53 protein-coding genes and 1 tRNA gene (2 of these 54 cut by a window edge) are annotated in these 57,671 nt (G+C 67.5%); 43 read left to right on the top strand and 11 right to left on the bottom strand.

Annotated elements, in window-relative coordinates; translation table 11 throughout:
• The 3 genes in view from ripC to A5651_RS18050 are tightly spaced (at most 12 nt apart) and all read left to right on the top strand, a layout consistent with a single transcriptional unit that may run on beyond the window.
• A protein-coding gene (ripC, locus tag A5651_RS18060; protein WP_066983795.1) for a peptidoglycan hydrolase RipC crosses the window boundary here: on the top strand, positions 1-112 show its end. Its footprint begins 1,022 nt before the window's first position; 112 of the gene's 1,134 nt are visible here — the last part of the coding sequence; the start codon falls outside the window, past its left edge; its stop codon occupies positions 110-112.
• The gene (locus A5651_RS18055; RefSeq protein WP_066983793.1) at positions 81-914 is read left to right on the top strand and encodes a DUF4157 domain-containing protein; all 834 of its coding nucleotides are present in this window, start codon (positions 81-83) and stop codon (positions 912-914) included. Before ripC ends, A5651_RS18055 begins: the two co-directional genes overlap by 32 nt.
• A gap of 12 nt (positions 915-926) precedes the next feature.
• Positions 927-2,069, top strand: a complete 1,143-nt coding sequence (locus tag A5651_RS18050) for a glycosyltransferase family 4 protein (RefSeq protein ID WP_066983790.1) — start codon at positions 927-929, stop codon at positions 2,067-2,069.
• A gap of 3 nt (positions 2,070-2,072) precedes the next feature.
• Here A5651_RS18050 and A5651_RS18045 read toward each other — a convergent pair whose 3' ends face one another.
• Positions 2,073-3,896: a long-chain fatty acid--CoA ligase gene (locus A5651_RS18045; protein ID WP_066983787.1), complete on the bottom strand. Its 1,824-nt coding sequence runs from the start codon at positions 3,894-3,896 to the stop codon at positions 2,073-2,075.
• 96 nt (positions 3,897-3,992) lie between these two features.
• On the opposite strand from A5651_RS18045, the gene A5651_RS18040 reads away from it, so the two are divergent.
• From A5651_RS18040 to A5651_RS18020, 5 genes are all read left to right on the top strand, one after another.
• Positions 3,993-4,382, top strand: a complete 390-nt coding sequence (locus tag A5651_RS18040; protein WP_066983858.1) for a polyketide cyclase / dehydrase and lipid transport — start codon at positions 3,993-3,995, stop codon at positions 4,380-4,382.
• 83 nt (positions 4,383-4,465) lie between these two features.
• The gene (locus tag A5651_RS18035; protein ID WP_066983784.1) at positions 4,466-4,903 is read left to right on the top strand and encodes an SRPBCC family protein; all 438 of its coding nucleotides are present in this window, start codon (positions 4,466-4,468) and stop codon (positions 4,901-4,903) included.
• Positions 4,900-6,162 (top strand): ArsA family ATPase, encoded by a 1,263-nt coding sequence (locus A5651_RS18030; RefSeq protein ID WP_082943829.1) that lies wholly within the window; start codon positions 4,900-4,902, stop codon positions 6,160-6,162. The genes A5651_RS18035 and A5651_RS18030 overlap by 4 nt, the downstream gene beginning before the upstream one ends.
• Positions 6,159-6,533: a hypothetical protein gene (locus A5651_RS18025; RefSeq protein ID WP_066983855.1), complete on the top strand. Its 375-nt coding sequence runs from the start codon at positions 6,159-6,161 to the stop codon at positions 6,531-6,533. The genes A5651_RS18030 and A5651_RS18025 overlap by 4 nt, the downstream gene beginning before the upstream one ends.
• A 51-nt stretch (positions 6,534-6,584) precedes the next feature.
• Positions 6,585-7,283 carry a 1-acyl-sn-glycerol-3-phosphate acyltransferase gene (locus tag A5651_RS18020; protein WP_066983781.1) on the top strand — a complete coding sequence of 233 codons (699 nt, stop codon included), beginning with the start codon at positions 6,585-6,587 and terminating at the stop codon, positions 7,281-7,283.
• 2 nt (positions 7,284-7,285) lie between these two features.
• Here the strand turns inward: A5651_RS18020 and A5651_RS18015 are convergent, their stop codons facing one another.
• Entirely contained in the window at positions 7,286-8,707 is a 1,422-nt protein-coding gene (locus A5651_RS18015) for a glycosyltransferase family 87 protein (protein WP_066983778.1), read from the bottom strand.
• A gap of 83 nt (positions 8,708-8,790) precedes the next feature.
• Here A5651_RS18015 and A5651_RS18010 point away from each other — a divergent pair, with 83 nt between their 5' ends.
• A complete protein-coding gene (locus A5651_RS18010) occupies positions 8,791-9,675 on the top strand; it encodes a hypothetical protein (protein ID WP_066983776.1) in 885 nt (294 codons plus the stop codon).
• The gene (locus tag A5651_RS18005; protein ID WP_066983772.1) at positions 9,672-10,151 is read left to right on the top strand and encodes a polyadenylate-specific 3'-exoribonuclease AS; all 480 of its coding nucleotides are present in this window, start codon (positions 9,672-9,674) and stop codon (positions 10,149-10,151) included. The genes A5651_RS18010 and A5651_RS18005 overlap by 4 nt, the downstream gene beginning before the upstream one ends.
• Positions 10,152-10,158: 7 nt before the next feature.
• Here the strand turns inward: A5651_RS18005 and A5651_RS18000 are convergent, their stop codons facing one another.
• On the bottom strand, positions 10,159-10,524 hold the full coding sequence (locus A5651_RS18000) for an SH3 domain-containing protein (RefSeq protein WP_066983769.1): 366 nt from the start codon (positions 10,522-10,524) through the stop codon (positions 10,159-10,161).
• 194 nt (positions 10,525-10,718) lie between these two features.
• Here A5651_RS18000 and A5651_RS17995 point away from each other — a divergent pair, with 194 nt between their 5' ends.
• Complete coding sequence (locus tag A5651_RS17995) at positions 10,719-12,107, top strand: class II 3-deoxy-7-phosphoheptulonate synthase (protein ID WP_066983766.1); 1,389 nt, start codon at positions 10,719-10,721, stop codon at positions 12,105-12,107.
• Here A5651_RS17995 and A5651_RS17990 read toward each other — a convergent pair.
• Positions 12,104-13,312 carry a protein kinase gene (locus tag A5651_RS17990; protein WP_066983763.1) on the bottom strand — a complete coding sequence of 403 codons (1,209 nt, stop codon included), beginning with the start codon at positions 13,310-13,312 and terminating at the stop codon, positions 12,104-12,106. The two genes, A5651_RS17995 and A5651_RS17990, sit on opposite strands and share 4 nt — an antisense overlap.
• 77 nt (positions 13,313-13,389) lie before the next feature.
• Between A5651_RS17990 and A5651_RS17985 the strand changes: the two genes are divergently transcribed.
• Positions 13,390-13,794, top strand: a complete 405-nt coding sequence (locus tag A5651_RS17985) for an Rv2175c family DNA-binding protein (protein WP_066983760.1) — start codon at positions 13,390-13,392, stop codon at positions 13,792-13,794.
• Here A5651_RS17985 and A5651_RS17980 read toward each other — a convergent pair.
• The 4 genes from A5651_RS17980 to A5651_RS17965 form a co-directional block, all read right to left on the bottom strand.
• Positions 13,749-15,263 (bottom strand): alpha-(1->6)-mannopyranosyltransferase A, encoded by a 1,515-nt coding sequence (locus A5651_RS17980; RefSeq protein WP_369803967.1) that lies wholly within the window; start codon positions 15,261-15,263, stop codon positions 13,749-13,751. The genes A5651_RS17985 and A5651_RS17980 overlap by 46 nt on opposite strands.
• Positions 15,264-15,301: 38 nt before the next feature.
• On the bottom strand, positions 15,302-16,390 hold the full coding sequence (gene idsA2 / locus A5651_RS17975) for a bifunctional (2E,6E)-farnesyl/geranyl diphosphate synthase (RefSeq protein ID WP_066983753.1): 1,089 nt from the start codon (positions 16,388-16,390) through the stop codon (positions 15,302-15,304).
• A gap of 95 nt (positions 16,391-16,485) precedes the next feature.
• Positions 16,486-17,169: a DUF3153 domain-containing protein gene (locus A5651_RS17970; protein ID WP_197496665.1), complete on the bottom strand. Its 684-nt coding sequence runs from the start codon at positions 17,167-17,169 to the stop codon at positions 16,486-16,488.
• A 26-nt stretch (positions 17,170-17,195) separates the two neighbouring features.
• Positions 17,196-17,795, bottom strand: coding sequence for an N-acetyltransferase (locus A5651_RS17965; RefSeq protein WP_066983750.1), 600 nt, complete (start codon positions 17,793-17,795; stop codon positions 17,196-17,198).
• Positions 17,796-18,029: 234 nt separating this feature from the next.
• On the opposite strand from A5651_RS17965, the gene A5651_RS17960 reads away from it, so the two are divergent.
• The 20 genes from A5651_RS17960 to A5651_RS17865 all read left to right on the top strand — a co-directional run bounded on the left by A5651_RS17960 (position 18,030) and on the right by A5651_RS17865 (position 39,305).
• The gene (locus A5651_RS17960) at positions 18,030-18,434 is read left to right on the top strand and encodes a DUF3040 domain-containing protein (RefSeq protein WP_066983747.1); all 405 of its coding nucleotides are present in this window, start codon (positions 18,030-18,032) and stop codon (positions 18,432-18,434) included.
• A 276-nt stretch (positions 18,435-18,710) separates the two neighbouring features.
• Entirely contained in the window at positions 18,711-19,142 is a 432-nt protein-coding gene (mraZ, locus tag A5651_RS17955) for a division/cell wall cluster transcriptional repressor MraZ (RefSeq protein WP_066983744.1), read from the top strand.
• Positions 19,117-20,289 carry a 16S rRNA (cytosine(1402)-N(4))-methyltransferase RsmH gene (rsmH, locus tag A5651_RS17950; protein ID WP_197496664.1) on the top strand — a complete coding sequence of 391 codons (1,173 nt, stop codon included), beginning with the start codon at positions 19,117-19,119 and terminating at the stop codon, positions 20,287-20,289. The genes mraZ and rsmH overlap by 26 nt, the downstream gene beginning before the upstream one ends.
• Positions 20,286-21,383, top strand: a complete 1,098-nt coding sequence (locus A5651_RS17945; RefSeq protein WP_066983739.1) for a hypothetical protein — start codon at positions 20,286-20,288, stop codon at positions 21,381-21,383. Before rsmH ends, A5651_RS17945 begins: the two co-directional genes overlap by 4 nt.
• Positions 21,380-23,293: a penicillin-binding protein 2 gene (locus A5651_RS17940; protein ID WP_066983736.1), complete on the top strand. Its 1,914-nt coding sequence runs from the start codon at positions 21,380-21,382 to the stop codon at positions 23,291-23,293. The genes A5651_RS17945 and A5651_RS17940 overlap by 4 nt, the downstream gene beginning before the upstream one ends.
• Positions 23,294-23,335: 42 nt before the next feature.
• Complete coding sequence (locus A5651_RS17935) at positions 23,336-24,859, top strand: UDP-N-acetylmuramoyl-L-alanyl-D-glutamate--2,6-diaminopimelate ligase (RefSeq protein WP_066983733.1); 1,524 nt, start codon at positions 23,336-23,338, stop codon at positions 24,857-24,859.
• Positions 24,856-26,337, top strand: coding sequence for a UDP-N-acetylmuramoyl-tripeptide--D-alanyl-D-alanine ligase (gene murF / locus A5651_RS17930; protein ID WP_066983730.1), 1,482 nt, complete (start codon positions 24,856-24,858; stop codon positions 26,335-26,337). The genes A5651_RS17935 and murF overlap by 4 nt, the downstream gene beginning before the upstream one ends.
• Positions 26,334-27,413: a phospho-N-acetylmuramoyl-pentapeptide-transferase gene (gene mraY / locus A5651_RS17925; RefSeq protein ID WP_066983726.1), complete on the top strand. Its 1,080-nt coding sequence runs from the start codon at positions 26,334-26,336 to the stop codon at positions 27,411-27,413. Before murF ends, mraY begins: the two co-directional genes overlap by 4 nt.
• Before the next feature lies 1 nt (position 27,414).
• On the top strand, positions 27,415-28,839 hold the full coding sequence (gene murD / locus A5651_RS17920; protein WP_066983724.1) for a UDP-N-acetylmuramoyl-L-alanine--D-glutamate ligase: 1,425 nt from the start codon (positions 27,415-27,417) through the stop codon (positions 28,837-28,839).
• 7 nt (positions 28,840-28,846) lie between these two features.
• Positions 28,847-30,463 (top strand): putative lipid II flippase FtsW, encoded by a 1,617-nt coding sequence (ftsW, locus tag A5651_RS17915; protein ID WP_066983721.1) that lies wholly within the window; start codon positions 28,847-28,849, stop codon positions 30,461-30,463.
• Positions 30,439-31,560, top strand: coding sequence for an undecaprenyldiphospho-muramoylpentapeptide beta-N-acetylglucosaminyltransferase (gene murG / locus A5651_RS17910; RefSeq protein ID WP_066983719.1), 1,122 nt, complete (start codon positions 30,439-30,441; stop codon positions 31,558-31,560). Before ftsW ends, murG begins: the two co-directional genes overlap by 25 nt.
• 32 nt (positions 31,561-31,592) lie before the next feature.
• Positions 31,593-33,017 (top strand): UDP-N-acetylmuramate--L-alanine ligase, encoded by a 1,425-nt coding sequence (gene murC / locus A5651_RS17905; RefSeq protein WP_231988733.1) that lies wholly within the window; start codon positions 31,593-31,595, stop codon positions 33,015-33,017.
• Positions 33,014-33,982, top strand: coding sequence for a cell division protein FtsQ/DivIB (locus A5651_RS17900; RefSeq protein ID WP_066983711.1), 969 nt, complete (start codon positions 33,014-33,016; stop codon positions 33,980-33,982). Before murC ends, A5651_RS17900 begins: the two co-directional genes overlap by 4 nt.
• Positions 33,983-34,237: 255 nt before the next feature.
• Complete coding sequence (gene ftsZ, locus A5651_RS17895) at positions 34,238-35,389, top strand: cell division protein FtsZ (RefSeq protein ID WP_066983708.1); 1,152 nt, start codon at positions 34,238-34,240, stop codon at positions 35,387-35,389.
• A 16-nt stretch (positions 35,390-35,405) separates the two neighbouring features.
• Positions 35,406-36,113, top strand: a complete 708-nt coding sequence (pgeF, locus tag A5651_RS17890) for a peptidoglycan editing factor PgeF (RefSeq protein ID WP_066983705.1) — start codon at positions 35,406-35,408, stop codon at positions 36,111-36,113.
• 4 nt (positions 36,114-36,117) lie between these two features.
• Positions 36,118-36,858: a YggS family pyridoxal phosphate-dependent enzyme gene (locus A5651_RS17885; RefSeq protein ID WP_066983702.1), complete on the top strand. Its 741-nt coding sequence runs from the start codon at positions 36,118-36,120 to the stop codon at positions 36,856-36,858.
• 54 nt (positions 36,859-36,912) lie between these two features.
• The gene (locus tag A5651_RS17880; RefSeq protein ID WP_066983698.1) at positions 36,913-37,533 is read left to right on the top strand and encodes a cell division protein SepF; all 621 of its coding nucleotides are present in this window, start codon (positions 36,913-36,915) and stop codon (positions 37,531-37,533) included.
• A 124-nt stretch (positions 37,534-37,657) separates the two neighbouring features.
• Positions 37,658-37,948, top strand: coding sequence for a YggT family protein (locus A5651_RS17875; protein WP_066983695.1), 291 nt, complete (start codon positions 37,658-37,660; stop codon positions 37,946-37,948).
• A 191-nt stretch (positions 37,949-38,139) separates the two neighbouring features.
• A complete protein-coding gene (locus A5651_RS17870; protein WP_066983693.1) occupies positions 38,140-38,958 on the top strand; it encodes a DivIVA domain-containing protein in 819 nt (272 codons plus the stop codon).
• 32 nt (positions 38,959-38,990) lie between these two features.
• The gene (locus A5651_RS17865; RefSeq protein ID WP_066983691.1) at positions 38,991-39,305 is read left to right on the top strand and encodes a hypothetical protein; all 315 of its coding nucleotides are present in this window, start codon (positions 38,991-38,993) and stop codon (positions 39,303-39,305) included.
• On the opposite strand, the gene A5651_RS17860 is transcribed toward A5651_RS17865, so the two are convergent.
• Entirely contained in the window at positions 39,302-39,979 is a 678-nt protein-coding gene (locus A5651_RS17860) for a phosphoribosyltransferase (RefSeq protein WP_066983689.1), read from the bottom strand. The two genes, A5651_RS17865 and A5651_RS17860, sit on opposite strands and share 4 nt — an antisense overlap.
• A gap of 59 nt (positions 39,980-40,038) precedes the next feature.
• Here A5651_RS17860 and A5651_RS17855 point away from each other — a divergent pair, with 59 nt between their 5' ends.
• The 7 genes from A5651_RS17855 to A5651_RS17825 all read left to right on the top strand — a co-directional run bounded on the left by A5651_RS17855 (position 40,039) and on the right by A5651_RS17825 (position 53,368).
• Positions 40,039-41,391 (top strand): TIGR01777 family oxidoreductase, encoded by a 1,353-nt coding sequence (locus A5651_RS17855; RefSeq protein ID WP_066983687.1) that lies wholly within the window; start codon positions 40,039-40,041, stop codon positions 41,389-41,391.
• Between the two features lie 193 nt (positions 41,392-41,584).
• The gene (locus A5651_RS17850) at positions 41,585-43,144 is read left to right on the top strand and encodes a phospholipase D-like domain-containing protein (RefSeq protein ID WP_066983685.1); all 1,560 of its coding nucleotides are present in this window, start codon (positions 41,585-41,587) and stop codon (positions 43,142-43,144) included.
• A gap of 24 nt (positions 43,145-43,168) precedes the next feature.
• Positions 43,169-46,480, top strand: coding sequence for a LuxR family transcriptional regulator (locus A5651_RS17845; protein WP_082943828.1), 3,312 nt, complete (start codon positions 43,169-43,171; stop codon positions 46,478-46,480).
• A gap of 174 nt (positions 46,481-46,654) precedes the next feature.
• Complete coding sequence (locus A5651_RS17840) at positions 46,655-48,064, top strand: nitrate/nitrite transporter (protein ID WP_369803969.1); 1,410 nt, start codon at positions 46,655-46,657, stop codon at positions 48,062-48,064.
• Positions 48,065-48,071: 7 nt separating this feature from the next.
• The gene (locus tag A5651_RS17835; RefSeq protein WP_066983843.1) at positions 48,072-51,833 is read left to right on the top strand and encodes a bifunctional nitrate reductase/sulfite reductase flavoprotein subunit alpha; all 3,762 of its coding nucleotides are present in this window, start codon (positions 48,072-48,074) and stop codon (positions 51,831-51,833) included.
• 149 nt (positions 51,834-51,982) lie between these two features.
• The gene (locus A5651_RS26260) at positions 51,983-52,417 is read left to right on the top strand and encodes a cupredoxin domain-containing protein (RefSeq protein ID WP_066983681.1); all 435 of its coding nucleotides are present in this window, start codon (positions 51,983-51,985) and stop codon (positions 52,415-52,417) included.
• Positions 52,418-52,921: 504 nt separating this feature from the next.
• Positions 52,922-53,368, top strand: a complete 447-nt coding sequence (locus A5651_RS17825; RefSeq protein ID WP_066983678.1) for a DUF1330 domain-containing protein — start codon at positions 52,922-52,924, stop codon at positions 53,366-53,368.
• Positions 53,369-53,452: 84 nt separating this feature from the next.
• Here A5651_RS17825 and A5651_RS17820 read toward each other — a convergent pair whose 3' ends face one another.
• Complete coding sequence (locus A5651_RS17820; RefSeq protein WP_066983675.1) at positions 53,453-53,641, bottom strand: hypothetical protein; 189 nt, start codon at positions 53,639-53,641, stop codon at positions 53,453-53,455.
• A gap of 644 nt (positions 53,642-54,285) precedes the next feature.
• On the opposite strand from A5651_RS17820, the gene A5651_RS17815 reads away from it, so the two are divergent.
• Both A5651_RS17815 and A5651_RS17810 read left to right on the top strand, forming a co-directional pair.
• Positions 54,286-54,549: a hypothetical protein gene (locus tag A5651_RS17815; protein ID WP_156663034.1), complete on the top strand. Its 264-nt coding sequence runs from the start codon at positions 54,286-54,288 to the stop codon at positions 54,547-54,549.
• Positions 54,550-54,805: 256 nt separating this feature from the next.
• Positions 54,806-55,450 (top strand): DDE-type integrase/transposase/recombinase, encoded by a 645-nt coding sequence (locus tag A5651_RS17810; RefSeq protein WP_066983669.1) that lies wholly within the window; start codon positions 54,806-54,808, stop codon positions 55,448-55,450.
• A gap of 185 nt (positions 55,451-55,635) precedes the next feature.
• Here the strand turns inward: A5651_RS17810 and A5651_RS17805 are convergent.
• Positions 55,636-55,721: transfer RNA gene (locus A5651_RS17805), tRNA-Leu, on the bottom strand.
• Between the two features lie 90 nt (positions 55,722-55,811).
• Between A5651_RS17805 and A5651_RS17800 the strand changes: the two genes are divergently transcribed.
• Entirely contained in the window at positions 55,812-57,152 is a 1,341-nt protein-coding gene (locus tag A5651_RS17800) for a M20/M25/M40 family metallo-hydrolase (RefSeq protein ID WP_231988730.1), read from the top strand.
• 28 nt (positions 57,153-57,180) lie between these two features.
• Positions 57,181-57,671 carry the 5' portion of a YbhB/YbcL family Raf kinase inhibitor-like protein gene (locus A5651_RS17795; RefSeq protein WP_066983663.1) on the top strand. 40 nt of this gene lie beyond the right edge of the window, so 491 of the gene's 531 nt are visible here — the first part of the coding sequence; the start codon lies at positions 57,181-57,183; the stop codon falls past the right edge of the window.

The following is a 57,671-nucleotide window of genomic DNA, read 5'->3' as shown; positions in this document are numbered from 1 at the left end:
CGCGGCGATCTACATCGGCGACGGAATGATGGTGCATGCGTCCACCTACGGCACGCCGGTGCAAGTGGCGCCGGTGAACAATGCCCCGATCCATAACGTCCGCCGGTACTAGACGTCCCCTGCTGGGCCTGCTGCTGATCGTCGAACTGATCGTGGCGGCCGCGCTTGTCGGCCGACCTGCCGCGCCGGCCGTCGCCCCCGCTCCTCTGACAGCGACGCCCACCGCGTCGGCCGCGGCGTCGAAGACCGTCACGCTCGCCGACGGCCGAACGGTGGAGTTGATGAGCCTCGGCGGACCGGCGACGCAACCGCTGATGGACCGGGTCGCCGCCGGCATGGACGACGCTGCGCGCGCGGTGACGGCGTTCTGGGGTCCCGACTGGCAGCGCAACGTCGTCGTCGTGGCCAGCGCATCCGACGAACAATTCCGCGCGTTGGCGGGCGGGGGCGCCGACATCGCGGCGGCGACGACGGGGCAGCGCATCGTGTTCGCGCCGGGCGCGGCCGCGATGAGCGATGCGGCGCTGCGAATCGTGTTGCGCCATGAGCTGTTTCACTTTGCGGCGCGGTCGGAGACCGCGGCCGACGCGCCGCGCTGGCTGACCGAGGGCACCGCCGACTTCGTGGCGCGGCCGCAGGCGGAACGGCCGGGGCCTGTGCGCGCGCCCGCGTTGGCGAATTTGCCCAGCGACGCCGACCTCGATACGGCCGGGCCGACGCGCACACTCGCCTACGACCAGGCCTGGTGGTTCACCCGTTTCGTCGCCGACACGCACAGGACGGCCGCCCTGCGGCGCCTCTACACACGGGCCTGCGGCCCCCGACATCCCGATGTCGAAACGGCCGTGTCGGAGACGCTCGGCGCGCCGCTGGGCGACGTGCTGGCCGACTGGCGGCATTGGCTGTCGGGATAGATTGGCCAGGATATGTCGCGAATCCTGTTGGTGACCAACGACTTTCCGCCTCGGCGCGGCGGCATCCAGTCCTACCTTCATGAGCTCGTGGGTCAGCTGGTGCAGTCGGGCGGCTACGCGCTATCGGTGTATGCACCGCGGTGGAAGGGTTGCGAGGAGTTCGACCAAGAGGCCGTGGCAACGGGATATGAGGTGGTGCGTCACCCGACGACGCTGATGCTTCCCGGGCCCTCCGTCGACGGGAGGATGCGGCGCTTGATCGCCGACCGCGGTGTCGAAACCGTCTGGTTCGGCGCGGCGGCACCGCTGGCGCTGCTCGCGCCGCGCGCCCGCAGCGCGGGAGCCCGTCGTGTCATCGCCAGCACGCACGGCCACGAGGTCGGCTGGTCGATGTTGCCGTTGGCGCGCCACGCGTTGCGCCGCATCGGCGACGGTACCGACGCCGTGACCTATGTCAGTCAGTACACCCGGAACCGGTTCGCGTCGGCGTTCGGCCCGCATGCCGCGCTGGAGTATGTGCCGCCCGGAGTGGACACCGACCGCTTCGCCCCGGATCCGGCCGCGCGCGCCGAGATGCGCTCGCGCTACAGGCTTGGTGATCGCCCGGTGATCGTGTGCCTGTCGCGGCTGGTGCCTCGCAAAGGGCAGGACATGCTGATCCGAGCCCTTCCCGTGATCCGTCGCCGCGTCGACGGGGCGGCGCTGGTCATCGTCGGGGGCGGCCCGTATGTGGATACGCTGCGCCGGCTGGCACGGGAGACGGGTGTCAGCGACCACGTGCAGTTCACTGGCGGGGTGCCCGGTGCCGAACTACCCGCCCACCACGCGATGGCCGACGTGTTCGCGATGCCGTGCCGTACCCGCGGCGGCGGCCTGGACGTCGAGGGTCTCGGCATCGTCTTCCTCGAGGCGTCCTCTACCGGTGTGCCCGTCGTCGCGGGGGACTCGGGCGGGGCGCCGGAAACCGTGCAGGACGGGGTCACCGGGCGGGTGGTCGACGGCACCGACGTCGACGAAATCGCCTCTGCGATAACCGATATCCTGGCCGACCCGCAGCGGGCGGCCGAAATGGGCGCCGCCGGGCGCCGCTGGGTCGTCGATAACTGGCAATGGCGACACCAGGGCGAACGGCTGAAGGCCCTGCTGGTCCGTTAGCGGTCAGCTGTAGAGGCCTTCGATGTCCGAGGCGAACTTGTCGGCAACCACCTTGCGCTTGAGCTTCATGGTCGGGGTCAGCTCGCCGGTGTCCTCAGTGAAGTCGACCGGCAGGATGCGGAACTTGCGGATCGCCTCGGCCTTCGAGACGGCCTGGTTGGCCTCCTTGACCGCCAAGTCGATCTCCGCGACGAGGTCGGGGTCGTCGGCCAGGTCCGCGACCGTCGCGTCGGCGTTCTTGCCGTTGCGGTCCTTCCAGCCACCGAACGCCTCGGGGTCGATGGTGATGAGCGCGGCGATGAACGGTTTGGCGTCACCGACACACATCGCCTGGCTGATCAGCGGGTGGGCGCGCAGTCGATCCTCGAGGGTCGCCGGCGCGACGTTCTTGCCGCCAGCAGTGACGATGATCTCCTTCTTGCGGCCGACGATGGTCAGGAACCCGTCGTCGTCGATGGCGCCGAGGTCGCCAGTGTGGAACCAACCGTCGGTGAAGACCGCGTCGGTCTCCTCCGCATTGTGCCAGTAGCCGCCGAACACCACGCCGCCGCGCACCAGCAGCTCGTTGTCCTCGTCGATGCGCATGCTGTTGCCCGGCAACAGCTTTCCGACCGACCCGAACCTGACGTCGTCGACGGGGTTGACCGTGATGGCCGCGCTGGTCTCGGTCAGGCCGTAGCCCTCGTAGATCGTCAGCCCCACACCGCGATAGAAGTGACCGAGCCGCGCGCCCAACGGTGCACCGCCGGAAATCGCGGCGTGGCAGTTCCCGCCGAGCGCCGCGCGCAGCTTGCCGTAGACCAGCCGGTCGAACAGGGCATGCTTGGCGCGCAGCAGCAGCCCCGGGCCCCGGCCTTTCCGCTCGTCACGTCCGCGCCCGGAATCCAGGGCCTCGCTGTAGGCGATCGCGGTATTCACCGCAGCCTCAAAGATCCGGCCCTTGCCGTCGTTGCGGGCGTTTTGCTCCGCGGTGTTGTAGACCTTTTCGAACACCCGCGGCACCGACACCACCAGCGTTGGCTTGAACACGCCGAACATCGGGACCAGGTTCTTGATGTCGCTGGTGAAGCCGAGCGTCACCTTGTTGCAGAACGCCGCCATCGTGATCGCGCGGGCCAACACGTGCGCCAACGGGAGGAACACCAGCATGCGTTCGCCCTTGTCGAGAAGCGACGGGAAGCTGGCCTTGGCACCGCGGATTTCGTAGACCAGGTTGGAGTGGGTCAGCTGGCAGCCCTTGGGTGTCCCGGTCGTGCCCGAGGTATAGATCAGCGTGGCCGGATCGGCCGACCGGATGCCGGCCAGCCGCTTGTCCAGCTCAGACGGGTCGACCGACGCGCCTGCCTGCGCCAGCGCATCCAGAGCCGAGGTGTCCGACCCGTCGATCCGGAAGACCTTGCGCAGATCGGGCAGCTCCGCCTTCTGGGCTTCGATCTTCTCGGCGTGGGCGTCGGTCTCGGCGAACGCCATCACCGCACCGGCGTTGTCGAGGATGTACTTCACCTGCTCTGCCGAGCTGGTTTCGTAGATCGGGACAGTGAGCGCGCCGACCGACAGAACCGCGAAGTCGAGGATCGGCCATTCGTAGCGGGTCGCCGACAGCAGCGCCACCCGGTCGCCCGGCTGGACGCCCTCGGCGATCAAGCCCAATGCCGCCGAACGAATTTGACCCACCGCCTCGGCCGCCGTCACATCCGTCCACGCGCCGTCGACCAGGCGCTGAAAGATCGCCAGGCCGGGGTCGTCGCGTTCGAGTGAGTACACCGAGGCGACGACGCTGTCGTGCTCGCCGACCTCGAACGATGCGGGAACGCTGAACTCGCGCACGGTCTTCGCCTCCGATGCTGGTAACAGCTCTGCTGGAGCCAGCCTAGTCGCCCATCGCCGTCACGATCCCAGCCCGGGTATGTGAAGCTAGGGGCGATGAACAGCATCCAGATCGCCGACCAGACGTTCGTGGCGGCCGACCCCGCTGAGGTCGGCAAGGCCGTCGCCGACCCGGCCAGCTGGCGTCGCTGGTGGCCGGACCTGCATCTGTCGGTCATCGAGGACCGCGGCCCGCTGGGCCACCGGTGGACGGTGCACGGCGCGCTGACCGGCACCATGGAGGTCTGGCTGGAGCCGTCGCTCGACGGCGTCATCCTCAACTACTTTCTTCATGCCGAGCCCGCTGGGGCGGCCGCCTGGCAGCTGGCCAAGATGAACCTTGCCAAGGTGAATCACCAGCGCCGGGTGGCGGGGAAGAAAATGTCCTTCGAGCTCAAGCAGAAACTGGAGGCATCGCGACCGGTGGGGATGCCCCCGCGCGTCTGAAGGTGGGTTAGAGCCGGCGGCGACGGGTAGATTTTCATGTCATCGATCGGACGCGCGCAAGAGGAACGACAGGAAGCGGCCCAGTGGCGGACAAGACGGCACAAACCATCTACATCGACGCGGACCCTGCCACGGTGATGGACGTGATCGCCGACATCGGGTCCTATCCCGACTGGGTCGCCGAGTACAAGGAAACCGAGGTCCTCGAGGCCGACGAGGACGGCTATCCGAAGACGGCGCGGCTGGTGCTGGACGCTGCGGTGCTCAAGGACACGATGGTGCTGGCCTACGACTGGCCCGCCGACCGTGGTTCGGTCACCTGGAAGCTGGTGTCGAGTTCACTACTGAGGTCGCTCGACGGCGCATACCGACTGTCGCCCAAGGGATCTGGCACCGATGTCACCTATGAACTATCGGTCGATCTGGTCATCCCGATGATAGGCCTGCTCAAGCGCAAGGCCGAGCGCAGGCTCACCGACACCGCGCTGAAGGATCTCAAGAAACGAGTCGAGGCTGAGTGAGCGCAGGCCGTGACTCCGAAGCGGCTGCCCAGGCCCGGATCAGTCTCTTCGTCGGCAAGGGCGGCGTAGGCAAGTCGACGCTGGCGGCTGCCGGCGCGGTGCGCGATGCGCAAAGCGGCCTGCGGGTTCTGCTGGTATCCACCGACCAGGCGCATTCACTCGGTGACGTGCTGGACACGTCGGTCAACCCGACCGGGCTGCGCGAGCCGACGAGGGTGCTCGCCGATGCCGCCGGCGGCTTTCTGGACGCACTGGCCCTCGACACACTGGCTCTTCTGGAGGCGCGCTGGCGACAGGTCGCCGGCGTGTTGACGGCCCAGTTCGACGAATCTGAGCTGGGAAGCATTGCCCCAGAAGAACTTTCGGCACTTCCCGGTATTCAAGAGGTGCTCGGGCTGCACGAGGTCGGCGAGTTGGCGAATTCAGGCGAGTGGGACCACGTCGTGGTCGACTGCGCCTCGACCGCCGACGCCATGCGGATGCTGACTTTGCCCGCTGCCTTCGGCCTGTACATGGAGCGGGCGTGGCCGCGCCATCGCAGGCTGACCTCGTCGTCCGATGACGCCCGCATGGCGGCGATCGTCGAACTGATGGAGCGCGTCGACGCCGGTACCGGAGCACTGACCACCCTGCTCACCGACGGGGACAGGGTGAGCGCGCACCTCGTGCTGACCGCCGAACGGGTGGTGGCCGCCGAGGCCGCGCGCACGCTGGGCTCGCTGGCGTTGATGGGCGTGCGAGTGCACGAGCTGATCGTGAATCAGATTTTGGTGCAGGACGATTCATACGAATACCGCAACCTGCCCGAGCATCCGGCGTTCGACTGGTACTCCGAACGCATCTCGGAGCAACAGGTCGTGCTCGACGAGCTGGACGCCTCCATCGGCGACGTGCAGCTGGTGCTGGTGCCTCATCTAGCCGGCGAGCCGATCGGCCCCAAGGCGCTCGGCGAGCTCCTCGAATGTGCGCGACGGCGCGACGGCTCGCCGCCGCCGGGACCGCTGCGCCCGATCGTGGACCGCGAATCGGGCTCTGGGGTGGGATCGGTCTACCGGATGCGGCTAGAGTTGCCTCAAATCGACCCGACCTCGCTGACCCTCGGCCGCGTCGACGATGACCTGATCATCGGCGCCGGTGGGATGAGGCGCCGAGTCCGGCTGGCATCCGTGCTGCGGCGATGCATCGTGATGGATGCCCAGCTGAAGGGCAAAGAGCTGACCGTGCGATTTCGACCGAACCCGGAGGTGTGGCCGTCATGAGCAGCTCGCACTCCGATCTCGGGCCGGAATTGCGGGCGCTGGCGCAGTCGATCCTGGATCGGATCGATCCGGCCGTGCGCGCGGCGGCCGCCGCCGCGGTCGGTTCCGACGGGCCGGGGAAATGCCAGCAGGTGTGGTGCCCGGTGTGCGCTCTTGCAGCTCTGGTCAGCGGCGAACAGCATCCCTTGTTGACTGTCATCGCCGAACACAGCGTGGCGCTGCTGACCGTCGTGCGCGCGGTGGTGGAGAGCGCGGATTCGTCGGCACGCCCTGCCCAGCCGCCGCCGGATGGGCCCGGGCCCCCGCCCGATGCACCGCCGCCGCCAGGGTCCAGCCGGTATCAGCACATTCCGGTGACCGTCGAAGAGTGACGGTACAGTTGTCCCCAAGCGCTGTCCGGTGCGCCCAATCTGGGAGGGACCATGTGGTATTGGCTGTTCAAGTACATCTTCATGGGCCCCTTGTTGACGCTGCTCGGTCGGCCCAAAGTCGAAGGGCTGGAATACGTTCCAGACGACGGCGCGGTCATCCTGGCGAGTAATCACCTGGCCGTCGCGGACAGCTTCTACCTACCGTTGGTCGTCAAGCGCCGGATCACCTTCCTGGCCAAGGCCGAGTACTTCACCGGCACCGGCATCAAGGGCTGGTTCACTCGCTGGTTCTATACCGTCGCCGGCCAGGTGCCGATCGACCGCACCGACGCCGACTCCGCTCAGGCCGCCCTGGACACCGCTGCACGGATCCTGAACGAGGGCAAGCTGCTCGGGATGTACCCCGAGGGCACCCGCTCACCCGATGGCCGGTTGTACAAGGGCAAGACGGGGATGGCCCGGGTCACATTGAAAACCGGCGTGCCGGTGATCCCGGTCGCGATGATCGGCACCGACGTCGTCAATCCGCCGGGCAGCAAGATGTGGCGGTTCGGCCGCGTGACGGTGCGGTTCGGCAAGCCGATGGACTTCAGCAGGTTCGAGGGCCTAGAGGGCAACCGGTTCATCGAACGTGCGGTCGTGGACGAGGTGATGTACGAGCTGATGCGCCTGTCTGGTCAGGAATACGTCGACCTGTACGCCGCCGACGTCAAGGAGGGTAAACAACCCGCCAAGGAGCTCGCCGCCTAGTTCTACCCGTTCGAGCTCGTAGCCGGCACCGGGGCCGCGTCGTCCGTCACCGCGGCGGGTTCGTCCTCGGTCTGCCGGGTGGTCATCGTGCCCGCGACCACGATGACGGCCAGCGCCCACCAGACGTAGGAGCCACCGACGACCTGGCGCCACAGCGACGCCGTCGTCTCGTGATGTTCCGGCATCAGCGTGATCGGCGTCCACACCATCAGCGCCACCCCGGCCGCGGTCACCGCACCGAGCAGCGCATGCCGCTGTCGGTAGGCCACCAGCGCACACACCATCACCGTCGGTAGCGCCCAGACCCAGTGGTGCGACCACGACACCGGCGACACCACCAGGCCGAACATCGCCACACAGGTCAGCGCGAGCACCGACCTTTCTCCGGAGTGCGATGTCGCCGCCGCAGCGGCTCCGGCGTCCGATGTCGCCGCCGCAGCGGCTCCGGCGTCCGATGTCGCCGCCGCAGCGGCTCCGGAGTCCGATGTCGCCGCCGCAGCGGCTCCGGCCCGCAGAATCCGCCGCGCCGCCCAGATCGTCACCCCAAGCACGGCGAAGCAGGCCAGCGTCCACAGCGCGAACCGCTCGCCCTCGCCGAGGCCGAGCCGGGCCAGCGCACCGGCGATGTTCTGGTTGGTGTTCAGCGTCGCGGTGCCGATCCGGTCCGTGTTGCGGACGGTGTCGGTCCAGTACTCCCAGGAGTCGCGCCAAGCGAACACGAAGCCCAACAGCGTGGACACGACGGCCGACGCGGTGGCGACGATGAGTGCGCGCGAGTCCCGCCGCAGCATGAAGTACAGCAGGAACACCGCCGGGGTGAGCTTCAGAGCGATCGCAACCCCCAGCAGCATGCCGCGCGGCCAAGGCGTCCTGCGCGGCACACAGTCGGCGATGACCAGGGTCATCAGCACCACGTTGATCTGGCCGAATTCGAAGTTCGCCCGGATCGGTTCGAGATAGATCAGGGCCGGCGCGACGATCGCGGCGGCCACCCATAACCGGCGAAGCCACGCGGGCTCGGTGGTGATCGACGACCGAGGCCAGACGTCCATGCGGGTCAGCACAATCACCGTCGACGCGATCAACAGCACGAAGGTAATCACGGTGATCGCGGCGCTGGCCACCGACAGCGGCAGCACGGCGAACGGGGCGAACGCGATGGCCGCCAGCGGGGGATAGGTGAAGGGCAGGTCGAGGCCGGCCCGGGTCTGGAACATCGCCCCGTCGGCGTACAGCGGTTTGCCGTCCAGCCACGCCCGACCGCCCATCCGGTAGACGTCGATGTCGATGCGATAGGTGACATGGCCGAGCAGACGCCAGCAGGCCCAGACCGCCGTCACCAGCGTCAGCAGCTGAAACAGCCGCCACGCAACGGTTGGCGCCCAATTAGCCGCGCCGCCCGTGCGCGGGTCCCACCTACTCATGTCGCCAACAGACTATCGGCAGGCCGCGGCACGCCGAACCATATCCTCGGCACGTCGCGGCGGTGTCGGCGTAGGTTTTCTGCGTGCATCTGTCGCTCGGCCTCGACTTCGGGATCCCGCACGGGCGGCTGCCCCTCGTGTTCTGCCTCGTGGCTTTCATCCTGACTTTCTTCGTGACCCGTACGATCGTCCGTTACATCCGCCGCCACGCTGACAGCGACACGCCCCGCAAGTGGTGGCAGCCGCACAACATCTCCGCGGGCGGCGGGCTGCACATCCACCATGTGGTGATCGGTGTGATCTTGGTCATGATCTCCGGGGTGGCGATGGTGACTTTGGCTGTTGACGGGGGAGTACCCGAATTCACGGTCGCGGCAACCTTTTTCGGGATCGGCGCGGCGCTCGTGCTTGATGAGTTCGCGTTGATCCTGCATCTGCAGGACGTCTACTGGGCCGAGGACGGACGCACGTCGGTGGACGCGGTGTTCGCCGCGATCGCGGTGGCCGGCCTGCTTGTCCTCGGGTTCAACCCGCTGTCGTTCTTCGATGTAGACATCTGGCGCTCCGACCACAGCCTGGCGGCGCGGGCCGCGGTCGTCGCGCTTGCGGTGCTGACGCTGGCGCTGGCGGTGATCGTGTTGCTCAAAGGCAAACTGTGGACCGGTTTGGTGGGCATGTTCATCACGCCGCTGCTGTTCGTGGGGGCAATCCGGCTGTCCCGGCCGCATGCGCCCTGGGCCAGGTGGCGCTACACCGACAAACCACGCAAGATGCACCGCGCGCTGCTGCGCGAACGCATTCTGCGCAGGCCGGTGGTGCAGGCCAAGTTGTGGTTGCAGCACGTGATCGCCGGCGAACCCCGTTTCCCCGACGACCGCGAGGTCAACGAGCAGCTCGACCGCGAGATCCACGCTGCGCCGGCGCCGCCGTCGCAGCCGGTCGGAGAAACAGCCGGAGCCCAGTCGTGAGGTACTTCTACGACACCGAGTTCATCGACGACGGCCGGACCATCGAGCTGATCTCGATCGGCGTCGCTGCCGAAGACGGACGTGAATATTACGGCATATCAAGCGAATTCGACCCGCAGCGAGCCGGACGCTGGGTGCGCACGCACGTGCTTCCCAAGTTGCCGTCGCCGTCGTCGCAGCTGTACCGGTCGCGCAAGCAGATCCGGTCGGACCTGGAGGACTTCTTCGGCATCGACGGTGACGAGCCGATAGAGCTGTGGGCCTGGGTCGGCGCTTATGACCACGTGGTGCTGTGCCAGCTGTGGGGCCCGATGACCGCGCTGCCGCCCGCCATTCCACGGTTCACCCGTGAGCTGAGGCAGCTCTGGGAAGATCGCGGCTGTCCCAGAATGCCGCCGCGACCGCGCGACGCGCACGACGCGCTCGTCGACGCAAAACACAACCTGCTGCGGTACCAGCAGATGACCGCACCGTAGGTGGGGGTTACTTCAGGAAGTCGCCCCACACCCACGCGGTGCCGCCGGGGCCTGCCGCGAAGGCGACGTTGCACCAGTTGTCGCCGCAGCCGGAGCCGAGGTTCACGTGATCCCCGCTCCGCAGCATGCCGGTGACGGCTCCGGTGCCGCCGGGACTGTCGTACACGTCGACGTCGCCGGTGACCTGCCGCGCGTTGCCCGCTTGGCCGCCGCCGCCCGCTGCGGGTGTCTTGCACTTGAGCGGGGTGGTCAGCTCCCACGTGCCGTTCAGTTTGGCGATGAAGTTGCCTCGCGCATGGCCGTCGGGTGTGACGTCGCCACGGAAAGTCAGCGGGGGATCATTGGGGAACGTCTCGCTCATGTAATCGAGCATGATGACTCCGTTGGGCTGGATCAGGCCGCTGGTTGTCCCGCTGTCCTGTCTGCCGTCGGTGGCATGTAGACGTTAGCTGTGAAGGACCTGCGGGCGAATCGGGTGTTTCCCCATGTTTATGGTTCGGCTCCCGCTGGTGCCGCCGGGCCGCCCGGTAGGAAAACGGCTGGTCTACGGACAGTTACCATTGACGGGTGAACTGGACCGTCGACGTACCCATCGACCAGTTGCCGGCGTTGCCGCCGCTGCCGGACGAGCTTAGGCACCGGCTCGACACCGCGCTGGCCAAGCCGGCCGCGCAGCAGCCCAGCTGGGATCCGGAGCAGGCCGCGGCGATGCGGACGGTGCTGGAGAGCGTGCCGCCGGTGACGGTGCCGTCGGAGATCGAGAAGCTCAAGCGGCTGCTGGCCGATGTCGCGCTCGGCAAGGCCTTCCTGCTGCAGGGCGGCGACTGCGCCGAGACGTTCGTCGACAACACCGAACCGCACATCCGCGCCAACATCCGCACCCTGCTGCAGATGGCCGTCGTGCTCACCTACGGCGCCAGCGTGCCCGTGGTCAAGGTCGCCCGCATCGCCGGGCAGTATGCAAAGCCGCGGTCGGCCGACATCGACGCGCTGGGCCTGAAGTCCTACCGCGGCGACATGATCAATGGATTTGCGCCGGACGCCGCGGTGCGGGAACACGACCCGTCGCGGCTGGTTCGTGCGTACGCGAACGCCAGCGCCGCGATGAACCTGGTGCGCGCCCTGACGTCGTCCGGCTTGGCGTCGCTGCACCTGGTGCACGACTGGAACCGGGAGTTCGTGCGCACGTCGCCAGCGGGCGCGCGCTACGAGGCGCTCGCCGGCGAGATCGACCGCGGCCTGACGTTCATGAGCGCCTGCGGCGTCGACGACCGCAACCTGCAGACCGCCGAGATCTATGCCAGCCATGAGGCTCTGGTGCTCGACTACGAACGCGCCATGCTGAGGCTATCCCGCGATGACGAGGACATGCCGCGCCTCTACGACCAGTCGGCGCACTACGTGTGGGTCGGCGAGCGCACCCGCCAGCTTGACGGTGCACACATCGCGTTCGCTGAGGTGATCGCCAACCCGATCGGCGTGAAGATCGGCCCGACAATGACGCCCGAGCTGGCGGTGGAGTACGTCGAGCGGCTGGACCCCAACAACGAGCCCGGCCGCCTGACGCTGGTCAGCAGGCTCGGCAACAACAAGGTGCGCGACCTGTTGCCGCCGATCATCGAGAAGGTGCGGGCGACGGGTCACCAGGTCATCTGGCAGTGCGACCCGATGCACGGCAACACCCACGAGTCGTCCACGGGCTACAAGACTCGTCACTTCGACCGCATCGTCGACGAGGTGCAGGGCTTCTTCGAGGTGCACCGCGCGTTGGGCACCCATCCCGGCGGTATCCACGTCGAGATCACCGGCGAGAACGTCACCGAGTGTCTCGGCGGGGCACAAGATATTTCGGATTCCGACCTCGGCGGTCGCTACGAGACGGCGTGTGATCCACGCTTGAACACGCAGCAGTCGCTGGAGTTGGCGTTTCTAGTCGCAGAGATGCTGCGGGACTAGAGCAGTCCCGGCAGGTTGCTGCCGATCGTCCATGCGCCGGCGGCGAGCGCCCCGGTGAGCATTAGCACGGCGACCACCCAGAAGAACAGCGTGCGCTTACGGCGTAGCCGCGCCCAGTAGAACTCGTTCATGTCGACGCCGGCGAATTGCCGTGCGGCGCCGAAGTATTCGGCTTCGTCGGCGTCCCATTCGTCGGGGCGGCGGGTTAGCTCTCGGGTGTGTTGGCGCGGCGGCGGTGCGGCACGCACCGCGTCGGTGGTCGCTTGAGTGCTGATGCGGCTGCGGTGCACCTGCGCCGACAGGTGCTGTGCGGAGTTGCGCGGCGCGGGCACCCGAAAGTCGGGCAGCCCCAATTCCTCGACGATGGATTCGAGTTCCGCCGCCATCTCATCGGCGTCGCGGTAGCGATCGGCCGGTCGGCGGGCGGTTGCGCGCAGCACCAGCTCGTCGAATTGGCTTGGCACCCCGCCGATTACGGCACTGGGCGGGGCGACATCGTGATCCATCCTTTGGTACGCCACGGTCAGCGCGGTGTCTCCGTGAAACGGTGTGGTTCCGGTCAACAGCTCGTAGGTGAGGATGCCGACGGCGTAGACGTCGCTGGCGGGGCTGGCGTCACCTGTGCTGACCTGCTCGGGTGATAGGTAGGCCGCGGTGCCCAAAATGACACTGGTGGAAGTGATCTTGGCGTCGGCGATTGCGCGTACCAAGCCGAAGTCGGCGATCTTGACCTCGCCATGGTCGGAGATCAACACGTTCTCGGGCTTGACGTCGCGGTGCACCAGCCCCTCCCGGTGAGCGACGGCGAGCCCGCCGAGCAGCGGATGCAGCACAGCGGCCACCGCGTGCGGCGGCATCGGCCCGCGCTCGACCAACAGCTCGCGAAGCGTACCGCCCTCGATGAGCTCCATCACCAGAAACGGATGCTGTCCGTCGATGCCTTGGTCGTATACCGCGACCAAGCCGGGATCCTTCAGCCGCGCGACGGCGCGCGCCTCGCGCTGAAACCGCGTCAGGAACTGGGTATCGCCGGCGTAGCGCGAATCCATGACCTTCAGCGCCACCGGGCGATCGAGCCGAAGATCCAGCCCTCGGTAGACCCCCGACATGCCGCCGGTGGCGATCAAGGTGTCGACGCGGTAGCGCCCGTCCAGCACCGCCCCGGCGAGGGGGTCGGATTGCTGGTAGGTATCCACCGGAAACATGGTACGTAGCGAATTGCCCTCAACTGTGGTTGCCGACGGGCCTCCGAGGACGCGTCGCTGGTCCTACACTCGGGGCCGTGAGCAGTATTCCAGCCGCTGAGGATGTGATCGATCCTGGCGAAGACGTCTACGACCTGCCTCATGTCGCCAAGTTGCTCGGCATCCCCGTCAGCAAGGTCCACCAACACCTACGCGACGGCCACCTCGTCGGGATCCGCCGAGGCGGGTCGGTGGTGGTACCAAAGATCTTCTTCGACGAGACCGGCCACGTCGTCAAGAGCCTGCAGGGATTGCTCGTCGTCCTGCATGACGGCGGCTACAAAGACACCGAGATCGTCCGCTGGCTGTTCACCCCGGATCCGTCACTGACCATCCGCCGCGACGGATCGGTGGACCGCCAGGACAACGCCCGCCCCGTCGATGCGTTGCACAGCCATCAGGCCCGCGAGGTGGTTCGCCGCGCCCAGGCGATGGCGTACTGACCCGGCTGCTTGTAGAGCGAATACCAGGCGGCCGCGGCGCACGCCGTAGCCAGCAGCACGTGGATCCACGAGTACATGCCGTGGCTGCCATCGGGTTTGAAGATCACCATGATCCACGTCGAGAAGGCGGCTATGAGCGCGATCGCCTGCCTGCTCTGGGCCAGCGCCGACAGAATCGCGAGCGGCCAGGTGTAATACCACGGCAGCGCGGCGGGCACGAACAGTACGACAATCACCATTGCCAGCGCAATGCCGGTCAGCACCTCACGGTCGCTGTGCCGAAACCGCCACCACAGCAACGGAAGTGAGATCGCGATGATCGCGATGCCGATGATCCTGGCCACGTCGAGCACGGCGTAGAAGTTCACCGGGAAGAGCAACCCGCCCACGGCGTTGACGACGTTGGAGAAGGCGGTCGGCACCGTCAGCCAGTTGATGATCTTCACCGAACCTGCCAGCGCGGTGAGCCAGCCGATGCCGACGCCGGCCAGCCACGACAACACGGCGAACACCGCGATGAAGATCGCGATCGACGCCGCGGTCGCCGCTGCGAAGGCGCGCACCGGCGAGAAGTTGCGGCTGTCTTTAAACTGGCGCGCCCACACCCACACCATGAACGGAAGGGCAAGCCCTGCTGTGGCTTTGACGGCCACGGCGACGACGATCAACGCGTTGCCGACGATCGGGCGGCCGCCGAGGATAAACGCGATGCCCGCCGTCATCAGGCCGACCATCAGCATCTCGTTGTGCACCCCGCCCATTAGATGGATGATCACCAGCGGGTTGAGTGCGCAGATCCACAGCGCCGCTGCGCCGTTGGCGCCGACGTGACGAGCCAGCCGCGGAGCGGCCCAGATCAGCAGGATCAGCCCGGGCAGCATGCACAGCCGCAGCACCATCGTGCCGGCGATCACGTGATCGCCGACGAGCATCGTGACGAACTTGGCGACCAGGATGAACGCCGGCCCGTAGGGCGCTGTCGTCGTCGTCCAGATCGGGCTGACGTTGTCCAGCAGGGAATTCGGGTTGTCGACCGGTCCGACGGCATACGGGTCGAAGCCGTCGCGCAGCAACGCGCCCTGCGCAAGGTAGGAGTAGGTGTCGCGGCTGAACACCGGCACCGACAGCAGCAGCGGTGCCAGCCAGAAGCCGGTCGTCGCCGCCATCGTGTACTCGCGTGCGGAGCCGTCGATCACGCTGCGGCCCAACCACAGCCATGCGAACAGCATCACCGCGACGCCGCCCCACAGCACGATCGACGACAGCACCAGTCCGTGCCCGAACCGAAGCCACGACAGGTGCAGCGACTCCAGCAACGGGTCGTGCAACTGCGTGCTGCCCGCGCCGAGGCCACCGGCGGTGATCATCGCGGCGCCAAGGAAGCCGAGCAGTGCCGGGCGGGCTTCCTGTGATGTCGTAAACGCGGACAGCCGCGCGAAGCTCGGCGGGCTATGCAAGGTGCTCCTCACGTCCGCAGCCTCAATGTGCTCCTCACGTCCGCAGCAAGTCAGGCGGTCCGGTTAGCGGCTGCCCTGGCCAGCGCCGCCAGGCCCGCCTTCGCCTGCGGGTTGATCGGTGCGGCATCGATCGCCTCCAGCGACCGGGTGGTGAGCAGGTCGATGTGCTCTTCGACGGCCGCGAGTGCGCCAACCGATTCGATGATCTGACACAGCTCGCGCACCTGCGGATCCGAGAGCTCGGTGCCGATCGAGGAGCGCAGCCGGACGGCGGCCTGCTGGTCGGTTTTGTCGGCGAGCTCGATGGCCTCGGCCAACAGCACCGTGCGCTTACCGGAGCGCAGGTCGTCACCGGAGGGCTTGCCCGTCACGGCCGGATCACCGAACACGCCGAGCACGTCGTCGCGCAACTGGAATGCCACCCCGAGGTCGTTGCCGACGTCATGGAAGATCGCGTGCACGTCGGGCCGGTCGGCGGCTGCGGCCACCCCGATCTGCAGCGGTCGGGTGACGGTGTAGGACGCGGTCTTGTACGTGTTGACGGTCATCGCTGAGGCCACCGTGGTCGCGCCGCTGGACTCGGCGACGATGTCGAGGTACTGGCCGCCGAGTACCTCGGTGCGGATGTCCGCCCACACGCGTTGCACCCGGGCCGCCGCGTCGGCGGGCAGGTCGGCCGTAGCGACGATGTCGTCGGCCCATGCCAGGGCGAGGTCGCCGAGCAGGATCGCCGCCGACAGCCCGAACTGTTCGGCAGAGCCGCTCCAGTTCTGCTCACGGTGTTTCTGGGCGAAGATCCGGTGGATGGTGGGCAGACCGCGACGGGTGGCCGAGCCGTCGATGACGTCGTCGTGCACCAGGGCGCAGGCATGCAGCAATTCCAGCGAAGCGAACAGACGCAGGGTCGCCGGGTCCACCGGTTCATCTGCGCGGTCGGCGACCGCACGCCAGCCCCAGTAGGCGAAGGCGGGGCGCAGCCGCTTGCCGCCGCGCAACACGAACTCCTCGAGCGCAGCGGTGAGCTCGGCGTAATCGGTGCCGATGTAGGCGCATTGGCTGCGGCGCTCCGCGAGATACTGCCGCAGTTGGTCCGTTACGGCGCCGGCCAACTCGACGGCCGACGGTGCCGCTGTGTCCACGCTCAAGCGCCGCGCCCCTTTCCGTCGATGTCCTCCGCCCTCAGATGCCTTCAGAGTAGAGCGCGCCCGGGGAGTTCTAGCAAGCCAGTCGATTGCTAGTCGCGTTGGGTCGTGGCCGGGTCGGCGAAGCGGGGCGACTGGTCGCGGTTCACCCATGCCAGCGCCGCGAGGACGCCCGCCACCAGGAACGACGCCAGGGTCAACCAGATCGCCGCACCGGTGAAGGAGCGTGCACTGGGGTCGGTGTAGCGGGCTTGAGCCGACATCGTGCTTACCACACCGGGTTTCAGCTTCCACTCGACAACCTCGGCGGCCACCTGGTCGCCGTTGGTCGAGGTCACTTCGCCGGGAAACGACACCGACAACGACACGTCTGCTTCGGGATCGGTCAGCGTCGTCAGATCCGCGCGACCGTCGAGGATCACCAGATCACCCGCGCGGCGAAGCGACAGGTCGACGCCAGCGGCGTCCCGGTTCATGTTGGCCAGCTGCGGCAGCTCGGCGAAAGTCAGGTCGGAGAACACCGCCTGGGAGCCCACGTAGTCGTCCCTGTCGTAATCAGATATTGCGACCTTGTTGCTAAACGGCAGGTTGTTGAGCAGCTGCGGGCCCTTGTCGTCGGCTGACCGGGGCTTGGCCGCGGCGACGATCTGTCCGGAGACGCGGTCGTCGGGGGAAACGGTGATGCTCGCTCTGACCCGCACACAGCCGACGGCCGTCGGAAGGATCAGCACCAGCAGCACCACCGCGAACAGGCGGATTCTGCGGCGGTTCGACACCAGGTCATCGTGCCAGACCCGCAGTGTCACAGCGGTAGAGACCTGCCGAGAATCGCGAACGGCCGGGGATCGCCCGCGAAGTGGTAGCCACGGATAACGTCGGCGAAGCCGAGCCTGCGGTAGAGCCGCCACGCGCGGTTTGCCTCACCGTTGATCTCCGGGGTGGACAGCAGCACGTTGGCTTCCCGCCGTTCGGCAAGCAACCTGCGGGTCAGCGCTTCACCCAAACCGTGTCCCTGGGCCCGCGGATGGATATGCAACTCCGTCAGCTCGAAGTAACTGGACATCAGCTCGGCGATGCGGGACCGGTCGGCGCCGACGCGCTGCAGCCCGGCGACGACCTGCTGCTGCCACCACTGGTCGGGGGCGCCGCAGTAGCCGTACGCGACGCCGACGATCGGTGCTGCGGTCAACCCCGGCGGCGGGTCGGAGGCGTAAGGAGAGTCAGGCACCTCGACGGCCGCGACGGCCCGCCAGCCCTCGCGTCGGGTGTGCTCGAGCCACATCGCCGCGCGCTGGTCCTCGGTGCCGCGCGGATAGCGCATCGCATCGACGTAGACGCCGAGCGCGTCAGTCAGCCTCGCCTGCATGTCGGCCGGCGACAGATCGATGAGAAATGTCGCCACGGTTCGTTCTCCGCCTTCCTGCGCCGAGATGAGTTGTTCGGGGGAGCCATCCGTAATCCAAGGCCATTATCGGCATCGCGAGCCGCTGGGTCACAGACGCGGTCGAGGTCATACAATCGGGGTCGCGAACTGGGTGGTACGGCTCAGATTCACCTCGTATCATGACTGGTAGTTGTCCGCAGAGGCGGGCATATCGGCGTTGTAGCCAAAGCGACGGGCGGCAAGGAGGGACGCATGCCACTCTCCGATCATGAGCAGCGCATGCTCGATCAGATCGAGAGCGCACTCTATGCCGAGGACCCTAAATTCGCGTCGAGCGTGCGCGGTGGCAGCCTTCGGGCGCCTTCGGCTCGGCGTCGGCTGCAGGGTGCGGCGCTGTTCCTGATCGGTCTCGCGATGCTGGTGTGCGGCGTGGCCTTCAAGGCAACCATGATCGGCAGCTTCCCGATCCTTTCCGTGCTCGGCTTTTTGGTGATGTTCGGCGGCGTTGTGTTCGCGATCACCGGGCCCCGCATGTCGGGTGGCCGTGATCGCTCCGGCCTCGAGCCAGGCGTCGCCCGGCAGAAGCGGGCCAAGGGTTCCGGAGGATCCTTCACCAGCCGGATGGAAGACCGCTTCCGTCGGCGCTTCGACGAATAACGCGCCAATCACGATGGGGTAGCCAATTCGGCTACCCCGTTTTTTAATTCCTGCGGCCCCCACTCCGCCCCACCGCGGCTTGAGCTGGCTATTTGTTGTGCACTGAACCCTCCCGAACGAGCGGACCAGGTGTCCATGGCCCTGGACGTGGGGAAATCCCCGCAACATTTGCTTGTGTTTGGCGAGAAGTGGGGGATTGTGGGGTAAAGTGGCGTGTGTTGGAGCGACCGGGGCTCCTTCACCTGATTCACCTGGCTTTACGCGGGAGGTGGCGAGATGTTCCTCGGCACCTACACGCCGAAGCTCGACGACAAGGGGCGGTTGACACTGCCCGCCAAGTTCCGCGACGCGCTGGCAGGAGGGTTGATGGTCACCAAAAGCCAGGACCACAGCCTCGCCGTCTACCCGCGCGCCGAGTTCGAGGCACTCGCACGGCGCGCGTCCGCCGCGTCCCGCAGTAATCCTGAAGCCCGGGCGTTCCTGCGCAACCTGGCCGCCGCCACCGACGAACAGCATCCCGACGCGCAAGGCCGCATCACGTTGTCGGCCGACCACCGGCGCTATGCCAACCTCTCAAAGGACTGCGTGGTCATCGGCTCGGTCGACTACCTGGAGATCTGGGATGCGCAGGCATGGCAGAACTACCAAGAGCTTCACGAAGAGAACTTCTCTGCGGCCAGCGATGAAACTCTGCGCGACATCATTTGATCCGGCGATTGACCGCGCATCGCGGCCTCTGCCCGAGCCGGCCCTGGCGTACTTCCCCGACGCCAGGTCCCCCCACTCGGGCAGAGACCACGGTGTGCGGCCGCGAATCTTGCGAGGGCTGGCCATGGCTGACGCATCCGGGCGTACCTCTGGCGAGCACGGCCACATCCCGGTGCTGCTCGATCGTTGTGTCGAACTGCTCGGGCCCGCGCTGACACGGCGTAGCCCCGACGGCTCCGGTGCCGTGCTCGTCGACGCCACACTGGGTGCGGGCGGCCACGCCGAGCGGTTCCTCACCGAGCTGCCGGGACTGCGGCTGATCGGCCTCGACCGCGACCCCAACGCGCTGCGGATCGCCGGTGAGCGCCTCGCCCCGTTTGCCGGCCGTATCGAGCTGGGACGCACGACCTTCGACGGCATCGACGACGCACTTGCCGAATCCGGTTACTGGGCAAGCGATTCCGCCCGAATCGACGGCATTCTGTTTGACCTCGGCGTCTCGTCGATGCAATTGGATCGCACCGAGCGTGGGTTTTCGTATTCGGCCGACGCGCCGCTGGACATGCGCATGGATCCCGACGCCGAACTCACCGCCGCCGACGTGCTCAATACCTACGACGAGAAGTCCCTGGCGCGGATTCTGCGTGAGTTCGGCGAGGAGCGGTTCGCAGGCCGGATCGCCGCGCAGATCGTCCGCAGGCGCGCCCGTCAGCCGTTCAGTCGCACCGGCGAGTTGGTCGAGTTGCTCTATGAAGCGATTCCGGCGCCGGCCCGCCGTACCGGCGGTCATCCGGCCAAGCGGACGTTCCAGGCGTTGCGGATAGCCGTCAACAGCGAACTCGACGTGCTGCGCGACGCGCTGCCCGCCGCGATGACGGCGCTGGGGCCCGGCGGTCGGATCGTGGTGATGTCCTACCAGTCGCTGGAGGACCGCATCGTCAAGAGCGCCTTCGCCGCGGCCACCGCGTCACGGACGCCACCAGGGCTGCCCGTCGAATTGCCCGGACACGAGCCGGAATTCAGGAGTTTGACCCGCGGCGCCGAGCGCGCGGGTGCCGATGAGATCGAAGTCAACCCTCGGAGCGCGTCCGTGCGGCTTCGGGCACTGGAGAAGGTTGCCGGAACGCGAGAAGGGAAGGTCTCATGAAGACCAAGCGACCTGCTGCCACCCGCGGCGCCGACGAGCGCAGGGACGGCCAGCGCCAACCCGCGCGCGCCGCACAAGCCCGCGCACGCGTGGGGGTACCTCCCACCCGAAGGGTAGGGGGAGAGCGGAAAAATACCCGCGCACGCGTGGAGCGGAAAAAGTTGCGTTCGCCGGACGCGCCGCCGCGGCGGGGTCGCCCGCGTCCGGCCGAAACAGCGCCGGTCACGCGGCCACAGATCAAGCCCGTCCGCGCGAAGAACACCAGCCAGGCTAAGGCCCGCGCCAAGGCGCGGAAGGCCAAGGCGCCCAAGGTCATCGGGCCCCCGCTGCGGGAACGGTTGCTCACGCGAATCGCGCAGATCGACCTCAACCCGCGCACCCTGGTCGCCCGTGTCCCGTTCGTCGTGCTCGTGATCGGGTCGCTGGGATTGGGACTCGGGGTCACTCTGTGGCTGTCGACCGATGCGGCCGAACGGTCCTATCAGCTGGGCAACGCCAGGGAGACCAACCAGGCGCTGCTGCAGCAGAAGGAAGCCCTCGAGCGAGACGTGCTCGAGGCTCAAGCCGCTCCGGCGCTTGCCGAGTCGGCCCGAGAGCTCGGCATGATCCCGTCGCGTGACAGCGCGCACTTGGTGCAGGACGCGGCGGGGAACTGGATCGTGGTTGGCACACCCAAACCGGCCGAAGGTGTCCCGCCGCCACCGCTGAACACCCCGATCGCCGACACCCCCGCTGCGCCGGCTCCGGCCGCTGCCGCCGCAGGAGGTCGCCCGGCACCCCCGGTCGTCGAGCCGCGCGAGACGGTTGTGCGGATGCCGCAACGACCCGCAGCGCCCGGGCCCGCTCTGCCGGGCGCCCCGATGGCGGCGCCTGCGCTGCCGGGAGTTCCGCCGCAGGCACCCGTACCGGAGAGCGGGCACGCAGCCAACCCCCTGCCGCCCGTGGTGGGTCCCGTTGAACTGCCGACCGAACCGGCGCCAGCACCGCTGCCGGCCTCGCCGCCGGTCGCCGCTCCCGCCGAGCAGTTCGCGCCCGTCGCCGCGGATGCGTCCGCTCCACCCGCCGGCTTGCCGGCCCCCGGCGCCCCGGCATGAGCCGCGGCACCGGTCAGCGCGGCCGCAAGAACCCGCAGGCCCGTCCCGCCCAAGAACGGTCCGCGCGTGCGCGCCGCACAAGAGTGCCGGTGACCGAAACCGGTTTGAACAGTGCCTCTTTCGTGTTCCGGCACCGCGCAGGAAACGCCGTGATCTTCCTGGTGCTGATCGTCGCGGCGGCGCAACTGTTCAGCCTGCAGGTGCCCAAGGCCGCCGGGCTGCGCGCCGAGGCGGCGGGTCAGCTCAAGGTCACCGACGTCGACAAGGCCGTGCGCGGCAGCATCGTCGACCGCAACAACAACAAGCTGGCATTCACCATCGAGGCGCGGGCGTTGACGTTCCAGCCCGTCAAGATCCGCAAGCAGCTGGCCGATGCGGTACAGAAGTCACCGAAGGCGCCCGACCCGCAGGCCCGGCTGCGCGCCATCGCCGCCGAGGTGGCGTCGCGGTTGAATAACAAGCCCGACGCCATGACGGTGCTGAAGAAGCTGAACAGCAACGAGTCGTTCGTGTACCTCGCCCGCGCAGTCGATCCCGCCGTCGCCGAGGCGATTTCGAAGAAGTTCCCCGAGGTCGGGTCCGAACGTCAGGACCTGCGCCAGTATCCGGGTGGCTCGCTTGCCGCCAACATCATCGGCGGCATCGACTGGGACGGCCATGGCCTGCTGGGTCTCGAGGACTCGCTGGACGCCACGCTGGCCGGCACCGACGGATCGGTGACCTATGACCGCGGCTCGGACGGCGTGGTGATTCCCGGCAGCTACCGCAACCGGCACATGGCCGTCAACGGCTCGACCGTCCAGCTGACCATCGACGACGACATCCAGTTCTACGTGCAGCAGCAGGTTCAGCAGGCCAAGAACGCCTCCGGTGCCGAGAATGTGTCCGCCGTGGTGCTGGACGCGAAAACCGGTGAAGTGCTTGCGATGTCGAACGACAACACGTTCGACCCGAGCCAGGACGTCGGCCGCCAGGAGAATCGGCAGCTCGGGAACCCGGCCGTCTCCTCCCCGTTCGAGCCCGGCTCGGTGAACAAGATCGTCACTGCGGCCTCGGTGATCGAGTTCGGGCTATCCCATCCCGACGAGGTCCTTCAGGTGCCGGGTTCCATCAACATGGGCGGCGTCACCGTCGGCGACGCGTGGGAACACGGCGTCATGCCCTACACCACCACCGGTGTGTTCGGTAAGTCGTCGAATGTCGGCACGCTGATGCTCGCGCAGCGGATCGGTCCCGAGCGGTACTTCGACATGCTGGAGAAGTTCGGGCTGGGCCAGCGCACCAATGTCGGGCTGCCCGGCGAAAGCGAAGGGCTGGTGCCGCCCATCGACCAGTGGTCGGGCAGCACGTTCTCGAACTTGCCTATTGGCCAAGGCCTTTCGATGACACTGTTGCAGATGACGGGCATGTACCAAGCGATCGCCAACGACGGCATGCGGATCCCGCCGCGCGTCGTGAAGGCGACGATCGCGGCGGACGGCAGCAGAACCGAGGAACCGCGCCCCGACGGCATCCGGGTGGTGTCCCCGCAGACCGCCGCCACCGTGCGCAACATGTTGCGCGCCACGTTGCAGCGTGACCCGATGGGCACCCAGCAGGGCACCGGTTCGACTGGCGCGGTCGAGGGCTATCAACTGTCCGGCAAGACGGGCACCGCCCAGAAGATCAACCCGGCGTGCGGCTGCTACTACAGCGACGTCTACTGGATCACCTTCGCGGGCATGGTCACCACCGACAACCCCCGCTACGTGGTCGGGATCATGGCCGACAACCCGCACCGCACCGCCGATGGCCAGCCCGGCACGACCATGGCGCCGCTGTTCCACAACATCGCCAGCTGGCTGGTGCAGCGCGAGAACATCCCGCTCTCACCCGACCCCGGCCCGCCGCTGACGCTGCAAGCCACCTGAGCCACTGGCCGCCCGTCGGCAGGCCGGTACTGTGTCAAGGCCATGAAGCTGCGTCCCAGCCATCCCGCCGGCCTGGCGCTCGGGCCCTTGGGCGACCGGGTAGGCGCGGTTCTCTCACCCGTGGGCCACGGCAAGGAGACCGTCGTCACCGGCGTCACTCTGCGCAGCCAGGACACGCTGCCCGGTGATCTGTTCGCCGCGCTGCCCGGCGCATCCTCACACGGCGGACGCTATGCCGCCGACGCGATCCGGCGCGGCGCGGTCGCGGTTCTCACCGACACCGATGGCCTGACGCTGATGGACGGCGACGCGAAGGTGCCCGTGCTGGTCCACCCCGAGCCGCGGTCGGTGCTCGGCGGGCTGGCCGCCGACGTCTACGGCAACCCGTCGCGGCACCTGCGGGTGATCGGGGTAACCGGCACGTCGGGCAAGACCACCACCACCTATCTCGTCGAAGCCGGCCTGCGGGCCGCTGACCGGGTGGCCGGGCTCATCGGCACCGTCGGGATCTGCATCGCGGGCGAGGACCTGCCGAGCAAGCTGACCACCCCCGAGGCGCCCGACCTGCAGGCGCTGCTGGCGCTGATGCTCGAGCGCGGCGTCGACACCGCGGTGATGGAGGTGTCCAGTCACGCGCTGAGCCTCGGCCGTGTCGACGGCGTGGAGTTCGCGGTCGGTGGATTCACCAACCTGTCGCGCGACCACCTCGACTTCCACCCGACGATGCAGGACTACTTCGACGCCAAGGCGCGCTTGTTCCGGCCTGGATCACCCACGGCGGCAACCACTTCGGTGGTGTGCGTCGACGACGACGCGGGGCGGGCCATGGCCGAGCTCGCGTCGGACCCGGTGACGGTAAGCGCGACCGGCAGCGCCGCCGATTGGCGCGTCGAAGACATCCGCACGGTCGAGCGCGGCGCGCAGGAGTTCTTCGCCGTCGACCCGGCGGGCGTGCACCACGGGCTGCGCATCGCGCTGCCGGGCCGTTTCAACGTCGCCAACTGCCTGTTGGCCGCCGCTCTGCTGGACGCGGTCGGGGTCTCACCCGAGCAGGCCGCCCCGGGTCTGCGCGACGCGCGGGTACCCGGCCGGTTGGAACCCGTCGAACGCGGGCAGGATTTCCTGGCGCTCGTGGACTACGCGCACAAGCCCGGGGCGCTACGCGCTGTGCTGGAGACGCTGCGCGAGCAGAGCAGTGGCCGCATCGCGATCGTGTTCGGCGCGGGCGGCAACCGCGACCCCGGCAAGCGCGAACCCATGGGCCAGGTGGCCGCCGAGCTCGCCGACCTGGTGGTGGTGACCGACGACAACCCCCGCGACGAAGAGCCCGCCGCAATCCGGGCGGCGATCGTCGCCGGTGCGGCGAGTGGCCGCGCTCAGGTAGTCGAGATCGGCGATCGCCGTGAAGCCATCGACCACGCCGTCGCGTGGGCCCGCGCCGGTGACGTTGTGCTGGTGGCGGGCAAGGGCCATGAGCCGGGCCAGACCAGCCACGGGCAGACCCGGCCATTCGACGACCGTGACGAGCTTGCCGCATCGCTCGAGGCAGTGGGGAACACCGCGTGATCGACCTGACCCTCGCTCAGATCGCCGACATCGTCGGCGGTGAGCTCAGCGACATCTCACCCGCCGACGCCGCAACCACCCGGGTGTCCGGCACCGTCGAATTCGACTCGCGGGCGGTGACACCCGGCGGGCTGTTCCTGGCGCTGCCCGGCGCGCGGTCGGACGGGCACGATTTCGCCGCGGCGGCCGTGGCTGCCGGTGCCGTCGGCGTGCTGGCCGCGCGGCCGGTGGGGGTGCCCGCGATCGTCGTCGCCCCCCGCGCCGATGACCGAACGGATGCGCAGTCCGGCGTGCTTGAGCACGACACCGACGGCTCGGGCGCCGCCGTGCTGGCCGCGCTGGCCCGACTGGCCGCGGCGGTGGCCGCAGAGCTGGTGGCCGGCGGGCTGACCATCGTCGGAATCACCGGCTCGTCGGGAAAGACGTCGACCAAGGATCTGGTGGCCGCGGTGCTCGCCCCCCTCGGTGCGGTGGTCGCCCCGCCGGGGTCGTTCAACAACGAGCTGGGCCATCCGTGGACGGTGCTGCAAGCGAGCCGGGATACCGACTTTCTGGTCCTGGAGATGTCGGCGCGCCACCCCGGCAACATCGCCGCGCTCGCGTCGATCGCCCCGCCGTCGATCGCCGTCGTGCTCAATGTCGGCACCGCCCACCTCGGCGAGTTCGGCTCCCGCGAAGCCATTGCCCGCACCAAATCCGAACTGCCCCAAGCTGTTCCGTCCTCGGGCGTGGTCATCCTCAACGCCGACGACGACGCCGTCGCTGCCATGGCGGAAAAGACGGCCGCCCGCGTGGTGCGGGTGTCGCGGTCACCGGGCGCCGACGTGTGGGCGGGCCCCGTGACGCTCGACGAGGTGGCCCGCCCACGCTTCACGCTGCACGCCGCCGGCGTCGAAACCGACATCGCGCTGGCGGTGCACGGCGACCATCAGGTGTCCAACGCGCTGTGTGCGGCCGCGGTGGCGCTCGAGTGCGGAGCGACCGGTGCTCAGGTGGCCGAGGCGCTGGCCGGGGCGGGCCCGGTGTCGCGACACCGCATGCACGTCACGACCCGCGCCGACGGAGTCACCATCATCGACGACGCCTACAACGCCAACCCGGACTCCATGCTGGCCGGGCTGAAATCGCTGGCCTGGATGGCTCGCCAGGGCGGTGGGACCCGGCGCAGCTGGGCCGTGCTCGGTGAGATGGCCGAACTCGGCGACGACGCGATTTCGGAGCACGATCGCATCGGCCGGTTGGCCGTGCGATTAGATGTCAGTCGACTCATCGTCGTGGGAACCGGGAGATCTATGAGCGCCATGCACCACGGGGCGGTCATGGAGGGTTCATGGGGAGGAGAGGCCACCATGGTCGCCGACGCCGACGCCGCGCTGGACGTGTTGCGAGCCGAACTGCGCACCGGGGACGTGGTGCTGGTCAAGGCGTCGAACGCGGCGGGCCTGGGAAAGCTGGCTGAGGCATTGGTCGCCTCATGAGGCAGATCCTCATCGCCGTCGGTATAGCGCTGACGGTGTCGATACTGCTGACGCCGGTGCTGATCCAGCTGTTCACCCGACAGGGGTTCGGCCACGAGATCCGCGAGGACGGCCCGCCGAGCCATCACAAGAAACGCGGCACCCCCTCGATGGGCGGTGTCGCGATCCTGGCCGGCATCTGGGCCGGTTACCTCGGTACCCACCTGGTGGGCATGGCCCTCGACGGCGATGGCCCCTCGGCGTCCGGGCTCGTGGCGCTGGGGCTTGCCACGGCGCTGGGCATGGTCGGCTTCGTCGACGACCTCATCAAGATCAGGCGGTCGCGCAACCTGGGTCTGAACAAGACCGCCAAGACCGTCGGCATGCTGCTGGCCGCCGTCATCTTCGGGGTGCTGGCCCTGCAGTTCCGCAACGCCGACGGCATCACGCCCGGCAGCGCACAGCTGTCGTATGTGCGCGAGATCGCCACCGTCACACTGGCTCCGGCGATCTTCGTGCTGTTCTGCGTGCTGATCACCTACGCCTGGTCAAACGCGGTGAACTTCACCGACGGGCTCGACGGCCTGGCCGCGGGTGCGATGGCGATGGTGTGCGCGGCCTACGTGATCATCACGTTCTGGCAGTTCCGCAACGCCTGTGCGACGGCGCCCGGCGTCGGCTGCTACAACGTGCGCGACCCGCTGGATCTCGCGTTGATCGCCGCGGCGACCGCGGGCGCCTGCATCGGGTTTCTGTGGTGGAACGCCGCGCCCGCGAAGATCTTCATGGGCGACACCGGCTCGCTGGCGCTCGGCGGCGTCATCGCCGGCCTGTCGGTGCTCAGCCGCACCGAGATGCTGGCCGTCGTCCTCGGTGCCCTGTTCGTCGCGGAGGTCACGTCGGTCGTCGTGCAGATTCTCGCGTTCCGCACCACCGGGCGGCGCGTGTTCCGGATGGCGCCGTTTCACCATCATTTCGAGCTCGTCGGCTGGGCCGAAACCACGGTGATCATCCGCTTCTGGTTGTTGACCGCGATCGCATGCGGGCTCGGTGTCGCGCTCTTCTACAGCGAGTGGCTCACCACCGTCGGTGCCTGAGATGACCCGCCCCGCTGTCGCCCCGCTGACGCCCGGCGCCCGCGTGCTGGTGACCGGCGCCGGAATCACGGGCCGCTCGGTGAGTGCGGCGCTGGAATCGACGGCTGTGCGGCTGACGATCTGTGACGACGACCCGCTAGCCCTTCAGCGGCTCATCACCCCGGCGACCGTCGTCACCAGCGCCGAGGCGGTCGCCCACATCGGCGACTACGTCCTCGTTGTCACCAGCCCCGGATTTCCGCCCACCGCACCGGTTTTGGCCGCCGCGGCCGCGGCGGGCGTGCCGATCTGGGGGGACGTCGAGCTGGCGTGGCGGCTGGATCAGGCCGGCTGGTTCGGCACCCCGAAACGCTGGCTGGTGGTGACGGGCACCAACGGTAAGACCACCACGACGTCGATGCTGCACGCGATGCTGGTTGCGGCGGGCCGGCGCGCCGTGCTGTGCGGCAACATCGGCAACCCTGTGATCGACATGCTCGCTGAGCGGGCCGAGCTGCTGGCGGTCGAGCTGTCGAGCTTCCAGTTGCATTGGGCCTCATCGCTGCGGCCTGAGGCCGGCGTGGTGCTCAACGTCGCCGAGGATCACCTCGACTGGCACGGCTCGATGGCCGCGTACGCGGCCGACAAGGCGCGGGCGCTGGACGGCCGGGTGGCGGTCGTCGGGCTCGACGACCCCGTGGCGGCCGGCCTGCTGGACCGCGCCGCCGCACCGGTGCGGGCAGGCTTCCGGCTCGGCGAGCCGGCCGCAGGGGAGCTCGGGGTCCGCGACGGCGTGCTGGTCGACCGCGCGTTTGGCGACGACCTGCCGCTTGCGGATGCCACCTCGATTTCGGTGCCCGGCCCGGTCGGTGTGCTCGACGCGTTGGCCGCTGCGGCACTGGCCCGAGCCGTCGACGTGCCGGCCCCGGCCATCGCCGCGGCGCTCTCGTCGTTCCGCGTCGGTAGGCACCGCGCCGAGATCGTCGCCGAGGTCGACGGCGTGACTTACGTCGACGACTCGAAGGCCACCAACCCCCACGCCGCGCATGCCTCGATCGCCGCCTATCCGCGCGTGGTGTGGATCGCGGGCGGCCTGCTCAAAGGCGCCTCGGTCGAGCAGCTGGTAGCCGACGTGGCGCAGCGCCTGGTCGGGGCCGTGCTGATCGGCCGCGACCGCGCCCTGGTCGCCGAGGCGTTATCGCGACACGCGCCGGATGTCCCCGTCCTCGAGGTTGTGACGGGGGAGGATTCTGGGGTGTCTGATACCAATGAGCCAGATGTGCCTTCTGTGACTCGCTTGATGACGGACGTCGTCGCGGCGGCACGCCGACTGGCCCGGCCGGGCGACACCGTGCTGCTGGCTCCCGCGGGGGCGTCGTTCGACCAGTTCAGCGGGTACGCCGAGCGCGGCGACGCCTTCGCGGCCGCCGTGCGCGCGACGCGGTAGGCGGCCCATGAGCAGCATGCTCGAGCGGCTGAAGCTCCGCCGCGCCGGCGGTTCGTCGGCCACCCCGCCGCCGGCGGCCACCGCACGCGTTCCGCGCACGCGGTTCGGCGCCTGGCTCGGCCGGCCGATGACCTCGTTTCATCTGATCATCGCCGTCGCCGCGCTGCTCACATCGCTGGGGCTGATCATGGTGCTGTCGGCGTCGGGCGTGCACTCTTACGACGAGGACGGCTCGCCGTGGGTGATCTTCGGCAAGCAGTTGATCTGGACGCTGGTCGGCCTTTTCGCGTTCTATGCCGCGATGCGTATGCGCGTGCAGACCATGCGCAGCCTCGCCTTCACCGGCTTCGCGGTCACCATCGTGCTGCTGGTGCTGGTGCTCATCCCGGGAATCGGCAAGGAGGCCAACGGTTCCCGCGGGTGGTTCGTCGTCGCGGGCTTTTCCATGCAGCCGTCGGAGTTGGCCAAGATCGCGTTCGCGATCTGGGGGGCGCATCTGTTGGCGGCGCGCCGCATGGAGCAGGCGTCGCTGCGCGAGATGCTCGTCCCGCTGGTGCCGGCGGCAGTGATCGCGCTGGCGCTGATCGTCGCCCAGCCCGACCTGGGGCAGACGGTGTCGCTGGGCATCATCCTGCTGGCCCTGCTCTGGTACGCGGGCCTGCCACTGCGGGTGTTCTTGTCCTCGCTGTTCGCTGCCGTCCTGGCCGCCGGGGTGCTGGCGGTGTCGGAGGGCTACCGGTCGGACCGGGTGATGTCCTGGCTCAACCCGGGCGCCGACTCGCAGGGCTCCGGCTACCAGGCCAAACAGGCCCGCTTCGCGCTGGCCAACGGCGGCATCTTCGGCGACGGCCTTGGGCAGGGGACCGCGAAGTGGAACTACCTGCCCAACGCGCACAACGACTTCATCTTTGCCATCATCGGCGAGGAGCTGGGCTTCATCGGCGCAGCGGGCCTGCTGGCCCTGTTCGGGCTCTTCGCTTACACCGGCATGCGAATTGCGCGCCGGTCGGCCGACCCGTTCCTGCGCCTGCTCACCGCCACCGCGACCATGTGGGTGCTCGGCCAGGTGTTCATCAACGTCGGTTATGTGATCGGGCTGCTGCCGGTGACCGGGCTGCAGCTACCGCTGATCTCCGCAGGTGGAACATCAACGGCGACAACGCTTCTGATCATCGGCGTGATCGCCAACGCGGCGAGGCATGAACCCGAGGCGGTGGCGGCGCTGCGCGCCGGGCGTGATGACCGGGTGAACCGGCTGCTGCGTCTGCCGCTGCCCGCGCCGTACATCCCGACCCGAACCGAGGCGCTTCGCGGCCGGCTGCGCTCCCGCGAAGAAAAGCCGGCCGCCAAGCCCCAGCGCAAGCCCGCCAAGGAGAACCGACGTAAACCCCATAGGGCCGACCGGCCGGTGCGGGGCGCAGGGCATCATGGAGGCGGCCAGCGCGCTTCCCGCGCACGTGAGGAGCGAAAGGGTTCCCGCGCACGCGAGGAGCGAAAGGGTTCCCGCGCACGTGAGGAGCGAAAGGGTTCCCGCGCACGCGAGGAGCGGGTGCGGCAGAGCGCGGCTGGTCAACGCCACCAGGGCCGACGGGCTCGCACATTGGAAGGTCAACGTCACGGGTGATATCCGTAGTTCTCGCCGGCGGCGGGACGGCAGGACATGTCGAACCCGCCATGGCCGTCGCCGACGCGCTGAGCCTGCTGGTGCCCGACGTGAAGATCACCGCCCTGGGCACCCAGCGCGGCCTTGAAACCCGCCTGGTGCCCGAGCGCGGCTACCACCTCGAGCTGATCACGCCCGTCCCGCTGCCCCGCAAGCTCACCACCGACCTTCTGCGGCTGCCCGTAAAAGTGCGCCACGCCGTCGCGGAGACGCGCCGGGTGCTCGACGAGGTCGACGCCGATGTCGTCGTCGGGTTCGGCGGCTACGTCGCCGTACCTGCCTACCTGGCGGCGCGGCGGCGGCGGGTGCCGGTCGTCGTGCATGAAGCCAACGCCAGTGCCGGCTGGGCGAACAAGCTCGGTGCGCGCTCGGCGACGCGGGTGCTGTCGGCCGTCGCCGATCCCGGCCTGCCGCGCGCCGAGGTGGTCGGCGTGCCGGTGCGTTCGGCGATCACATCGCTGGACCGCGCGGCGGAGCGGGCGAAGGCCCGCGCGCACTTCGGATTCGCCGACGACGCGAAGGTACTGCTGGTCTTCGGCGGTTCGCAGGGCGCGCGGTCGCTCAACCTAGCGGTGTCTGCTGCAGCCAAAGAGCTTGCATCAGCTGGCATTTCGGTGCTACATGCGCACGGCGCGAAGAACACCCTCGAGCTGCCCGAGCCCGCCGACGGCGACCCACCGTACCTCGCAGTGCCCTACCTCGACCGGATGGATCTGGCCTACGCTGCCGCCGATCTCGCGATCTGCCGGTCCGGTGCCATGACGGTGGCGGAGGTTTCGGCCGTCGGGCTGCCCGCTGTGTACGTTCCGCTGCCGATCGGCAACGGCGAACAACGGCTGAACGCGCTGCCGGTGGTCAACGCCGGCGGCGGCCTCCTCGTAGACGACGCCGACCTCACGCCAGAATTCGTGGGCCGCACCGTGGCGGAACTGCTCAATGACGAGCCGCGACTGTCCACGATGACGGCCGCGGCCGCGCTGGCGGGTCACCGCGACGCCGCCCAGCGGGTGGCCGAGATCGCCGTGGAGGTGGCGCGCAGCCGAAAGCCGGTCCGGTGACCTCGCTGCCGGAGGAGCTGCAGCGGGTGCACATGGTCGGCATCGGCGGGGCGGGCATGTCGGGTATCGCGCGCATCCTGCTCGACCGCGGCGGGCTGGTGTCGGGCTCCGACGCCAAGGAGTCACGCGGCGTTGCGGCGCTGCGCGCCAGGGGAGCGGTGATCCGCATCGGCCATGACGAGTCCTCGCTCGACATGCTGCCCGGTGGGCCGACCGCGGTGGTGACCACCCACGCCGCCATCCCGAAGACCAACCCTGAACTCGTGGAAGCCAGACGCCGCGGTCTTCCTGTAATCCTTCGGCCGGTGGTACTGGCCAAGCTGATGGCCGGCTACACGACGCTGATGGTCACCGGCACGCACGGCAAGACCACCACCACGTCGATGCTCATCGTTGCGTTGCAGCACGCGGGCTTCGACCCGTCGTTCGCCGTCGGCGGCGACCTCGGCGAAGCGGGAACCAACGCCCACCACGGCAGCGGCCGCTGCTTCGTGGCCGAAGCCGACGAAAGTGACGGCTCGCTGCTCGAGTACACGCCGAACGTCGCGGTCGTGACCAACATCGAGGCCGACCATCTCGACTTCTTCGGCAGCGCAGAGGCTTACGGCGCGGTCTTCGACGACTTCGTCGAGCGATTGGCGCCAGGGGGAGCGCTGGTGGTGTGCACCGACGACTCCGGCGCCGCGGCGCTCGCCGAACGCACTGCGGCGCTGGGCATCCGGGTGCTGCGCTACGGCAGTCACGATCGGCCCGACCTGGCAGGGAAGTTGGTGAGCTGGGAGCAGCAGAACACCGGGGCCGTCGCGCATATCCAGCTGGCCGGCGAGCAGCATCCACGCGTGATGCGGATGTCGGTGCCGGGCAGGCACATGGCGCTCAACGCGCTCGGCGCGCTGCTGGCCGCGATCGAGGTCGGGGCACCCGCCGAGACGGTGCTCGACGGACTCGCCGGGTTCGAGGGTGTCCGCCGCCGCTTCGAGCTCGTCGGCACGGGGCACGGCGTTCGCGTCTTCGACGATTACGCCCACCATCCGACCGAGGTCCGCGCCACCCTCAGCGCCGTGCGGACAGTCACCGAGCAGAGTGGACGCGGCCGTTCGATCGTGGTGTTCCAGCCTCATTTGTATTCGCGCACAGCTGCATTCGCGCGCGAGTTCGGGCAGGCGCTCGACGGGGCCGATGAAGTGTTCGTGCTCGACGTGTACGCCGCGCGGGAACAACCGATGGCCGGTGTGAGCGGCGCGACCATCGCCGAACATGTCGGCAAGCCGGTGCATTACGTCCCTGATTTCTCCGCCGTCGCCGAGTTGGTCGCCAACGCGGTGCATTCGGGCGACGTGGTCGTGACGATGGGAGCCGGCGACGTCACGATGCTCGGCCCCGAGATCGTCGCGGCGCTTCAGGCCAGGGCGAACCGGTCGGCGCCCAGCAGGGAACCCGGGACTGGTGCGCGATGACCGAGCCGGAGAACGCAGCCGAGACCACCGCCGAGCCGGCCGACACCGAGCCCACTGATACGGAGCCCGAGCCGGCGGATACCGAACCGGCCGACACCGCCGCCGAAACCGAGACCCCACCGGAGCCCGACCAGCCGCCCGCAGAGGAGTTTGAGGGTCCGCGACGGCGGGCCAGGCGCGAGCGCGAGGCGCGGCGTGCGGCACAGGCTCGGGCCGTCGCGATCGAGCAGGCCCGCAGGGAAGCCAAGCGGCGCGTACAGGGAAAGTCGACCGATGACTCCAAAATTCCTGCGCGAGGCAAGGTTCGGGGCCTCAAGATGTTGGTGTGGACGGTCCTGCTCGTCGTGCTGTTCGTGGGGCTGGGCCTGCTTCTGTATTTCACCCCGATCATGGCGGTCCGCAATGTCGTCATCACCGGCGTCGGCGCCGTGACGCAGGAGGAGATCACCACTGCGGCGGCAGTGCAGCAGGGCACGCCGCTGCTGCAGGTGAACACCGACGATGTGGCCGAGCGAGTGGCCACCATCCGCCGGATTGCCAGCGCACGCGTGCAGCGCGAATACCCGTCGACCCTGCGGATCACGGTCGTCGAACGTGTGCCGGTCGTGGTCAAGGACTATCCCGACGGGCCGCACCTGTTCGACCGCGACGGCGTGGACTTCGCGATCGGGCCGCCGCCGGCCAACCTGCCCTACCTCGAGGCCGACAACCCGGGGCCGGGCGATGCGCCGACGAAGGCGGCGCTCGAGGTGATGACCGCCCTGCCTCCCGACGTGGCGGGCCAGGTGGCGCGTGTCTCCGCACCATCGGTCGCAGGGGTCATCCTCACGCTGGCCGACGGCAGGGAAGTCGTATGGGGCACCACCGACCGCACCGAGGAGAAGGCGCAGAAACTCGCCGCGCTGCTGACCCAACCAGGCCACACCTACGACGTGTCGAGCCCGGATTTGCCGACGGTCAAGTGACCCGACGTGCACGAGATCACGGGAAATTCCCGAAAGTTCCGTCGGCGCGCCTGCATGGATAGTGCTTGACCTCGCCCTACCGTTCTGGTTGCGCGGAACAACTTGACATAACTATGAACCTCTTGTTGAGGTTGAGGGTTTGCTCAAGGGTTCATCGCACCGAAAGATACATCTGGGAGGAAAGGCGACCGCTGATGAGCGCTGGCGCGAAGAAGGTACAGCGATGATGAGCGCTTGCGAGAAGAGGGCCAAGCGATGACCCCGCCGCATAACTACCTCGCCGTCATCAAGGTGGTCGGCATCGGTGGCGGTGGCGTCAACGCCGTCAACCGGATGATCGAGCAGGGCCTCAAGGGCGTCGAGTTCATCGCGATCAACACCGATGCGCAGGCGCTGTTGATGAGCGACGCCGACGTCAAACTCGACGTCGGGCGCGACTCCACCCGCGGACTGGGCGCAGGGGCCGACCCCGAGGTCGGTCGCAAGGCCGCCGAGGATGCCAAGGACGACATCGAGGAACTGCTGCGCGGCGCCGACATGGTGTTCGTCACCGCAGGCGAGGGCGGCGGCACCGGTACCGGCGGCGCGCCCGTGGTGGCGTCGATCGCGCGCAAGCTCGGTGCGCTGACCGTTGGCGTGGTGACCCGGCCGTTCTCCTTCGAGGGCAAGCGGCGGAGCAACCAGGCCGAAAACGGCATCCAGGCGTTGCGCGAAAGCTGCGACACCCTCATCGTCATCCCCAACGACCGGCTGCTGCAGATGGGCGATGCGGCCGTGTCGCTGATGGACGCGTTCCGCAGCGCCGACGAGGTGCTGCTCAACGGCGTGCAGGGCATCACCGACCTCATCACCACCCCCGGCCTGATCAACGTCGACTTCGCCGACGTCAAGGGCATCATGTCCGGCGCAGGCACCGCACTGATGGGCATCGGGTCGGCGCGCGGCGACGGGCGAGCGCTCAAAGCGGCCGAGATCGCCATCAACTCCCCGTTGCTCGAGGCCTCGATGGAGGGTGCGCAGGGCGTGCTGATGTCCATCGCGGGCGGCAGCGACCTCGGGCTGTTCGAGATCAACGAGGCGGCCTCCTTGGTGCAGGACGCTGCGCACGCCGAGGCGAACATCATCTTCGGCACGGTCATCGACGACTCGCTCGGCGACGAAGTACGGGTCACGGTGATCGCGGCGGGCTTCGACGCCTCGGGACCCAGCCGCAAGCCGGTGGTCAGCAGCACGGGGCAGCAGACGATCGCGCCGGCCCAGGCGGGCAAGGTGACGTCGTCGCTGTTCGAGCCTGTCGAGGCCGCCAGCGTGCCGGTGCACACGAACGGGGCAACGGTCAGCATCGGTGGTGACGACGGCGGCATCTCCGATGATGACGTCGACGTGCCGCCCTTCATGCGGCACTGATCGGGGCGCCCGCGGGGTGAGTGTCCGGATTCGGCGCGTAACGACCACCCGGGCCGGAGGTGTCTCGGCGCCGCCATACGACTCGTTCAACCTCGGCGACCACGTCGGTGACGATCCGGCGGCAGTCGCGGCCAACCGCAAGCGGCTGGCGTCGTCGATCGGGCTCGGCGAGGACGCGGTGGTGTGGATGAACCAGGTGCACGGCGATCGGGTGGTACGAGTCGACGCGCCGGTGGGCGCCGCAGTCGACAACACCGACGCTTTGGTGACGACGACACCGAGATTGGCGTTGGCGGTGGTAACCGCCGATTGCGTTCCCGTATTAATGGCCGACGCCCGCGCCGGGGTCGTCGCGGCGGTACATGCCGGCCGAGTCGGTGCACAAAATGGCATCGTCGTGCGCGCCGTCGAAGCGATGTATGAGGCAGGCGCCCACGCCGAGGACCTTTCGGTTCTGCTCGGCCCGGCGGTCAGCGGCCGCAACTACGAAGTGCCCGAGGCCATGGCCCACGAGGTCGAGGCCGCCCTGCCCGGCAGCCGGACCACCACCTCGCGCGGCACCCCGGCCGTGGACCTACGGGCCGGAATCGCCCGGCAGTTAATCGATTTGGGCATCACCGCCATCGACATCGATCCCCGATGCACGGTCGACGACCGCACCCTGTTCAGCCACCGGCGCGACGCCCCGACCGGCAGGCTGGCGTCGGTCGTCTGGATGGAATGACACGGTGGCCACCGCGCGAGAAGTCGAACTGGCCTCTGCGCTGAGTCGCGTGCGCGAACGGCTCGTGCGGGCGGCAGACGCCGCGGGGCGAAATGTCGAAGAGATTCAATTGCTGCCCATTACGAAATTCTTTCCAGCAACCGATGTACTTATTTTGACGCAATTAGATTGTGTGGAATTCGGTGAATCCCGCGAACAGGAAGCGGCCGCGAAATCCGCCGAATGCAATTCACTCGGCCCTGCTTCGCCGATTCGCTGGCACATGGTCGGCCGGATCCAGCGCAACAAGGCGCGCTCGATCGCCACCTGGGCCCACGCCGCGCATTCGGTCGACAGCGCCCGGCTGATCTCCGCACTGGACCGTGCGTGTTGCCGCACGCTCGCCGACGGCTCCCGGTCTGACCCGCTGGCCGTGTACATCCAGATCAGCCTCGACGGCGACGTGGAGCGCGGAGGAGTCGACATCGCGCGCCAGGACCTCGTCGACGAGCTGTGCGCCCAGGCGCACTCGGCCCAGGGCCTGCAGTTCGTCGGCTTGATGGGTATACCGCCGCTGGGCGCCGACCCCGACGAGGCGTTCGCCCGGTTGCAGGCGGAACACCAGCGGGTTCAGCCGGCCTATCCGCAGCGGCTCGGGCTGTCGGCGGGAATGTCTGGCGACCTCGAGGCGGCGGTCAAACACGGTTCGACGTGTGTGCGTGTCGGTACCGCGCTTCTGGGGCAACGTCCTCTAACGTCACCATGAGTAGTCACTCTAGTCACATCTTCATCACAGGCATCACGCAAGAAGGGTCCAGCGATGAGCACACTGCACAAGGTCAAGGCGTACTTCGGCATGGCGCCTATGGACGACTACGAGGATGAGTACTACGACGACGAAGACCGTCCATCGCGGCCCTACCCGCGCCGTGAGCGGTTCGCCGACGACGGCTACAACCGATTCGAGGGCCGCTACGACGACCGTTACGACGATGACGAGATGCCCGGCGGCTACCGCGGCGGCTATCCCGACGAAGGGCGCTTCCATCCGCGCGAATTCGACCGTCCCGCGCCGCGGTTCGCCCCGCTGCGGGGTTCGACCCGGGGTGCGCTGGCGATGGACCCGCGCCGGATGGCGATGCTGTTCGACGAAAGCAGCCCGCTGTCGAAGATCACTACGCTGCGCCCGAAGGACTACAGCGAGGCCCGCACCATCGGCGAGCGCTTCCGCGACGGCACGCCGGTGATCATGGACCTGGTGACCATGGACAACGCCGACGCCAAGCGGCTGGTGGATTTTGCGGCCGGCCTCGCCTTCGCGCTGCGTGGCTCCTTCGACAAGGTGGCCACGAAGGTGTTCTTGCTCTCGCCCGCGGATGTCGACGTCACTCCCGACGACCGCAGGCGCATCGCCGAGACCGGCTTCTACGCCTATCAGTAAGCCGGCCGAGCCGCCGCGACCGGCTGCGCTGCGCGCTGGGCGGGTAGGCTGACGTCAACGCGGCTGCCGCACCGGCCCGCGGCCTGTATCGAACGTCACATCGGCTGTAGTGAGGTCGGCTTAGTTGGCCCTGTTCTTTGAGATTCTGGGTTTCGCGCTGTTCGTTTTCTGGCTGCTGCTCATCGCCCGGGTCGTGGTCGAGTTCATCCGCTCGTTCAGCCGCGACTGGCATCCTAGGGGTGCGACCGTGGTGGTCCTCGAAGCCATCATGACGTTGACAGATCCGCCAGTTAAGCTGCTGCGACGCCTGATTCCGCAGCTCACCATAGGAGCGGTTCGCTTCGACCTGTCGATCATGGTGCTGTTGCTCGTCGCGTTCATCGGCATGCAGCTCGCATTCAGCGCCGCGGCTTAGCCGCATCTTGGCCGCATCACGTCGGCGTTTGCCAGGCGTCGAAATTCGACTAAGAACTTTGAATTTCGTTCTTAATTATTGACCTCCTCTGCAACCGTAGGGTCTGCTGTGACAGGATGGACGCCAGTTACTCCACTGACGCTCTACACTTTGAGATCGATCGACGGTCCACACCATCTAGGGGGCAGACAATGCCGCTCACTCCAGCCGACGTTCACAACGTCGCGTTCAGCAAGCCACCCATCGGCAAGCGCGGCTACAACGAGGACGAGGTCGACGCCTTCCTCGATCTCGTCGAGAACGAGCTGACGCGTCTCATCGAGGAGAATGCCGACCTCCGCCAGCGGGTGACCGAGCTGGACCAGGAGCTGTCGTCTGCCCGCGCAGGCGGTGGCGGACAGTCCACGCAGGCCATCCCGCTGTACCAGCCCGAGCCGGAACCCGAACCCGCGCCGCAGCCGGTGTACGAGGCGCCGGCGCAGGCCGCGGCGCCAGCCGCCCCCAGCGAGGACCAGCACCTCAAGGCCGCCCGCGTGCTCAGCCTGGCCCAGGACACCGCTGACCGGCTGACCTCGACCGCCAAGGCGGAATCGGAGAAGCTGCTGTCGGATGCACGCGCCCAGGCCGACCAGATGGTCAGCGAGGCACGCGCCACCGCGGAGTCCACCGTGGCCGAGGCCCGCCAGCGCGCCGACGCGATGCTCGCCGACGCGCAGACCCGTTCCGAGACCCAGCTGCGCCAGGCGCAGGAGAAGGCCGACGCGTTGCAGGCCGACGCCGAGCGCAAACACTCCGAGATCATGGGCACCATCAACCAGCAGCGCACGGTTCTCGAGGGCCGGCTGGAACAGCTCCGCACCTTCGAACGCGAATACCGCACCCGGCTCAAGACCTATCTCGAGTCTCAGCTCGAGGAACTGGGACAGCGCGGCTCGGCCGCCCCGGTCGACTCGAGCGCCAACAACGACGGCGGTAGCGGATTCAACCAGTTCAGCCGCGGCAACAACTGAGGTTCCCAGCCACGCGGCGAAGGGAGTAACCAATGTTGATCGTTGCGCTGGTGCTCGCCCTCATCGGCCTCGCGGCCTTGGTGACCGCGGTCGTCACCAGCAATGAGCTGATCGCCTGGGTGTGCATCGCCGCCAGCGTCATCGGTGTCGTCCTGCTGATCATCGACGCGCTGCGGGAACGTTCCCGGCGCGACTCCGAGGCTCCGGCACAGCGGTCCGACGAGGAATTCGACGCAGACTATCCCGACGAGCCGGCCGACAGCGGCGCCGAAACCGCTTCGGCCCCAACCGAAACCGTCGACGACTCTACCGACGAGGTCGCCGGGGAGGACCGCAACACACACTAGTGCGTTGGCGTGGCCAGGAGCTCGCGTACCTCCTCGTCGGATACCTGGTGGAAGTCGGCGTACACCTGCCCGACCGCTTCGAACGACGGCGGCATCGTCGCGCACACCACGTCGTCCGCCTCGCGGCCCAGCTGATTGCACGCCGACGCCGCCCCGACGGGGACGGCGACCACGACGCTGGCCGGCGCAGCCGACCGCACCGCTCGCACGGCGGCCAACATGCTTGCGCCGGTGGCGATTCCGTCATCGACGATGATCACCGTCAGCCCCTTCGGGTCGGCGGGCGGCCGGTCACCCCGGTAGGCCGTCTCGCGACGGTGGAGTTCGACCGTCTCGCGGTCGATCGTGGCGCGCAGCGCCTCCTCGGTGATGCCAAGGCTCGTCATCAGGTTGTCGTTGACCACCAGGCCGCCGCCGCTGGCCAGTGCCCCCATCGCGAGCTCTTCCCACTGCGGCACGCCGAGTTTGCGAACCAGGAACACATCCAGTGGCGCCCGAAGCGCCGAGGCGACCTCCCAAGCGACGGGCACTCCGCCGCGGGCCAATCCGAGCACCAGTAGATCGTCTCGGCCGCGATAGGCCGCCAACTCCTCAGCCAGGACTTGGCCGGCTTCGCGGCGGTCCCGGAAGGTTCGTCTCGCGCTGCGTCGCGCGAGCCCACTCCATCCGGCCATTGATGACGTCTTCCCGTTTCGGGGACTCCTTTAGCCTACGACGGGCAATAAGACCACGCATGAGCATCGGATACGAAAGCACCGTGGACCATCCACTGGTCGAGGTCTTCGCGTGGCACACCCGGCCCGGCGCCATGCGCAGGCTCGTTCCTCCGTGGCAGCCGATGACGGTGGTGACCGAAACCGAATCGCTGGCCGACGGCCGCGCAGTACTCGGCCTGCCCGCAGGCCTGCGTTGGGTCGCTCGCCACGACCCGGACGGTTTCGACCCCCCGCACCGGTTCGTCGACGAACTGTCCGCGGCCGGGCTGCGGTCGCTGCCTCCCCGAATCATCGGCCGGTGGCGACACACCCACGAGTTCTACGACGCGCCCGGCGGCGCTACGACGGTGCGCGACCGAGTCGACACCACGATTCCCGGTGCCGCGCTGCGACCCACCTTTGTCTACCGGCACCGCCAGCTCGCCGACGATCTCGCCGCTCATCGCGACGCCGCATCGGCCGGCGCCGGTCCGATGGTCGTCGCCGTCACGGGCGCTTCCGGGCTGGTGGGGTCGGCGCTCACGGCGTTTCTGACCACCGGCGGGCATCGAGTGCTCCGGTTGGTGCGACGCCCCGCCCGCGCCGCCGACGAGCGGCAGTGGCAGCCCGAAGCTCCCGCTGCCGATCTGCTCTCGGGAGTCGACGCCGTCGTCCACCTGGCCGGTGCCTCGATCGCGGGACGATTCACCTCCGGTCACAAGGCCGCGATCCGCGATAGCCGGATCGAGCCGACGCGCGCGTTGGCGCGGGCGGCGACCGATACCGTCGATGGGCCGCGAATCTTCGTCAGCGCATCAGCGATCGGGATCTACGGGCACGACCGCGGCGATGCCCCGCTGAGCGAGGACAGCGTGCGCGGTGACGGCTTCCTCGCCGATGTCGTGTCGGACTGGGAAGACGCGACGCGTCCTGCCGCCGAGGGGGGCCTGCGGGTAGTCACCGTGCGGACGGGAATCGTGCAGGCCGCCGCCGGCGGAACGCTACGGCTGCTGAGACCGCTGTTTCTGGCCGGCTTGGGCGGACGCCTCGGCAGCGGTACCCAATGGCTGTCGTGGATTGGACTCGACGACCTGCTCGATGTGTACTATCGCGCGCTCTACGACAGCCGGCTCACCGGCCCGGTCAACGCCGTCGCGCCGAACCCGGTGCGCAATCTCGACTACACCGCGGCTTTGGCGGAGGTGCTGAACCGACCCGCCGCAGTGCCTGTGCCGTCGATCGGGCCACGAATGTTATTGGGCGGTCAAGGCGCTCGCGAACTGGCCGAGGCCGACCAGCGGGTCGTGCCCGCGAAGCTCAGCGAGTTGGGGCACCGGTTTCGACAGCCCGCGATCGCGGGCACGCTAGCCCATCAGCTGGGGCACGGCTGATGCGCCACAAGCGTTAGGAACCCGCGCACCAGGCCGCGGACGCGGCGGGCTGCGCCGTCTTCGAATTCCTTTGTTGCCGTGCGTAACTCGTCATGGGTGAGGCCGAGGCTCGCGGCCTCACCCATGCGGTGGCGGTCGAAGCGCGCGTCGGCGGTCGCGTTTGGCGGCGATCGCCTGCGGCTATTCGGGTCGGATGCCGGAGATCGCCGAGTGGTTTCTGACCGCGGAGGAGCGAGGCAACCCGTTCACCACGATCCCCGCTTGGTGCGAAGGGAGCCGCGCCGAACCGTTGATCCACGGCGCCACCTACTTCGACCGCTTGGTCGACGAGGTGGAGGCGCTCGGTGAGGGCGACTATTTGTTCTTCACCGACTGGCGGGGTGACCCTGACGAAAAGATGCGGGACGACGGCCCGACGATCCGTGAGTTGTTCTCTGCGGCGGCCGAACGCGGCGTCGTCGTCAAAGGGTTGGTGTGGCGCTCACACCTGGACAAGTTTTCCTACAGCGAGGAGGAGAACCAGCACCTCGGCGAGGCGATCGAGGCGGCGGGCGGCGAGGTGCTGCTCGACCAACGCGTGCGGTTCGGCGGCTCGCACCACCAGAAGATGGTGGTGATCCGCCACCAGGACAGCCCGGAGCGCGACGTCGCCTTCGCCGGCGGAATCGATCTGTGCCATTCCCGCCGCGACGACGAATCCCATCGCGGCGACCGGCAGGCGCAGCAGATGTCCAAGGAGTACGGGAGGTATCCGCCGTGGCACGACGTGCAGCTGCGGCTGCAGGGCCCTGTCGTCGGCGCGCTGGACACTACTTTCCGCGAGCGGTGGAATGATCCCGCGCCGCTGGACATGCTGTCGCCGATCGCGTGGGTGATGGACAAGATCCGCGGTGCGGATCTTTCGCCGGGGCGTCTGCCCGAGCAGCCCGCCGATCCGCCGCCGTGCGGCCCGCATACCGTGCAGGTGCTGCGTACCTATCCGGATGCGCATTTCGAATACGACTTCGCACCGCACGGTGAGCGCAGCATCGCCCGGGGCTATTCGAAAGCGGTGCGCCGCGCCCGGCGGCTGATCTATCTGGAGGACCAGTACCTGTGGTCCAAGCGCGTCGCCGACTTGTTCGCCGAGTCGTTGGCGGACAATCCGGAGCTGCACCTGATCGCCGTGGTGCCGCGGTATCCGGATGTCGACGGCCGGCTGTCCTTGCCGCCCAACCTTGTTGGGAGACAACAGGCTATCGAGGCGTGCCGACGCGCCGATCCCGACCGTGTGCACATCTTCGACGTCGAGAACCACGACGGCACCCCCGTCTACGTGCACGCCAAGGTCTGCGTGATCGACGACATCTGGGCCACGGTCGGCAGTGACAACCTCAACCGCCGCTCGTGGACCCACGACAGCGAACTGTCGTGCGCGGTCTTAGACGACACCGGGGAATTCGCGCGGGACTTACGGCTGCGGCTGATCCGCGAGCACCTCGACAGGGCCGCCGACGGCAGCGACGACGACGGGCTGGTCGACCTGCACACCGCTGTGAAGACGATCGAGGAATCGGCGGGCGCGCTCGACGAATGGCATGAAGGAGGCCGCAGGGGTTCGCGGCCGCCGGGGCGGCTGCGTCCGCACCGCCCGGAAAAACTGGGGTTGTTCACCCGGATCTGGGCGGAGCCCGCGTATCGCGCGTTCTACGACCCCGACGGAAGGTCGTACCGCGACCGGCTCGCCGACCGCAGAAATACGCGCATGCGCTGATGTTTTGACCCTCGCGCGGACCGCATGCTGGCTAGCATGAGCAAACTCGAGTGGAGCGCCTCCGCGGACGTGAGGAGCGACATGACCTCAGCCATGGGACTACCGACAGGCACGGTGACGCTGCTACTTGCTGACGTGGAGGGGTCGACGCGGCTGTGGCAGACCCAGCCCGCGGAGATGACGGCCGCCATCGCCCGGCTGGACGCCACGTTGGCCGAGCTCGTTGCGGCCCATGGGGGAGTGCGCCCCGTCGAGCAGGGAGAGGGCGACAGCTTCGTCGTGGCATTCGCCCGGGCCAGCGATGCGCTCGCGTGCGCGCTGGCACTGCAACGCGCACCGCTTGCGCCGATCCGACTGCGTATCGGAGTGAACACCGGAGAAATCCAGCTGCGCGACGAGGGCAACTACGTCGGCCCGACGATCAACCGCACCGCGCGGCTGCGCGACCTCGGGCACGGTGGCCAGACGTTGTTGTCGGGGGCGACGGAATCGATGGTGCTCGATCATCTGCCCGAGGACGCGTGGCTGACCGACCTCGGCCCGCATGCGCTGCGCGATCTGCCGCGCCCGGAACGCGTTGTCCAGCTGTGCCATCCGGATATCCGCAACGACTTTCCGCCGCTGCGAGCCACCGACCAGGAGGCCGCCCCACGCCTTCCCACGCAGCTGACGCGCTTCGTCGGCCGCGAAAAGCAGATTGCCGAAGTGCGCAAGCTACTGGGCGACAACCGGCTGGTAACACTCACCGGCGCAGGCGGTTCCGGTAAGACGCGGCTGGCCGTTCACACCGCCGCCGAGTGGGGTGACGACGTTCGCTATGTCGATCTGGCCCCGATCACCGACACCGAACTCGTACCCGTCGCGGTGGCGCGTGCACTGGGGCTGCCCGACCAGCCGGGCCGGACGAGGACCGAGTCGGTCGTCCGATTCATCGGCGACACGCGAATGCTGCTGCTGCTGGACAACTGCGAGCACCTGCTCGACGCGAGCGCCGAACTCATCGTCATGCTGCTCGATGCCTGCCCGCGGCTGACCGTGCTGACCACGAGTCGGGAACCAATCGGGGTGGACGGTGAAGTGACGTGGCGGGTGCCCTCGCTGTCGTTGGACGACGAGGCCATCGAGTTGTTCACCGACCGTGCGCGGCGTGTGCGGCCCGACTTCGCCGCGGTAGGCGACGACGCGGCGACCGTCGCCGAGATCTGTTCGCGGCTTGACGGTATGCCGCTTGCCATCGAGCTTGCCGCCGCACGCGTGCGTTCGCTCTCGCTGACCGAGATCCTGGACAGCCTGCACGATCGGTTCCGCCTGCTGACCGGTGGCTCGCGCAGGGCCGTGCGGCGCCAGCAGAGCCTGGAGGCGTCGGTCGACTGGTCGCATGCGTTGCTGACCGAACCCGAACGCATCCTGTTCCGGCGCGTGTCGGCATTCATGGGCGGATTCGATCTCATCGCGGCGCAGCAGGTGTGCAGCGACGACGGGCTGCCCCGGCATCAGATCCTCGACCAGTTGACATTGCTCGTCGACAAATCACTGCTGGTGGCCGAAACCGCAAGCGGGCGAACGCGTTACCGGCTACTTGAAACAGTGCGCCAATACGCGATGGAGAAGCTCGGCGAGTCCGGGGAAGCCGATACGGTGCGTGATCGCCACCGTAATCACTACACATCCATCGCGCTCGAGTTCGACGTTGTGACGCCCGCTGGCTACGAACCACTGCTGGTGCGCGCCGTGGCCGAAATCGACAACCTGCGTGCGGCATTCGCGTGGGACGTGGAGCGCAAAGAATTCACTCAGGCATTGGAGTTGGTGTGCGCACTGTATCCGTTGTGGCTGCTAGGCGGTAGACCGCAAGAGGGTTTGTCATGGTTCGAGGCGGTATTCAGCGAGATCGACGACCTGAACGCCGAGGTGGACGCGGCGACACGCGCACGGGCACTTGCCGACAGCGCGGTGCTTGGGGCCTTTACCGTTGAGACAGCCAGCATCAAGCCGGCCGAAGAAGCGCTCGCCATCGCACGGAACCTCGGCGACCGCGTGCTCCTGGCGCGCGCACTCACGGCATGCGTCGGCGCAGCCACGTTCGACATCCAGGCCTCCGGGCCGTATCTTGCCGAGGCCCTCGAGGTGGCCCGCGCGCTGGGTGACCGCTGGCGCCTGAGCCAGATCTTGGCTTGGCAGTCCCTTTCGGCAAGTGTCATGGGAGACCCGGTAACCTGCGCCGCCGCAGGCGAGGAGGGCTACCCGCTGGCCGATGCCGTTGGAGACCACTTCATCTCACGTATGTGCCGGTATTGGGGCGTCGCGCTGGCGGCTTTCCAACGAGGAGAGGTGTCAACGGGAATAGCGCTGCTGCAGGAGCTTCAGGCGGAGGCAGAGCGTGCGGCGGACCTATTCCATCTACTCCTCGTCGACATCGCTCTGGCACATGCATTTACCGTGAAGGGTCGGTATAGCGAAGCCCGTGCTTGCGCGCAGGAGGGTGTCCAAAGAGCCGTCGAACTCGGACCCCTTCTTTCGCCGTGGGCCTACGCGCCCCTTGCGCAAGCGGCGTTGCTCGAGGGTGATATTGACGCAGCACGCGGGGCCAATGACGTTATGTCGCAGATAATGACATCCCATCCCGAGTTCGGGATCGCCAACGTCAACGCCACTGTGGAATTGGCATTCGTCCGGGGCGACCTCGATTCCGCGAGGCGCCGCGCCGATGAGGCGGTGTCGATGATGATGGGTTGGCATCGGGCGCGGGCGTTGGTCACGCGCGCACATGTGGCCATCGCCCAGGGCGATCTGGAGCAAGGCGAAAGCGATGCCCTCGATGCGCTGTCCACGGCCAGCGAGGTCCAGGCCTTACAAGTCGCACCCGATGTGGTGGAGATCCTGGCCGAAGTATCCTGTGCCACAGGAAATCATCGCGAGGCGGCACGGTTGGCGGGTGCGGCAGAAGCGATTCGGCAACGGCAGGGCGGCACCGTGCCATTCAGAATTTACGAAAAGGCGTACGCCGCTGCACTGGCTGCGGCCCGCGAAGCCTTGGGCGAGGATGGTTTCAATGCAGCCAAGGCCGAAGGAGCTGCCCTGTCGCTGTCCGAAGCGATTTCCTACGCCATGCGCGGTCGCGGTGAGCGCAAACGGCCGTCGACGGGGTGGGATTCGCTGACGCCGACCGAACTCGACGTGGTCCGCCAGGTCTGCGAGGGACTCGGCAACAAGGACATCGCCGCGCGGTTGTTCATGTCACATCGCACCGTGCAGACCCACCTGACGCACGTCTACGCGAAGCTCGGCATCACCTCTCGGGTGGCGCTGGCCAAGGAGGCGGCCCGGCACACCTGATCGCAACCTGCTGAAACCGGCGGATTGCAGTGGCCTGGGTCACGATTGTTTCGACCGCGTTTCGTCCACCGCGCACGCGCCCACGGCACCCGAGTGAGCGGGTGTTGACGTTCCGGACACGGCTGGGCAATCGATGCGGAATGGGCTGGCAGCAGCCTGCTAACCGTGAAGATTCTGAAGCGCGACCGCAACATCGAGCATTGGGACGCCGAAGACGCCGAGGCGTGGGAGGCGGGAGGCGCCACGATCGCCAAACGCAACCTGCTGTTCTCGATCTTCGCCGAGCACGTCGGCTTCTCGATCTGGTCCATTTGGTCGGTGATGGTGCTGTTCATGCCGCAGGCGATTTACCACGTCGACGCCGCGGGGAAGTTCTATCTGGTGGCCCTGCCCACCCTGATCGGCGCCTTCATGCGCATCCCCTACACGGTCGCACCCGCCAGATTCGGCGGGCGGAACTGGACGATCGTCAGCGCGCTGCTGCTTCTCATCCCGACCCTGTTGACCCTGTGGGTGATGAAGCGGCCGGACTCGTCGTACACCACGTTCATGGTGGTCGCGGCGTTCGCGGGATTGGGCGGCGGCAACTTCGCGTCGTCGATGACGAACATCAACGCGTTCTATCCGCAGCGGCTCAAGGGATGGGCGCTGGGCCTGAATGCAGGCGGCGGCAACATCGGCGTCCCGGTGATCCAGCTGGTCAGCCTGCTGGTGATCGCGACGGTCAGCAACACCGCGCCGGAAATCGTCTGCGTCATCTACCTTGTCCTGATCGCAGCGGCGGCGCTGTGCGTGGCGCTGTTCATGGACAATCTGCGCAACCAGCGGTCCAACCTCGGCGCGATGGCGGAGGCCCTGCGGTTCCGTCACTCCTGGGTGATGAGCTTCCTCTACATCGGCACGTTCGGGTCGTTCATCGGGTTCTCCTTCGCGTTCGGTCAGGTGCTGCAGATCAACTTCCTTGCCGGCGGCGACAATCCGGCGCAGGCGGCGCTGCACGCGGCCCAGATCGCGTTCATCGGACCGCTGCTGGGGTCGATAGCCCGCCCGTACGGCGGCAAGCTGGCTGACCGTATCGGCGGCGGCAAGATCACCATGTACACCTTCATCGCGATGATCTTCGCCGCGGGCATCCTGGTCGCCACCGGGATGATCGACGACCGTGCGTCGGCCGCCCCGACCGGCGGTCAAATGGCCAGCTACGTTGTGGGTTTCATCTTGCTGTTCATCCTGTCGGGCATCGGAAACGGCTCCACCTACAAGATGATCCCATCGATCTTCGAGGCGAAGGCCCAAGGCCACGATCAGTGGAGCCGCGACGAGAAGGCCGCGTGGTCACGCAGCATGTCCGGCGCGTTGATCGGCTTCGCGGGCGCCATCGGCGCGCTCGGTGGCGTGTTCATCAACGTGGTGCTGCGCGCTTCCTATGTGGGCCAGGCGAAGTCGGCGACCAACGCCTTCTGGGTGTTCCTCGGCTTCTACGTGGTCTGCGCCTTCGTCACGTGGGCGGTGTTCCTGCGGATGGGTGCCGCGCGCGAACGCGGCGATGAAATCGTCGGGCCGGTTACTGCAGCAGCGGGTTGAGGTGGCGATGACGGTTACCCGGACGGCGTGTTCGTACTGCGGTGTCGGCTGCGGCATCGAAGTCACCACCGGCACGGACTCTGCCGTCATCGCCAAGGTCTCCGGCGACAAGCTGCACCCGGCCAACTTCGGCAGGCTGTGCACCAAAGGAGCCACGCACGCCGAGATAATGGCCGCCGCGGACGGGCGGCTGAAGTCGGCGCTGCTGCGGCCGTCTCGCGATGAGGAGGCGGTGCCGACCCCGGTCGACGACGCGGTCGCCGAGGCCGGCAGGCGGTTGCGCGCGATCGTCGACGAGCACGGCCCGGATTCCGTCGCGCTGTATGTGTCCGGTCAGATGTCCATCGAGGCGCAGTATCTCGCCAACAAGCTGGCCAAGGGTTTCCTGCGCACGGTGCACATCGAATCCAACTCGCGGCTGTGCATGGCCAGCGCGGGCACCGGGTTCAAGCAGTCGCTCGGCGCCGACGGCCCGCCGGGCTCGTATGCCGACTTCGACTGCACCGACCTGTTTTTCGTCATCGGCTCCAACATGGCCGACTGCCATCCGATCCTGTTCCTGCGGATGGCGGAACGGATGAAGGCCGGCGCGAAGCTGATCGTCGTCGATCCTCGGCGCACCACCACGGCCCAGCGCGCCGACCTGTTTCTGCAGATCAAACCCGGCACCGACCTCGCCCTGCTGAACGGGCTGCTGCATCTGCTGGTTGAAAACGGCGACATAGACGACGAATTCATCGCCGAGCACACCGAGGGCTGGGCCGATATGCCGGCGTTTCTAGCCGACTACCCACCGCACCGGGTCGCCCAGATCACCGGCCTTGAAGAAGCCGACATCCGCACCGCGGCGCGCATGATCGCCGAGGCTGGCGAGTGGATGAGCTGTTGGACCATGGGCCTTAACCAGAGCACCCACGGCACGTGGAATACGAACGCGATCTGCAACCTACACTTGGCCACCGGCGCGATCTGCCGTCCGGGCAGCGGGCCGATGTCGCTCACCGGCCAGCCCAACGCGATGGGTGGCCGCGAGATGGGTTACATGGGGCCCGGATTGCCCGGCCAGCGGGCGGTGACCTCAGCCGCCGACCGCGAATTCGTCGAACAGCAGTGGGGCCTGCCCGCCGGCACCATCCGCGACGACGTCGGTCCCGGGACCATCGCGATGTTCGAAAAGTTGGCGGCCGGCGAGATCAAGGCGTGCTGGATCATCTGCACGAATCCCGTTGCCACCGTGGCCAACCGGAAGACCGTCGTCGCCGGGCTCGAGGCGGCCGAGTTGGTCATCACCCAGGACGCCTATGAATCCACCGCGACCAACCGCTACGCCGACATCGTGCTGCCCGCCACGCTGTGGGCCGAATCCGACGCCGTCATGGTCAATTCCGAGCGCAACATCACGCTGCTGCAGGCGTCCGTTCCGCCGCTGGGCCAGGCTCGCCCGGACTGGCAGTTGATCTGTCAGGTGGCCGAGCATCTTGGCTTCGGCGAGCACTTCGACTTCGCTTCCAGCGAGCACGTTTTCGAGGAAATCACCCGGTTCTCCAATCCGCAGACCGGATACGACCTTCGCGGGGTCAGCTATGCGCGGCTGCGGCAGACGCCGTTGCAGTGGCCGTGCCCACCCGACGACGACGCCGATCGGCACCCGATCCGCTACCTCAACGATGGGGTCAGCCAGGAGGTCTTCGTGGACGCCGACGGGCGCCGTCCTCGGCTGGCGTTCGCCACGCCGTCGCGCCGCGCCGTCTTTCACACCCGCCCGCACATGGATCCCCACGAGTTGCCCGACGACGATTTCCCCTTGGTGCTCAACACTGGCCGGCTGCAGCACCAATGGCACACGATGACCAAGACGGGCCGGGTGGCCAAGCTCAACAAGTTGGACCGGGGACCGTTCGTCGAATTGCATCCGGCCGACGCGGCCCTCGCAGGCATTTCCGACGGCCAGCAGGTCGAGCTCACGTCGCGGCGAGGACGCGCGGTGCTGCCCGCCGTGGTCACCGACCGCGTGCGGCAGGGGACGTGTTTCGCGCCGTTCCACTGGAACGACGAGCACGGCGAGTATCTGACCATCAACGCGCTGACCAGCGACGCGGTCGACGCGCAGTCGCTGCAGCCGGAGTTCAAGGTGTGCGCGGTCAGCGCGCGACCGGTGGGGCCCGCACCCACCCGCGCGGCGAGCACCACGGTCGTCGGGGGAGATGGGCCGCTGGTGCTGTGGGCGTCGCAGACCGGCACCGCCGAGGACTTTGCGGCCCGGCTGGCGCGGCGGCTCGGCGACTCGCGGCTGGCCAACATGGACGAGGTGCCGCTGGCGCAACTGGCGGCGGCCCGCGACGTGCTGATCGTCACCAGCACCTTTGGTGACGGCGGCCCACCCGACAACGGCGCGGGTTTCTGGCAGCGCATCGGTGCCCCCGATGCGCCGATGCTCGACGGCCTGCGCTACGCCGTACTCGGCATCGGCGACCGCGCCTACGCCGACTTCTGTGGCTACGCCAAATCCATCGACGGCAGGTTCGCGGCTCTGGGTGCAGAGAAGCTGATCGAACGGGCCGAGTGTGAGGCCTACGACAACGGGCCGATGACGAAGTGGGCCGACGATGTCGCCGCCGCGCTCGGCGTGGTGGCACAACCGGATACCGTCGTCGACGAACCGTTCACCCGCGCGGATCCCCTGCTGGCCAAGCTGTCACGCAATACGGTGTTGACCGCACCGCGATCGGCAAAAGAGGTGCGGCAGTTCGGCTTTGACATCTCCGGCTACGACGTCGAATACTCTGTCGGCGATTCGCTCGGCGTGGTGGCGACCAACAGCCGAACCGTGGTGGATGCCTGGCTGACCGCGACCGGGCTGGAAGGCCACGAAATCGTCGAGGTCGACGGCGCACCGCATACCTTGCACGACGCGCTGGGCCAGTGCTACGACATCTGCCGCGTCACCCCAGATCTGTTGCGGTTCGTCGCCGAGAACTGCAATGACCGCAAGGCCGCCAAGGTGCTGCGCGCGCCGTCGGACAAGTTGAACAAGTGGCTGGTCGGTCGCAACGGACTGGACATCGTCGAGGAATTTAGGGTGTCGGCCGAGCCGCAGCAGTGGCAAGAGGTGCTGGTGCGGTTGACCCCGAGGAGCTATTCGATCTCGTCGAGCCCGCTGGTCAGCCCCCACGAGGTGCAGCTGACGGTGTCCGTGGTGCGCTACCGGGGCCGGCGCGGGGCCGAGCGCGGCGGGGTCTGCTCGACGTATCTGGCCGACCGCGCGGACGCGGCGCCGGTGTTCCTGCAGCGGTCACCGCATTTCCGTCCGCCGAAGGATCCGACCACGCCGATGATCATGGTGGGGCCCGGGACGGGCATCGCGCCGTTCCGCGGCTTCCTGCAGGAGCGTCGCGCGCTCGGCCACACCGGTCGCAACTGGCTGTTTTTCGGTGAGCAGCGCCGCAGCGAAAACTATTACTACCGCGATGATTTCGAAGACATGGTGCACGACGGCTTCCTCGACCGGCTGGATCTGGCGTTCTCCCGCGACCAAGCCAACCGCGTCTACGTCCAGCACAAGATGCTCGACTACGGTGCCGACCTGTGGCGCTGGTTGCAAGACGGCGCTCATTTCTACGTTTGCGGTGACGCCACCCGGATGGCCCGCGACGTCGACGCAACGCTGACCTCCATCATCAAGACCTACGGCAAAATGTCCGAGGAGGACGCGCACCACTACAAGCGGGACTTGGTGGCCGACAAGCGCTATGTCCGCGACGTGTACTAACAGGCCCCGGGTGGACGCGATTTGCATGGGGGTCGTCACAGGGCCGACTTACGACCCTGGCGCAAATCTCGACCATTGCAGTTGGGTTCCCGGGGCGACGAGGTTAACGTATTTGGCACCGCTGGCTCACCGAAAAGGCGAGGAACAATATGAAACGCATCGGGGCCCTGATCGGGTCGTTTCTGCTCTCCGCTGCCACGTTGACGGCCTGCGGCGGAACTAACGGAACTAAAGAGTCAGCCCCCTCTCCCAGTCCCGCAAGCCCCACCAGCGAGTACTCGATCTCACAAGCGCCGTCCCCGTCGGTGCCAAATCCCCCCGCGGCTCAAGACGCAGCCAGTCAGATCGTCATTTCTAACATGGCGTTCGCCGTGCCCTCGTCTGTCAAACCGGGCCAGCAGCTGACCATCGTCAATAAAGACGACCCGAACCACACCGTCACTGCCGACGAGGACAACCTGTTCGACATCCGGGTATCCGGGGGCGGCGGCACTCAGACTTTCACCGCTCCGCCGACGCCTGGAACCTACCCGTTTCACTGCAAGTACCACGCCGACATGCACGGATTGCTGAGTGTCCAATGAGCGCCGAGGCGCAAGGCCTGTGTGGACGTAGGTGTCTGTTGACTGTCCGAGCGGGAACTTGCCCGCCTACGACTCTGGTTGTGATCTTGCAACTAAGGCGCTGAAGGGGAGCGGCCGAGTTCGCCTGCATCGACGACGCTTTTTCGGTCGTGGCGCGGTGGGCACCAACCGCACGCGGACCGTGCCCGCGTGCAAAGCGCACCGCCAAGACGATCGCCAACGGATCGATGGCTGCGAACAGGCAACAATCCTCGGCGTGATCGAGCTGGCGATCACCACGTCGATGGGACGATACGCGCACTTCATTGCGTGATGCGAGTCCCAATCCGCTACCACGCACAGCGCTGAAAAGTTGGACCGAGCCGCCGTCGACGAGCTGTGGCGGACCCTGCAGCGGACAATCTGGCTAACACATGACGAAAAAAGCCGATGGATGAGCAAAATGTGTTCTAGGTTTGTCAAAAGCGCGTCGAGGTCCGGGGGGACGGAAAAGGAGCCTTAGAGGTGCAAGCCAGCAACACAGCGAATCACGCACCCGCAGCCGCCTACGTGATCGTCGAGACGGACATCCACGACCCAGAGCAGTACAAGCATTATAAGGCGGCGGCGGCGGCCGCGATTGTCGCCTGCGGGGGCCGATTCGTCGTCCGCGGAGGCGAATTCGCCGTTCTCGAGGGCGACTGGACTCCTGCGCGGCTGGTAGTCCTCGAATTCCCCGATCTCGAGATGGCAAAGCGCTGGTACGCCTCGCCGCAGTACCAGGCGGCATCGCGGTTGCGCGACGGTGCCGCGACTCTCCGCATGGTCGCGGTGCAGGGGGTAGATCAACAAGAAACCGCGCCATACCAGCAAAGAGAGTTTTCACATCGCATGTCACGCCGGTTTGCGGGCATCCGCCGCGGATCTGCGGCGGCGTGGGGTCTACGGTTGGTGCGAAGCATTACCGCCTGATTTGTCAGTTGCGATTAGTTATTCGCGCATAGCCGCAGTTCTCACAGGTACAGGCGTCCAGGTACTTCGATAAAGCCAACCACCCTAAGTTTTGAAGTTGAGGTCAATTTTGGCCCGCAAGACCCTCGTAAATTCCTCTACGCAGTCCTCCATCAGCGAATGAAATGATTCGGGGTCGCCGTAAACACTCGGGTGGAAGGTCATCGAGCCGACCCAATGAGCGTGCACGTTCCCCTCTTCGTCTCGCGTCACGTCCACGTTGGTTTCACTCATAATGGGCCCCTTTTCGTTCTGTAGGTCCCGGAAGTAGCCCAGGGGTTCGAGAGTCTAAACATCCGTCCGCCTCAAGAAGTTGTGTCTCGGACTATTCAAAGTTCCGGAGCATTCTGTCGCCGGGGTCGAGACTGATGATGGCCATTTCGGCCGCAGCGGATCTCCCGCAATGGGACGAGTGCCACAGTGGTCAACCGCGCGGGCGGTGTATTGGCGGGCATCCTCGACGACGCGATCGCGTTCCCCGCGCCTGGCGAGGGTTACCTAAAGCGTTCCCAGCTTTTACACCCTTAACTTCCTTGGCGCACGAACCGGCGGGGCGGGGCGCCCGAGGCGACCAAGACGCCGACAGCCCACGCAATGGCAGTGTTCTTCGGAAATCGCACCGCCCACGACCGCACCAAGTCCCTAAACGCGGACAACCACCGATGGCCCCCTCATCCGCGACAGCTTGGTGGACTATCGCTAGGAGCGTGTTTCAGCGGATGCCTAGCAATCCGGATAGCGCTCCGAACAACCTCGCTGGCGGCCCTCCGGAGCTTGGGTTGTGGCGACCAGGGGCGACTCCAGCGCTGGCTGTAGCCGTGGTGGTCGCCGCCACATTGTGGCCGTTCGTCATCGTTGTCTCCGGCACCGTTTGTGCGGTGGCGGCAGTACGAGATCCGAAGGGCCTAGCCGTGGTGGTCGGCGCCACAGTATTGCCGTTCGTCATCGTTGTCTCCGGCACCGTTTGTACGGTGGCGGCAGTACGAGATCCGAGGGGCCTGGCTTTGGTGGTCGGCGCCACAATGTTGCCGTTCACCACCGTTGACGCCGACGCCGTCGGTGCAGGGGCGCCGATTGTCGCCGGCGCTGTCGGAGCGGTAGTGCCGGACGCCTTACATCCTCCCGGGCGTGTAAGTGCCTGACATCCGGGGACCCATGGCACGGGCGGACTTGCACTTGCTACGGGCATTTCTAGCCCGATGGCAGGCAAGATAAGGCCGGCGACAACCATCGTTTTGGCGATGAGTTTCTTCGTCTTCATCGCAATCTCCTGGGTCGAACGTTGAACTGAGTTGGGAATCCCGCAAAGTTCCTTGTCCCATCCTAGTTACTACTGCAGTGTGTTGGCGCCGCAGTGCGCTGGGCGGTTGGCTTTCAGGATGAAGGGATTCGCCGGTTGTGGCTTTAGGATCGGTCCATCTCCGGGGTGCATGGGTTGGCAGGCAGGAGCAGTCTCGCCCCGTCCTCCAGCCCAACGAGTGCTGGCAATCGGACTTCACCCACTGGGCACTGGCGGACGGCACCGACGTCGAGACCCTGTCCTGGCTCGACGACCACTCCCGCTACCTGCTGGCCTGCACCGCCTACCGGCGTGTCGGTGGCGGCGACGTGGTGGCCAGCTTCACCAGGACAGTCACCACCTATGGGCTGCCTGCCTCGACATTGACCGACAACCGGTCGGTCTACACCTCGCGATTCACCCACGGCCACAACGACTTCGAACGACTGCTGGCCAGCCTAGGAAATATCCAAAAAAACGGTAGGCCCGGTCACCCACAAAACCAAGGCAAGATCGAACGTTTCCACCGAACCCTCAAACTCTGGCTCACGGGGCGCCCCCATCCCTCGACGATCGCCCAAGCCCGCGGGTCACACCACAAACCGCCTACCTGGCCCGGCCCAAAGCCCACCCCGCCGGGGCTACCGAGACACTTCCGCATCCGCCACGACACCGTCGACCAATTCGGCAAGCTCACCTTGCGCCACGGCAGCCGACTACACACCTCGGCATCGGCCGAAACCACGCCGGTACCCCAGTCCTGATCCTGGTAACCACCCACACCGTCACTGTCATCAGCAAAACCGGCCACCAACTCATCGCCAGCCACACCATCGATCCCGACCGCAACTACTGGCGCAACCAACAGAAAACCCCGGCCGATGGCCGGGGCGAGGTGTAACCGATGACGCGACTCAGGTGTAACTCATGACCTGACTCATCACAGCTGTGTCCGAGGGGGGACTTGAACCCCCACGCCCGTTAATAGGGCACTAGCACCTCAAGCTAGCGCGTCTGCCATTCCGCCACTCGGACTCGGCCCCCGAACAACTGCTGGGAGCAGCTAAGGCTATCGGATGGGCCAGCCCAGGCCCAAACCCGACGCCGCTGCGAGTGGTAGGAAAGGTGACTGTGAGCCAACCCCCCAACGCCGTCGACGAGGTCGTCGACCTGGTCCGTGCGCTGATCCGGTTCGACACGTCCAACACCGGCGATCTCGCCACCACAAAAGGCGAGGCGGAATGCGCCCGCTGGGTGGTCGAACAGCTCGAAGAGGTCGGCTACGAGACCGAATACATCGAGGCCGGTGCGCCCGGCCGGGCCAACGTCTTCGCGCGGCTCAAGGGCGCAGATTCCTCGCGAGGCGCCCTCATGTTGCACGGCCACCTCGACGTCGTGCCCGCCGAAGCCTCGGACTGGAGCGTGCACCCGTTCTCGGGCGCCCTCGAGGACGGTTACGTGTGGGGCCGCGGAGCGGTCGACATGAAGGACATGGTCGGCATGATCATCGCGGTCGCGCGCAGCTTCAAGCGATCCGGCGTCGTGCCGCCGCGCGATCTGGTGTTCGCCTTCGTTTCCGACGAGGAGGCCGGCGGTAAGTATGGCTGCAAATGGCTGGTTGACAATCGGCCCGACCTCTTCGAGGGCGTCACCGAGGCCGTCGGCGAGGTAGGCGGCTTCTCGCTGACGATCCCGCGCCGCGACGGCGGCGAGCGCACGCTCTACCTGATCGAAACGGCCGAGAAGGCCATGAAGTGGATGCGGCTGACCGCCCGCGGCCGCGCCGGCCACGGCTCGATGGTGCACGACCACAACGCGGTGACGGCGGTGGCCGAGGCGACGGCGAAGCTGGGCCGCCACCGCTTCCCAGTGGTGCTAACCGATTCGGTGCAGCAGTTCCTCGAGGCCGTCGCGGAGGAGACCGGCTACACGTTCGACGTGAACTCGCCGGATCTCGAGGGTGCCATCGCCAAGCTCGGTCCGATCGCCAAGATCGTCGGCGCGACGCTGCGTGACACCGCCAACCCGACGATGCTCAAGGCCGGTTACAAGGCCAACGTCATTCCCGCGACCGCGGAGGCCGTCGTCGACTGCCGCGTATTACCGGGCAGGATCGCGGCTTTCGAGCGCGAAGTCGACGAGATCATCGGCCCCGACATCGCCCGCGAGTGGATCACCGACCTGCCTGCCTATGAGACCAGCTTCGACGGCGAACTGCTCGAGGCGATGAACAATGCGATCCTGGCTGCCGACCCTGACGCCCGCACCGTGCCCTACATGCTGTCGGGTGGCACCGACGCCAAACACTTCGCCACGCTGGGAATCCGGTGTTTCGGCTTCGCGCCGCTGAAGCTGCCGCCGGATCTGGATTTCGCAGCGTTGTTCCACGGCGTCGACGAGCGGGTACCCGTTGACGCGTTGACGTTCGGCGCCGAAGTTCTCGAGCATTTCCTGCTGCACTGCTGATCACACGATTCGAAAGGACAGGCATCACATGGCTTTTCCGTACAACCCCTACGATCACCTGCCCAAGCTTCCGACGTTCACGCTGACCTCCGAGTCGTTCAAGGACGGCGAGGCATGGTCGAACGACCAGGTCAGCGGCATCATGGGGGCCGGCGGCGAGGACATCTCCCCGCAGCTGAGCTGGTCGGGATTCCCTGAGGAGACGAAGAGCTTCGCCGTCACCGTCTATGACCCCGACGCTCCGACGGCCTCGGGCTTCTGGCACTGGGCGGTGGCCAACCTGCCCGCCACGGTCAACGAGCTGCCCGCAGGGGCCGGCGACGGCAGCGAATTGCCCGGCGGCGCTTTGACTTTGGCCAACGACGCCGGCCAGAAGCGGTTCATCGGCGCTGCGCCGCCGCCGGGACACGGCGCCCACCGCTACTTCGTCGTCGTCCACGCCGTCGGCGCCGAGAAGCTGGATCTGCCCGACGACGCCACCCCGGCGTTTCTGGGCTTCAACCTGTTCCAGCAGGCGAT

It is taken from the genome of Mycobacterium sp. 1274761.0 (genome assembly GCF_001668615.1).
In the GTDB taxonomy this organism is placed as follows: Bacteria; Actinomycetota; Actinomycetes; order Mycobacteriales; family Mycobacteriaceae; genus Mycobacterium.
The sequence above is the reverse complement of the archived record's forward strand: the minus strand, read 5'-3'. Positions and strand labels throughout refer to the sequence as shown.

Excerpts from the sequence above, each read along its gene's own strand:
- A5651_RS17835 (WP_066983843.1), top strand. The coding sequence starts at position 48,072 with ATGACGGTTACCCGGACGGCGTGTTCGTACTGCGGTGTCGGCTGCGGC.
- A5651_RS17870 (WP_066983693.1), top strand. The coding sequence starts at position 38,140 with ATGCCGCTCACTCCAGCCGACGTTCACAACGTCGCGTTCAGCAAGCCA.
- A5651_RS18025 (WP_066983855.1), top strand. The coding sequence starts at position 6,159 with ATGAGCAGCTCGCACTCCGATCTCGGGCCGGAATTGCGGGCGCTGGCG.
- A5651_RS18040 (WP_066983858.1), top strand. The coding sequence starts at position 3,993 with ATGAACAGCATCCAGATCGCCGACCAGACGTTCGTGGCGGCCGACCCC.
- rsmH (WP_197496664.1), top strand. The coding sequence starts at position 19,117 with ATGAAACTCTGCGCGACATCATTTGATCCGGCGATTGACCGCGCATCG.
- A5651_RS17880 (WP_066983698.1), top strand. The coding sequence starts at position 36,913 with ATGAGCACACTGCACAAGGTCAAGGCGTACTTCGGCATGGCGCCTATG.
- A5651_RS17845 (WP_082943828.1), top strand. The coding sequence starts at position 43,169 with ATGCTGGCTAGCATGAGCAAACTCGAGTGGAGCGCCTCCGCGGACGTG.
- murD (WP_066983724.1), top strand. The coding sequence starts at position 27,415 with ATGACCCGCCCCGCTGTCGCCCCGCTGACGCCCGGCGCCCGCGTGCTG.
- A5651_RS18000 (WP_066983769.1), bottom strand. The coding sequence starts at position 10,524 with ATGCTCGATTACATGAGCGAGACGTTCCCCAATGATCCCCCGCTGACT.
- A5651_RS17945 (WP_066983739.1), top strand. The coding sequence starts at position 20,286 with ATGAAGACCAAGCGACCTGCTGCCACCCGCGGCGCCGACGAGCGCAGG.
- A5651_RS17960 (WP_066983747.1), top strand. The coding sequence starts at position 18,030 with ATGCCACTCTCCGATCATGAGCAGCGCATGCTCGATCAGATCGAGAGC.
- A5651_RS18055 (WP_066983793.1), top strand. The coding sequence starts at position 81 with ATGCCCCGATCCATAACGTCCGCCGGTACTAGACGTCCCCTGCTGGGC.
- A5651_RS17935 (WP_066983733.1), top strand. The coding sequence starts at position 23,336 with ATGAAGCTGCGTCCCAGCCATCCCGCCGGCCTGGCGCTCGGGCCCTTG.
- A5651_RS17860 (WP_066983689.1), bottom strand. The coding sequence starts at position 39,979 with ATGGCCGGATGGAGTGGGCTCGCGCGACGCAGCGCGAGACGAACCTTC.
- A5651_RS26260 (WP_066983681.1), top strand. The coding sequence starts at position 51,983 with ATGAAACGCATCGGGGCCCTGATCGGGTCGTTTCTGCTCTCCGCTGCC.
- mraY (WP_066983726.1), top strand. The coding sequence starts at position 26,334 with ATGAGGCAGATCCTCATCGCCGTCGGTATAGCGCTGACGGTGTCGATA.
- A5651_RS17855 (WP_066983687.1), top strand. The coding sequence starts at position 40,039 with ATGAGCATCGGATACGAAAGCACCGTGGACCATCCACTGGTCGAGGTC.
- A5651_RS17820 (WP_066983675.1), bottom strand. The coding sequence starts at position 53,641 with ATGAGTGAAACCAACGTGGACGTGACGCGAGACGAAGAGGGGAACGTG.
- mraZ (WP_066983744.1), top strand. The coding sequence starts at position 18,711 with ATGTTCCTCGGCACCTACACGCCGAAGCTCGACGACAAGGGGCGGTTG.
- A5651_RS18015 (WP_066983778.1), bottom strand. The coding sequence starts at position 8,707 with ATGAGTAGGTGGGACCCGCGCACGGGCGGCGCGGCTAATTGGGCGCCA.
- A5651_RS18050 (WP_066983790.1), top strand. The coding sequence starts at position 927 with ATGTCGCGAATCCTGTTGGTGACCAACGACTTTCCGCCTCGGCGCGGC.
- ftsZ (WP_066983708.1), top strand. The coding sequence starts at position 34,238 with ATGACCCCGCCGCATAACTACCTCGCCGTCATCAAGGTGGTCGGCATC.
- A5651_RS17990 (WP_066983763.1), bottom strand. The coding sequence starts at position 13,312 with ATGTTTCCGGTGGATACCTACCAGCAATCCGACCCCCTCGCCGGGGCG.
- murC (WP_231988733.1), top strand. The coding sequence starts at position 31,593 with ATGGTCGGCATCGGCGGGGCGGGCATGTCGGGTATCGCGCGCATCCTG.
- A5651_RS18020 (WP_066983781.1), top strand. The coding sequence starts at position 6,585 with ATGTGGTATTGGCTGTTCAAGTACATCTTCATGGGCCCCTTGTTGACG.
- A5651_RS17940 (WP_066983736.1), top strand. The coding sequence starts at position 21,380 with ATGAGCCGCGGCACCGGTCAGCGCGGCCGCAAGAACCCGCAGGCCCGT.
- ftsW (WP_066983721.1), top strand. The coding sequence starts at position 28,847 with ATGAGCAGCATGCTCGAGCGGCTGAAGCTCCGCCGCGCCGGCGGTTCG.
- A5651_RS17900 (WP_066983711.1), top strand. The coding sequence starts at position 33,014 with ATGACCGAGCCGGAGAACGCAGCCGAGACCACCGCCGAGCCGGCCGAC.
- A5651_RS17850 (WP_066983685.1), top strand. The coding sequence starts at position 41,585 with ATGCCGGAGATCGCCGAGTGGTTTCTGACCGCGGAGGAGCGAGGCAAC.
- A5651_RS17865 (WP_066983691.1), top strand. The coding sequence starts at position 38,991 with ATGTTGATCGTTGCGCTGGTGCTCGCCCTCATCGGCCTCGCGGCCTTG.